The sequence below is a fragment of the Pectobacterium sp. HCp5_1 genome, from assembly GCF_032905925.1.
Taxonomy (GTDB): domain Bacteria; phylum Pseudomonadota; class Gammaproteobacteria; order Enterobacterales; family Enterobacteriaceae; genus Pectobacterium; species Pectobacterium brasiliense_A.
Genome location: NZ_JAUMIO010000005.1, coordinates 115,344 through 173,014, shown reverse-complemented (window position 1 = coordinate 173,014; position 57,671 = coordinate 115,344). Strand labels below are relative to the sequence as shown.

Sequence of the window (57,671 nt, the reverse complement as noted above, 5' to 3'; positions counted from 1 at the left end):
AAAATAAAAAGCAGGTGGATTATGTGCCGGGTACGCCTTGTGCTCCCGATCGTCAGAACGGCACCTGGATTGTTCAGGCGCATGAGTGGGGTAAATATGTCGGCCGTGCCGATTTCACATTCCGCAATGGTGAATTGAAACTTGAGCATTACCAGCTGATTCCGATCAACCTGAAGAAAAAGGTAGAGAAAGACGGCAAGACTGAGCGTGTTTTCTATACGCATGAAATCACGCAAGATCCTGACGTCATGAAAATGCTGACGCCGTTCCAGGAAAAAGGGCAGGCACAGTTGGGTATCAAGATCGGTAGCGTGAAAGGCAAGCTGGAAGGCGATCGCAATCAGGTGCGTTTCCGTCAGACCAATCTGGCGCATGTGCTGCTGTCTGCACAGCTTGAGCGTGCAGGGGCTGATTTTGCCATCATGAGCGGCGGCGGTGTACGCGATTCAATTGAATCCGGTGATATCACCTATAAAGATGTGCTGAAGGTTCAACCGTTTGCCAACACGCTGGTTTATGTGGATATGAAAGGCAGCGACGTCGAGAAGTACCTGGCTGTCGCGGCAAATAAAAAGGTGGATTCTGGAGCCTATGCGCAATTCCTTAACGTCAGCCTGACAGCAGACGGGCAGGGCGTGCAGAACGTGAAAATCAAAGGCGAGCCGTTGCAGGCAGATAAAGTTTACCGTATGGCAACGCTGAACTTTAATGCGATGGGTGGCGATGGTTATCCGCGCCTTGATAATCTGCCGAGCTATGTGAACACCGGTTTTGTCGACGCTGAAGTGCTGAAGCAGTACATCGAGAAGCATTCTCCGCTGGATGCGGAAGCCTATGCACCGAAAGGTGAGATCGTTTATAAGTCACAAATTAATTAACAAATAATGATGGCGGTTGTGTCTCTTCACTGATGACATAAACCGCCATTTTTTTCTCTCTGAGACATCGTAGAGATGTTTGACCTATCCGAACAGCTGTTGTGTCCATTTTTATCCGCAAGGTTCTATATAATGGCTACCGCTATTTCACCCTCTGAGTTTTTTTACTCGTTAGATAACTTAAAATAGGTATAAAAATTAGCTATATAAATACTAATTGGTTTTCTTGATGATAATTTTTTATTAATTACTTGTTATTATCCAAGCGTTCGTCTATCAATAATACAATGATTGTAGATAAACTCAGCATGATCTTTTTTATTTCATGTATTAAGTTTATGCGTGGGTTACGCTCGTGGGACTATTTTTTTCTTCTCGTATTCTATGGTGCTAATTTATTCATAATTAATGAATAATATTTTATGTGGGCATTTTTTATAATTAAATTAACATTTTCAATATGTTGATTTTGTGTGTCGTCCTTTGTCGGAGGTGATATGAAAATTTCTTACGGAATTATTATCATGATGAGCATGTTGTTGGTTGGGTGCGGAGTGTCAGAGCCATTAGGTATACATAGACAATTGCCACCTTCTTCAAAGGATGAAATAAATATACCAATGAACAAATCGTATGGTTCAGTTTATGTTGCTATTGAACCTCGATATTCACCGTGGTTTTCCCAAGATACACCTAATGGTGAGGTGAAATATTATTGGAGTCAATTAAATCATGATGAAAAAATAGTCATCTTCCGTTAGAACGATCTTTTGTATCGGTAATAAAAATTGACTCATCAGGGTCTGCTAAATTTTTACCTGCCAGCATTAGTAAAAGCACAGGTAATTATAAAATTACTTTGGATTATGGGAAGTTTCGTGATGATGTAATGGGAGACCCTAAAGTGGGAGTGCCTGTTAGGGTTGGGGTTGGAGTAAGGATTATTGTAGATATAACTACCGCAGAAACTGATTTGGATATTGGAAATCTATTTGCAGTCGCTATTGCAGCCAAGCAAGGTTATCTCAGAGGACAGATAGAAGTATTAAAGATAGGAATAGACTCACCTTCATTAAACTTGGTTTTACCTCCGCCAGCTGTAATCAGCGATACTTCAGTGCAGAATGCTCTTCAAGCTGCCGCATTAATAAGAGCTAAAATTTATGATAAAGATACAATCCTGACACCTCATATATTAGCTGCACAGGTTAATCCCTAATATCTGGTATCCGGTGGGTAATAGTTTTCATTTCACGCTCGCTTCGGTAAGTTTTTTCTTTGGTGCATTGTTTGATCGACGTGTCTCGGATTTAGCTACAGAAGCGGTGTGCGTGCTACAGTTCTACAGAAATTGTTATGTCTCTATACGGGATGATAACTGAGAAGCACTCCCCGCTGGATGCGGAAGCCTACGCGCCGAAAGGTGAGATTGTTTATAAGTAATTAATAATGGCGGTTTTTGTCTCTTCATTGATGACATAAACCGCCATTTTTTTGGGGTTATCCTGAGATAATCATGCCGCAGTTAAACCTTTAATTCCCAAAAGGGATTAAATCTAATTTGCTGATTTAATTGATTAAATAATCTTATGTTTAGTAAAGCGCTTTAAAATAACAGACCCGCCAAATACGCGATACTCCTGATGCACCCTCACTAACGGAGTAGTCGGTACTATGAAAAGCGTAAATATTGAAATCAATGTCTGTGGTCGCGCAGAAAAATCAACGTGTGCTGTTAATCCCCCAATTCAGATCAATCCTCACACCTGTTGCCAGGTGGATACGGATAATCAGTGCGAACTGCAACCTAGTGTTTCCGGTGTTGCCTCCGTATTCGGACGGACTGGCGTTGTCACTGCACAATCAGGCGACTATACGGCCGATCAGGTTACTGAAACTGCCACCAGAAAATTTGCCTCGCCGGATGAAAAAGCGGTCTGGAATGCAAAGCAGGATGAGTTAATTTCCGGTACCACTATCCGCACTGTCTTTGGCCAATCGCTGCTGGGCAGCGGTGATGTTTCACCTACGCCAGCGCAGATGGGTGTCGCGGCGGTTGGGCATACTCACACCACAGCGGAAATTACCGACTATACGCAAAAAACGAAGCAGCTTATCCATTCCTCGCTGGAAGCTGGGGCGGGTGTGACGCTGAGTTATAATCCGGTGAATGAGAAAACCATCATCAGTGCTGCTGGGGGTTCCGGCAGCGGCGGTTCGGGTTATATCGTTGCCGATCGTCAGGGCGCAACGGCAGGGGAAAACCACGCATTCAGCATTAGTCCACAAAATACATTTAATCTCGCAGCGTATGCGCTGAAAGAAGAAGCTGGGGCAGTGAATCAGACTTACGTTGTTGATGATTTCAATGCATCCAGTAAAGATAATTATGATGCAACAGATGATATTATTTTTGATGGGACTGTAAATTTATATCGTGGAGGAATTTATCAGTTAAATAGTGATGGTGAGTTTTATTCATCAGAGGTAATGGCGGACGGAAAGTCGCTGGTGCTACAGAGTTACACGCTGGATGGATCTGTCGTTCCAGCGATGTCGTCAAATATTGCACCGTCTGGTCAGATAATTTCGCAATCAAGCTCTTACAATGCTGCATTTATGGGGTGGAAGGCGTTCGATAATAATTATACTGGGGATATATCTCGGTGGTCTTCATTGAGATCCGCTCCGCAGTGGCTATCTGTTGCGTTTGATGTTGAAAAAACGATTGCTGATTACTCTATAACGCACAGAGATGCGACTAACCTTGGTGGTAATCCGACGGCTTGGATTTTCCAAGGATCAGCTGATGGTGTTACATGGGTTGATATTGACAGTCGAAAGGATGAAACGTTTTCTCCAAACATGGAGAAACGAATCACACTGACAAAACCAGTAACATACCGATATTATAGAGTATATGTAACGGCTGTTAGTAATGGGAATTTTGTTACTATTCAAGCGCTAAAACTATTTGAACCGAAAAGTAATATCTTAATCAGTTCACACGATGACTATTATACCTCTGCAAATGGAATCTTAAGCAGTGTACAAACTCCCATGTCTGCAATTGATATCGAAGATCTTGGTTTTTCTAATTCGGGAGTGATGTCTGAATCAATATTATCGTCGCTGTTGCCGATAAAAGTTGTATCAGGTGCGCAGAGTAATATCCGAACGATTTATACGCCTAAGTCGCAAATCATCATTCCTCATTCATTATTATCTGCTGCTGTCTCATGGTCAAAAATCAATGCCGCAACACTAACCGCAACGCAGACGGGCAACGGCAAGGTGCGTGTCGCTGTGACACGGGATTTAGTGAACTGGTATGTTTTACGGAACGGGGCGTGGGTTGATGTGGGTACGCTTTCAGCCGATACCGCAGGCGCAGAAGCACTGATTGCGGACGGTATGACGCCAGCCGAGCTCAGCGGTATTACGGCAGCACAGTGGGCACAGATGTTTGCATCCAATAATGGCGTGCCGGATTCTCTCGCGTTTGCATTTGCGCTTGATATCACTGATCCAGTCACCGACGTAGCGACCATTGATCAACTGGTGCTGAACGTCAACGACGCCTCAAGCTGGAAAGTGCAGTCGCCTGCGGAAGTGGAAATCCGCTGGCGTACTGACAGCGTGACATTCCGCACCGCGACGGCAGGTAATTACAAACTGGCGTATCAGATTCCGTAATTATCTTTCAGATTATATCGTTTGTATGGCCGTATATTTGCGGCCTTTTTTCATTCTGGATTTTATAGATAAATGAACAGTGAGTTAGTAAATCGCTTTAAAATAATACGCAGGTCAAATAAACGATACTCCTGATGCACCCTCACCAACGGAGTCATCAGCATAATGCAAAGCGTAAATATTGAAATTAATGTCTGTGACAGTACGGGTAAATCAACATGTACTGTTAATCCTCCTATTCAGCTTAATCCTCACTCTTGCTGCCATTCAGATAGTGGTGGCGGTCAGGAACCCGGAGTTTCTGGTGTTACCTCCGTATTCGGACGTACCGGTGTCGTAACCGCACAATCTGGCGACTATACCGCCGATCAGATCACCGAAACCGCCACCAGAAAATTTGCCTCACCGGATGAAAAAGCAATCTGGAATGCAAAGCAGGATGCATTAATTTCTGGCACCACTATCCGTACGCTCTTTGGCCAGTCGCTGCTGAGCAGCGGTGATATCTCACTGACGCCAGCGCAAATGGGCGTTGCGGCCGCAGATCACACGCACACCACAGCGGACATCACCGACTACACGCAAAAAACGAAGCAGCTTATCCATTCCTCGCTGGAAGCGGGGGCTGGCGTCACGCTGAGTTATAATCCGGTGAATGAGAAAACCATCATCAGTGCTGCTGGAGGTTCCGGCAGCGGCGGTTATGGCTATATCGTTGCCGAGCGTCAGGGATCAACGGCAGGGCAAAACCACGCATTTAGCATTAGTCCAAAAAATACATTTAATCTCGCGGCGTATGCGCTGAAAGAAGAAGCGGGGGCAGCAAATCAGACTTACGTTGTTGATGATTTCAATGCATCGAGTGAGCCGAATTACAATGCGACCAATGCGGTTATTTTTGATGGTATAGCCAGCCTTTATTCCGGTTCAATTTATCAATTAACACTGGATGGAAGTTTTTACTCTGCTGAAATAAAAACGGATGGAAAGGATATAAATATATCTCAGATTGCTGATTCTGATACCGTTATCCCGAAAATGACATCAAATATAGCGCCTTTAGGTTATATAGCCAGCGCATCCAATTTTGCTATATCGAATTCAACATATGCACCATGGGTTGCATTTGATGGCTCAAATAATATGGGTAGATTGCCGGATTGTTGGAGTACCGATGAATCATGGCAACCGGTTACCTCTAAACCTCATTGGTTACAAATAGAGTTACCTAATAAAACTGCTATCAGTCGATATCAGATTACAAACCGTTCTCAGAATCAATTAGGAGGGCCCAATTCATGGATATTACAGGGTAGTGATGATGGAACTGTCTGGATTGATTTGCATCAAGTCACAGATGATACGAATAACGAAGCCGGAGCCGTCAGGAATTTTAATATAGATGGTGTTGCCAGTTATTCAAAATATCGACTTCTGATTACGAAAAAAAATGGGGGTAAACCATTTTTAACTATTGCTGAGTTTAAATTGTTCCCACCTGGTAGTAAATTTGTTTTCTATGTGGATGGGAAATACTATGGTGTAACTGAAGGGAACCTTACCGAGATTAGCGGTGAGCTGAGTGCTGAGAAAATTAATCAGTACGGTATATTAAATTCGGGGGAGATTAATACAGGAATCACTCTTTTTTCTAAATCGGTAAAAATTGTTTCAGAACAGCCGATTAAAGTGAAAACTCGTTATACACCTTATACACAAATTGCTATTCAAAAATCACTGACGTCTGCCGTGTGGTCAAAAATCAATGCCGTAACACTAACCGCAACGCAGACGGGCAACGGCAAAGTACGTGTCGCTGTGACGCGGGACTTAGTGAACTGGCATGTCTTGCGGAACGGGGGGTGGGTTGATGTGGGTGCGCTGTCAGCCGATACCACAGGCGCAGAAGCACTGATTGCGGACGGTATGACGCCAGCCGAGCTCGGCGGTATTACGGCGGCACAGTGGGCACAGCTGTTTGCATCCAATAATGGCGTGCCGGACTCACTCGCATTTGCGTTCGCACTCGATATCACCGATCCGGTCACCGATGTGGCGACCATTGACCGACTGGTATTGAACGTCAACGATGCATCCAGTTGGAAGGTGCAATCTCCTGCGGAAGTGGAAATCCGCTGGCGCACGGACAGCGTGACATTCCGTACCGTAACGGCAGGCAATTACAAGCTGGCGTATCAGATTCCGTAATTATTTTTCAGATTATATCGTTTGGATGGCCGCATATTTGCGGCCTTTTTTCATTCTGGATTTTATATAAAAGGAAAAGATGGATTAGTAAAGTGCATTGAAATAATGCACTGTGAAAATAAGAGATACTCCTTATTCGTTTTATTAATGGAGTCATCAATACTATGAAAGATATCAATATTGAAATTAATGTTTGTGACAGTACAGGAAAATCAACCTGTACGGTTCATCCCCATACGTGCTGCCATTCAGACAATGGCGGCGGTCAGGAGCCTGGTGTTTCGGGCGTTGCTTCTGTATTCGGACGGACTGGCGTTGTCACTGCACAAGCGGGTGATTATACCGCCGATCAGATCACTGAAACCGCCACCAGAAAATTTGCTTCGCCGGATGAAAAGGCAGTCTGGAATGCGAAGCAGGATGCATTAATTTCTGGCACCACTATCCGCACGCTCTTCGGTCAGTCGCTGCTGGGCAGCGGTGATATCTCACTGACGCCAGCGCAAATGGGGGTTGCGGCCGCAGATCACACTCACACTACATCGGATATTACCGACTACACGCAAAAAACGAAGCAGCTTATCCATTCCTCGCTGGAAGCTGGGGCGGGTGTGACGCTGAGCTATAATCCGGTGAATGAGAAAACCATCATCAGTGCTGCTGGTGGTTCCGGCAGCGGCGGTTCGGGTTATATCGTTGCCGAGCGTCAGGGCGCAACGGCAGGGCAAAATCACGCGTTCAGCATTAGCCCACAAAGCACGTTTAATCTCGCGGCGTACGCGTTGAAAGAAGAAGCTGGTGCGGCGAATCAAACTTACGTTGTTGATGATTTTAACGCGTCGAGTGAGGCTAATTATGCTGTGACCAGCGAGGTTATTTTTGATGAACAATTAAAATTATATACAGGTGGAATATATTCTGCATCTGTCCAAGGGGATTTTTACTCTCTGTCCATTCCTAGTAAGCCGCGAGCGTTGTCAATTTCTGGCGTGAGTGAATCCATCGTGCCAGCAATGACATCAGATATATTACCCATAGGATATAGAGCTTCTGCATCGTCAATATACAATTCTCAATATAATGCGTATTTAGCGTTTGACCGACGTATAGTGTCTGGAACGGGTTATGATGCGTGGGTTGGGGCGATCGGAGCTATCCCTACTGCGGAAAAGCCGCAGTGGGTGAGAATAGATATGCCAAACGCATTAGCCTTATCGGGGTATTCTCTGACGAATCGTGCGGCTGGCCTCATTAATAGCCCTACAACATGGAAATTACAGGGGAGTCAGGATGACGGGGAAACGTGGGAAACTGTTCACTCTGTTGTTAATGATGTAAATAATTCGGCTGGTGCTGTCAGAAATTTCGTAATCGATGGTATTTCCAATGAATATTCATCGTATAGATTGTTAATTGAGGCATCATTCTCGAGTGCGAGCAATGGATATGTGGCTGTGAGGGAGTTACAATTATTCCCATTTAACAAACTCATGATAAATTCTGGAGCCGATTGGTATTCAGTTTCTAAAGGTGTTCTCTCTTCTGTTGTGGCACCAGGCAGTGTTGAGGATTTTTATAACAATAGTTTTTCACATTCAGGAGAAATATCTGAGTCACAATTGTTGTCGCTGCAGCAGATAAATGTTGTATCTCCAGTAGCAACAAATGTAAAAATTTCATTTACTCCTCATGCACAGATTCTGATTCATAAGTCTCTATTATCTGCCTCTGTAGACTCATGGGCAAAAATCAATGCCGCAACATTAACCGCAACGCAGACGGGCAATGGCAAGGTGCGTGTCGCTGTGACGCGGGATCTGATTAACTGGCATGTCTTGCGGAACGGGGCGTGGGTGGATGTCGGTACGCTGTCAGCCGATACCACAGGTGCAGAAGCACTGATTGCGGACGGCATGACGCCAGCCGAGCTCGGTGGTATTACAGCGGCACAGTGGGCGCAGCTGTTTGCATCCAATAATGGCGTGCCGGACTCACTCGCGTTTGCATTCGCACTTGATATCACCGATCCGGTTACCGATGTGGCGACCATTGATCGACTGGTGCTGAACGTCAACGATGCGTCCAGCTGGAAAGCGCAGTCACCTGCGGAAGTGGAAATCCGCTGGCGTACTGACAGCGTGACATTCCGTACCGCGACGGCAGGTAATTACAAGCTGGCGTATCAGGTTCCGTAATCGTTCACCACATTCAACACTCTACTGGCCGCGAATGTCGCGGCCTTTTCGTTTTATACCGCCCAATTTATCCCCAGCCACTTACTGCGTCATTCTAACCGCTTAGCTCGCTATTCTGCCGCCTACCCAAATACCTACCCCACGCGCGTACGCGATGGCGTAATGTGTCGCCACTATTTTCCTTTATCTGAAATACGCGATAACCCGCGTTATCGCACGACGCATTACCAGGGTTTATTTTTCTAAAGCTAACAAAATCAAACGATTGTGATTTTTAATTGAAGGATGTCTTATGAAGAGCAGTTCCATTCTTAAACACATCCCCTGGATGATTCTTGGAATCATCGGGGCTGCCTGCCTTGGCGTAGTCGCACTACGCCGCGGTGAGCATATCAGTGCATTATGGATTATTGTTGCTTCTGTCGCCGTTTACCTCGTGGCTTATCGATACTACAGCCTGTATATCGCACAAAAAGTCATGCAGTTAGATCCGACCAGAGCAACCCCCGCCGTTGTGAATAACGACGGCCTTAACTATGTGCCGACGAACCGTAACGTCCTGTTCGGGCACCACTTTGCCGCTATCGCAGGGGCGGGTCCGCTGGTTGGGCCGGTGCTGGCCGCGCAGGTCGGCTACTTGCCAGGCACCTTATGGCTGCTGGGCGGCGTGGTGTTGGCGGGGGCCGTGCAGGACTTCATGGTTCTGTTTATTTCGACCCGTCGTAACGGCGCGTCGTTAGGCGAAATCGTTAAGAAGGAATTAGGCCCGGTACCGGGTACGATTGCGCTGTTCGGCTGCTTCCTTATCATGATCATTATTCTTGCCGTGCTGGCGCTGATCGTGGTGAAAGCACTGGCAGAAAGTCCGTGGGGCGTCTTTACTGTGTGTTCTACGGTGCCGATCGCGCTGTTTATGGGCGTTTACATGCGCTTTATCCGTCCGGGTAAAGTCGGTGAAATCTCGGTGATCGGGATCGTGCTGCTGGTGCTGGCAATCTGGTTTGGTGGTGTAGTGGCACATGACCCGTACTGGGGCCCTGCGCTGACTTTCAAAGATACGACCATCACCTACACGCTGATTGGCTATGCCTTCGTGTCCGCACTGCTGCCGGTATGGTTGATTCTGGCACCACGTGACTATCTGGCGACCTTCCTGAAAATTGGTGTCATCGTCGGTCTGGCGATTGGTATCGTCATTCTGAATCCTGACCTGAAAATGCCAGCGGTAACGCAGTTTGTGGATGGTACAGGCCCGGTCTGGAAAGGTACGCTGTTCCCGTTCCTGTTTATTACTATCGCCTGTGGTGCCGTATCTGGTTTCCACGCGCTGATTGCTTCCGGTACTACGCCGAAATTGATGGCGAACGAAAACGATGCGCGTTTCATCGGTTACGGTGCCATGCTGATGGAGTCTTTCGTGGCAGTGATGGCGCTGGTTGCTGCGTCTATCATCGAACCGGGTCTGTACTTCGCAATGAATACCCCGCCGGCGGCGTTGGGTATTACGATGCCGGATCTGCACCGTCTGGGCACAGCAGATGCACCGATGATTCTGGCACAGCTGCAGGACGTATCCGCACACGCGGCGGCGACCGTTAGCTCCTGGGGTTTCGTGATTTCTCCTGAGCAGATTCTGCAAACGGCGAAAGACATCGGTGAACCTTCCGTTCTGAACCGTGCAGGTGGTGCACCTACGCTGGCTGTCGGTATCGCACACGTGTTCCACCAGATCATTCCTGGTGCCAACATGGGCTTCTGGTATCACTTCGGTATTCTGTTTGAAGCGCTGTTCATTCTGACAGCACTGGATGCGGGTACGCGTGCAGGCCGCTTCATGCTGCAAGATCTGTTGGGTAACTTCGTTCCGTTCCTGAAGAAAACCGACTCTCTGATTGCCGGTATGATCGGTACGGCCGGCTGCGTCGGTCTGTGGGGCTACCTGCTGTACCAAGGCGTGGTCGATCCGCTGGGCGGCGTGAAGAGCCTGTGGCCGTTGTTCGGTATCTCTAACCAGATGCTGGCTGCGGTGGCGCTGGTGCTGGGTACGGTTATCCTGATTAAGATGAAACGTACGCAGTACATCTGGGTAACGCTGGTTCCGGCGATTTGGCTGTTGATTTGTACTACCTGGGCGCTGGGTCTGAAACTGTTCAGCGACAATCCTCAGTTGGAAGGCTTCTTCTACATGGCGAACATGTTCAAGGGCAAAATTGCGGAAGGTGGTGCCGATCTGAGCGCGCAGCAGATTTCAAACATGAACCATATCGTGACCAACAACTATACCAACGCTGGTCTGAGCATTCTGTTCCTGATCGTGGTGTACAGCATTATTGCGTACGGTATTAAAGCGGCACTGGCTGCACGTAAAGTGGCTGAGCGTACCGATCAGGAAACCCCGTATGTTCCGGTTCCTGAAGGTGGCGTGAAAGTCTCTTCCGGCCACTAAGTGATTCGCGCCCGTCAGATTTTGCGAGACAGCTAGCAAGGCTGAACGTGAAAGATGACGGGTACAGATACCCTGTATAATGTATAACGTTATACAGGGTATTTTTTATCTAGCCGCTCTTGCAGGCGATGGTCTGGAGGTAATGATGTTTGGCAATCTGGGAAAAGCAGGAAAATATTTGGGCCAGGCGGCGCGTATGCTGGTCGGTATGCCAGATTATGATACCTATGTGCAGCATATGCAGACTAATCACCCCGATAAACCTGCGATGACGTACGAAGAATTCTTCCGCGAACGCCAGCAGGCGCGTTACGGTGGAGACGGCAAAGGCGGGATGCGCTGCTGTTAACGACTTGGGACCTGTTATGACTCAACCTTTATCATCTGATGTGACTAAACCCGTGTATGTCACCATTCTGACCGGGTTTCTCGGTGCAGGAAAAACGACCTTATTACGGCATATTCTGAATGCTGAGCACGGCTACAAGATTGCCGTGATTGAAAACGAATTCGGCGAAGTGCCGATTGATAATACGTTAATCGGCGAACGGGCGAGCCAGATTACGACGCTGAGCAACGGCTGCATCTGTTGCACGCAGTCTAATGAACTGGCCGATGCGCTGCTCGATCTGGTCGATGGCGTGGATAACGGTACGTTGGATTTTGATCACGTCATCATTGAATGCACCGGTATGGCCGATCCAGGGCCGGTGGCGCAGACCTTCTTCTCGCATGACGTTATCTGTGAACGCTTTGTGCTGGACGGGATTATTACGCTGGTGGATGCCGTACATGCGCAGCAACAGCTCGATCAGTTCACTATCGCCCAGTCGCAGATTGGCTATGCCGACCGCATACTGCTAACCAAAACCGACGTGGCAGCCGAAGACGAAACGCTGCTACCGCGTCTTCAGCGCATCAATGCGCGTGCACCGATCTACTCTGTGGTACATGGCGATATCGATCTGAGCGTGCTGTTTAACATCGACGGTTTTGTCCTCAGCGACAAGCTGGACGTGAAAACACCCGTATTTCGCTTTGTTGCTCCCACGCAAAATAACGTGCAATCGATTGTTGTGTATCTCGATAAGGCGGTTGAGCTTCAGTCTGTTTCCGATGTGATGGAAAACCTGCTGCTGCAATTCTCCGATAATCTGCTGCGTTATAAAGGTATTCTGGCCATCAACGGTGATGACCGTCGCCTGCTGTTTCAGGGCGTTCAGCGCTTGTATAGCGCTGACTGGGACAGAGAATGGCAGCCTGATGAAGAAAGAAAGAGCGTGCTGGTGTTTATCGGTGTGGATTTACCTGAACAGGAAATCCGTGACGCTTTCGCTCGCCTGACGGCATAACGCCATTTATCTTCTCTGTGCTGGTCGCTCAGGCCAGCACGATTACTCTCGGTCCTACTTTCTTCTGTCTCCCTTGCATGGTTTATGTGATGCACTGCCTGACAAGGTCGGCTTCTGTCATACGTCAATTCTCTTGGTGCGAATAGGGCAATTGCACCAAAAAACTTCTACCTTATTGTAATTATTACGAATACATCTAAAACGTGATCGCCTCTCGCTTTTTAATGGAATAGGAATGGTATTTTATTAAAACGATATTTCATTTTTTAGTGAGGTTAAGTATGCGTAGTGGTCTTGCCCTGTCATTAATGGCTTCCTGCATCACGTTGGGTATTCAAGCGGGTACCGCACAAGCGGCCAGTTCAGTGAAATTTCCCGATAAAACCTGTGACGTAACGCAATACGGGGCCGAAGGCCACCGCCTACAAATCGCACTGAATACCCTGGCTTTTCAGAAAGCCATTGATGATTGTGCTGCGGCCGGCGGCGGAACGGTACACGTTCCTCGCGGTAACTATCTGGTCGATCCGCTGTTCCTGAAAAGTAACATCAGACTGGATCTGGCAAAAGATGCGACCATCGTGGCGTCGACCGAAGAAGCGGCGTATCGCGCGACGGAAAAAACCAAGTACGCTGAAGCGGAAAATGGCTGGCTCCCCTTTATCAGTATTGCCGATGCACAGAATGTGGCTATCACTGGGCAGGGCACGATTGATGGACAAGGTGCTGTCTGGTGGGAACGCTGGCGCGAGAATATTCGTGCAACCGGTAAGAAAGGCGGTACCGATCGCCCACGTCTGATTTATATCAAAAGCTCTAGTAACGTGCTGGTGGACGGCGTCACGCTCACGCACTCCCCGAGTTTCCACGTTGTGATGCGTTACTCGCATGATGTGGATGTGAACGGTACTCGGATTCTGTCGCCGTGGCATGCGCCAAACACCGATGCTATCGACCCGATCGACAGCCAGAATATCCGTATCACCAACAACTATATCGACTGTAATGACGACCACATCGCGATAAAAGCCGAGAAGCCGGATAGCCGCTTCCCGAATGGCGTCGTGGATAACATCTATATCGCCAACAACATCCTGAAACAGGGGCGCGGCATCTCTATCGGCAGCGAAACCTCCGGTGGTGTGAATAACGTGCTGGTCGAAAATAACCAGTTCGAAGGTTCCATGTACGGTATTCGTATTAAAACCCTGCGCGGTAAAGGCGGTGAAGTGAAAAACATCACTTACCGTAATACCAAAATGGTGGATGTTGAAATCCCGCTGGTCTTTGCCGCTTACTACAAAGCTGCGCCGATTGTGCAGGCGGAAGTAGACAAGATGCTGGCCGAAGGTGGTTTCACAATGGGTGAGCAAATTTACCCGCCGGATACCGATCCAGAGCAGCCGTTTGATCAGTACAAGACGCCGCATTTCAGCAATGTGACGATCGAGAATCTGGAGTCGACCGGTAAGACTAAGGCTGCCGCATACATTATCGGTGTACCAGAAGCGCCGCTCAGTGGTTTCCACTTTGATAACGTGCGTATTGATGCGGATAAAGGGATTCGCGTAAGGAATGCGGAACTGCAAACCAAAGGCCTGACGCTGAATGTGAAAGAAGGCCCGGTGATGCAGTTGGATAAAGGGGCGAAAGTCGATCAGTAATCGATTATGAAGCGGTAGCAGGGGACACACTGGCCGTGGAGTCCTCTGCTATCTGCTTCGCTTTGATGCTACATCGCCTGGCTGGTTATGTTCGTTTAATGGCAGGCATTAATCATGCTTGGCGATATCGGCAAAAGTGGCGCGCAGCAGGCGTGCCAGATCGTCGGCTGACAGCTCAATATCCAATCCACGTTTACCACCGGAAATGAAAATAGTACCGAACTGGCGAGCCGGTTCATCAATCACGGTCGGCAGCAGTTTCTTTTGCCCCAGCGGGCTGATTCCACCCACCAGATAACCTGTTACGCGCTGAGCGATGACTGGATCGGCCATATCCGCTTTTTTGGCCGACAGCGCGCGAGCGACTTTCTTGAGATCCAGCATGCCGGCGACTGGCGTGACGGCCACAGCGAGATTTTTGGCATCACCATTCAGAGAAACGAGCAGCGTTTTATATACCTGTTCTTTATTCAGCCCCAGCTTTCTGGCCGCTTCTTCGCCAAAATTGGTTTCGTCGCTGTCATGGTGGTAGCTGTGTAGCGTAAAGGCGACCTTGTTCTTTTCGAGCAGATTGACTGCGGGTGTCATGATTTCACTATCCTTAACCCTGGAGCGGGCTTTATCTTGCGGACGCGGCTACGCGCCATAACGTGTTTTTTCATGGAATTGCGGTATGACCGTTTTTGAGCAGCGTGGGTAAATTCTCATCGCCATACAGATGCAATGCGCCTACGGCCACAACGTAATTGCCGGGCGGCAACGCCTGAAGCTGCTGTTGCCAGCGGCGGTTACGCTGACCCATCAGCAGGTCGGTCATTTCATTGCTGAACGTCGCGGGGATATCCGGCGTATATTTGCCGGGCCTGCTGTCTAGCCACCAACCGACCATCGTTTGTAGCAAATGCGCGTTGGTGCGCCAGTGTTTAATCGTATCCTCTAGCAACAGCAGGCCGCCCTGCGGCAGTTGTTGTAATAAATCAACCTGCGTCTGCTGACCTTCCAGCTCGATAACCTGAATACCGTGAGATTTCGCGGCGTTAATCAACTGATAATCGATGCCATAGTCGGGACGTAAGCCCAGCAACTGCGCTTGTCTCGCTTGCAGCATCAGTGCGGCCTGCCAGGCCGGCAGCGTACTGATATTGCTCTCATCGAAAGAGAGCGACTCACAAATTTTTTGCAGTTGGTGGTAGTTTTCCGTGCTGAGGCGCTGCATGAGCGGCGGCTCGGCGTCACTGTGTCCGAAGGGGGAATGTGAATCGGATATATCGGCTTCGACGATAAGTGCGGTTGCCTGCCGGAGCTGTTGCAGCAGCGTATCGGGCAGCGGTGCCATATCTTTGCTACCCATATGAATGCTGCCGACCAGATGCAGCTGCCGTTCATTGGCAAGCTGAACGTCTATCGCCGGGTAGGCATAAGCCAGCGGTGAGATAAAGCCAAGAAAAGTCGCGATTCTACGCAGCAGTTGCCCCATTGATTCCGTCTCCTGATGTGGAATAACTATGCTAAACGCTAGACGCGGAACAATACAAGGTATACCAATCCTAAGGGCACGGAAGCCTACGTGTTTGGCTACTCACTTCCTACCGATTCTCCCTATGCGTAAAATATTGATGAGTGTGTATTGGTGTGTATAATAAAATCAGGTTAGGAGGATACATGAAATCAACCGACCTGATAAAGGAGCTGGCAGCGGCGGGTTGTGAGTGCAAACGGCATAACGGCGGGAGTCACCAAATATGGTGGTCACCTATTACTGGAAAAACGTTTCCAGTGCCGCATCCAAAAAAGGATTTACCACTTGGAACTGTCAAATCCATCAAAAAAATGGCGGGGATCTGATCCCCGCCTTTTCGGAGGCAATATGTTTTTTTCAGTCGGTGTAGAAACGCCAAAAGATGATGCTACGGCATATGGGCTGATCGTTCCGGCATTGTGTACTGATGATTACGGCTGCTTCTCTGCGGCGGACAGCCAGCAAGAGATTGCACGCATGGCGCGGGAAGCGATTTTAACCCTTATTGATGAAGCCGTGAGCCGCGGAAATCTGGACATTAGACGACTTAATGACGCTGGACACCTCATCTATGCGGCGATGCCAGATTTTGCAGACTACGATAGTTGGTTCGTGCTGGATGTCGATCTATCAGCTTTTGAGGGAAAACCACAGCGATTGAACATTTCTCTTCCCGATACGTTGGTACAGCGTATTGATAATCGCGTGCGGGAGCAGCCGGGTACTTATCGCGATCGCAGCCATTTTTTGGCAGAAGCTGCACGCCATGAGTTGGAATGAGCGCGGCTGAATTGGTCTGGCTACAGGCGATAAATATCGTGACGGTGTTCGGCAAAGGAAAACGCGGCACGTTGTTGAGACGTGCCGCGTTTGCATTACTGACGTTTAGGTTTAAAACGCAGCAGGCGGTTGGCGTTGCTGACCACCGTGATGGAGGAGAGCGCCATAGCGGCACCGGCTACCACCGGGCTGAGTAGCGTACCAGTCAGCGGGTAGAGTACGCCCGCAGCAATGGGAATCCCCAGCGAGTTATAGATAAACGCGCCCAGCAGGTTTTGCTTCATATTGCGTAGCGTGGCATTGGAGAGCGCCAGCGCATCGGCAACACCATGCAGGCTGTGGCGCATCAGCGTGATGGCGGCGGTTTCAATCGCAATATCGCTGCCGCCGCCCATCGCAATACCGACATCGGCCTGCGCCAATGCTGGCGCATCGTTGATGCCGTCGCCAATCATCGCCACGCGTTTGCCTTGAGCCTGTAGTTTTTTGATAGCCTCTGCTTTGCCGTCTGGCAGCACGCCAGCGATCACCTGATCGATACCCGCGTCTTTCGCGATGCTCTTCGCCGTGAGCGGGTTGTCCCCCGTTAGCATGACTAACTGATAGCCCTGCTGGTGGAGACGCTGCAAGGCGCTGACGCTATCCGTTCGCAGCGGATCGTGGATAGAAAACACCGCAATGATGTGACCATCCGCTGCAAGCAACACGGGCGTGATGCCACGCTGAGCCTGTTCATTGATCAGCGCTTCACCTTCGGTGATATCGACCTGATGCTGTTTGAGCAGCGCCGGATTCCCCAGCAGCAGGTCGGCGTCGCCAATCTTGCCGCTGATGCCGAGGCCGCGCAGCGTACGGAACTGCTCGGCTTGCGTGAGCGTCAAATTATCTGCTCGTTCCAGAATCGCTTTTGCCAGTGGGTGATTTGAGCCTTGCTCCAGCGAAGCCGCCCAGGCCAGCGCCTGTGCTTCTGTCACGTCACCGAAGGTATGAACCTCTACAACGCGCGGCTGCCCTTCGGTTAGCGTGCCTGTTTTGTCAAACACCAGCACATCCAGCTTGCTGGCCTGCTGCAAGGCATCGGCATCACGCACCAGCACGCCAAACTCTGCTGCCCGCCCGACGCCGGAAATAATCGACATCGGCGTTGCCAGCCCTAGCGCACAGGGGCAGGCAATAATCAGGACGGTCGTGACGATAATGAGCGTGTAGACCATCTGCGGCTGTGGCCCCACGAAGAACCAGATCGCGCCGCTGAGAAGCGCGATGGCCACAACGACGGGAACAAACACGGCAGAAATACGATCCGCTAGCTGGCCGATAGCGGGTTTGCTGCTTTGCGCCTGCCTGACCAGTCGGATGATTCGCGATAGGGTAGTTTGGTTGCCGATCGCGTCTGCCCGGAAGAGCACGCTGCCGTCGGAAACCAGCGTGCCGGCGTGAACCGTATCACCGGACGTTTTGGATTGCGGGATCGGTTCCCCGGTCAGCATGGCTTCATCTACCCACACTTCACCTTGCAAAATCTCACCGTCGACAGGAATACGATCGCCGGTTGTCAGGCGCAGCGTCATGCCGGACTGCACGTCGGACAGCGGAATGGATTTCTCACCTTCCGGCGTCACGACGCGGGCAGTGGGCGGCGTCAAATCCAGCAGTCGTTCCAGCGCACGAGAAGATCGCTGACGAGCGCGTTGTTCCAGCGCATGACCGAGGTTGATTAAACCGATGATCATGGCGCTGGCTTCATAGTAAAGGTGACGCGCTGCTATCGGGAAAAGATCCGGCCACAGGTTAACGGTAATAGAGTAAAGCCAGGCGGCACCCGTTCCCAGCGCGACCAGCGTATCCATGGTTGCCGTGCCATTTTTCAGGCTGCGCCAGGCGTTACGGTAAAAATGGCTTCCAGCGAACACCATCACCGCCAGCGTCAAAATACCAATGACCAGCCACGGCGTTTGGCTTTCTGGCGTCAGACTCATGCTGCCGCCCAGCACGCCCCACAGCATCAGCGGTACACCGAGCAGTAATCCCAGTGCGGCCTGCCATTGGAAACGGCGAATAGCCTGCTGAGCCGTTTGCTGCTGGCGCACGCGGCGTTCTTCTTCGTCCTGAATAATTTCCGCGCCATAGCCTGCTTGCTCAACGGCAGCAATCAGCGCTTCCGGCTCGGCATGACCGCTGACCAGCGCGCTGCGTTCGGCCAGATTGACGCGCGCCTGCGTGACGCCACTGACGTTTTGCAGCGCTGTCTGTACACGGTTTACGCAGCTGGCGCAGCTCATGCCCTGAAGCAGGAGCTGCACGCTGTCGTCATCGCGGGTGGCGTGTATTGTCGTTGCCGGAAGAGTACTCTCGGCCGCTGGCAGCGCTTCCGGCGTCGTCGCTACCTGTGCCAGCGGCTCAGTTTTTGGGTGAACGTTCTCCTGCACGCTGGCGTGATAGCCGGCTTCTTCAATGGCACTAATTAGTGTCGAGGCCTCAACGTTGCCATACACGGTTGCTTGCTCTGTGGTGACATCCGTCGCCACAACGCCGGGAAGGGCTTCCAGCACTTTACGTGTCGCGGCGACACAGTGGTTGCAACTCAGGCCGGAAAGCTGGAGAGACACATCTGGTGTAGTAGCAAGCTGTGCTTCGTAGCCAGCCTGCTCAATGATGTCGATCAACGTCTGCGAATCAATGTCGCCGCTGACGCTGGCGTACTGTTGGGTGACGTCGGTTTGTTCGACTGCAGGCAGCGCATCCAATGCTTTTTTAACGCGTTGGACACAGTGTCCGCAGGTCAGTCCCTGCAATGACAACAAGACAGTTTGTGACATAGTAATTTTTCTCCCGTGATCACAGCCGGTGGCGAAAGACATTGACCGGCCATCTGATTTCTACTAGTTATTGGGTAAGGTAAACCTTCTAGCAAGGGGAGGGTCAAGGGGGAAATCATGAATATCAGTGATGTTGCGAAAAAAACCGGTCTTAGCAGTAAAACCATTCGCTTCTATGAAGAGAAAGAACTTCTGACTACGCCGCTGCGTTCTGAAAATGGTTACCGCAGCTACGATGATCATCACGTCGAAGAGCTGACGCTGCTGCGTCAGGCGCGTCAGGTCGGTTTTAATCTGGATGAATGCCGAGAGCTGGTGACGTTATTTAACGATCCGCTACGGCGAAGTGCGGATGTCAAAGCGCGAACCTTGCAGAAAGTGCAGGAAATCGAGATGCATATCGAAGAGCTGAAAACGATGCGTGAACATTTGCTGGCGCTGGCAGAACAGTGTCCGGGAGATGGGGGAGCAGACTGTCCGATAATCAATAATCTGGCGGGCTGTTGTCAAAAGAGAAAAGAGTGATAAAGGGGAGACAGGCTCCCCCAATAATGCGTTATGTTAGCGCTCAACCGGTCGCACATGCAGCGTGATACCATCAATGGCAATCACTTCAACATGCGTACCGACGGGCAGATCCTGTTCTGATTTCACGCGCCAACTGCTGTCACCGATGTTTACCCGGCCGAAACCGTTGATAACTGGATCGGTCAGCGTAGCGCGCAGGCCAATCAACTGCTGCCCGCGCTGGTTGAGTGTCGATTGCGGGCGTGACAGCGTTCGTTTGCGCAGCCAATACCACCAGAGCAGTGCCGTGACGATCGTCAGGATGGCGAAAATTGTGCCTTGTAATGGCCAACCCATCGGCATGACCCACGTTAGTAGCCCAACCAATACCGCCGATAAGCCGCTCCACAGTAAATAGCCACTGGCGCCCAGCATTTCGGCGGCTAACAGCAGACCGCCGAGCGACAGCCAGAACCAGTGCGCATTTTCCATCACCAGTTCAATGCCCATTATTGACCTCGGCTATCTTTGCTGTCTTTAATCAGCTCCGTAATCCCACCGATGGCCCCCATCAGGTTGCTGGCTTCCAGCGGCATCATGATCACTTTGCTGTTATTAGAAGAACCAATCTGCTGCAACGCATCAGTATATTTCTGTGCAACAAAGTAGTTAATTGCCTGAATGTTACCTGCTGCGATGGCCTCGGACACCATTTTGGTCGCCTGTGCTTCCGCTTCTGCCGCACGTTCACGCGCTTCTGCTTCCAGGAACGCGGACTGACGCAAGCCTTCTGCTTTCAGGATCTGTGACTGCTTTTCCCCTTCGGCTTTTAAGATAGCGGCCTGACGTACCCCTTCGGCTTCCAGAATATCGGCGCGTTTGTTACGTTCCGCTTTCATCTGCGCGTTCATCGCAGCAATCAGTTCTGCTGGCGGGCGTACGTCACGGATCTCAATACGCGTGATTTTAATGCCCCACGGGTTAGTGGCTTCATCAACAATGTGCAGCAGGCGGGTGTTAATGCTATCGCGCTGAGACAGCATTTCATCCAGTTCCATGGAACCCAGCACCGTACGGAAGTTGGTCATGGTGAGGTTTACGATAGCCTGTTCCAGATTGCTAACTTCATAGGCGGCCCGTGCCGGATCAATTACCTGAATAAAGCAGACGGCATCAATGGCTACATTGGCATTATCGCGAGAGATAATTTCCTGAGAGGGAATATCCAGCACCTGTTCCATCATATTAATTTTGCGGCCGATGCGATCCATAAATGGCACGACCAGATTCAGCCCCGGCATCAGCGTTTTGGTATAGCGACCAAACCGTTCCACAGTCCATTGATATCCCTGAGGTACGACTTTGATGCCTGACCAGACGATGATGAGCGCAACAAAAATCAAAATAGGAATGACGGTGAGCATGTTTTAAAACCTCCAGGTTGTTTTATTTCAGTCAAAAGACGATGTCAGCGGATAGTGTAACTCACTTGAGTATGAAAGCGGGCAGGAAATACGCCCGCCAGCGGGAGCGATAGGGAGATTAGCCTATGGGGAAGAACGGGGCTAAATATCGAGTTCGATGTCGCCCTGCGGCATACAGCAGCAGGGGAGGATTTCATCCTGTTGGATGCAGGCCAGCGGGGTTTGGCGATACGCGACTCTGCCTTTTACCAGACGCAGTCGACAGGAACCGCAATAGCCGGAGCGGCACTGATACTCAATGCTGACGCGGTTAGATTCCAGCACATCCAACAGGGAAGGGCCGTCGTCTGAACAGGAAAACTGCGCACCGGATGTGCGCAGCGTGATCGTTGGATTGCTCATCGATTACAGTTGGAAATCGCTCAGATCGTCGTCGCTGATTTCTGAATCGATCTGACCGACCAGATAGGAACTGACTTCAACTTCCTGTGGCGCGACCTGTACGTTATCTGACACCAGCCAGGCGTTGATCCACGGGATGGGGTTGGTGCGCGTCTGGAACGGCAGCGGTAGCCCAACCGCCTGCATGCGGATATTGGTGATGTATTCCACGTACTGGCACAGAATATCCTTGTTCAGACCAATCATTGAGCCATCGCGGAACAGGTATTCAGCCCACTCTTTTTCTTGCTGAGCAGCAAGCACAAACAGGTCATAACACTCCTGCTGACACTCTTCGGCAATTTGCGCCATTTCTGGGTCGTCATGGCCGGAACGCATCAGGTTCAGCATGTGCTGCGTGCCGGTCAGGTGCAGCGCTTCATCACGGGCAATCAGCTTGATGATTTTGGCGTTGCCTTCCATCAGTTCGCGTTCTGCAAAAGCGAAGGAACAGGCGAAGCTGACGTAGAAGCGAATCGCTTCCAGCGCGTTCACGCTCATCAGACAGATATACAGCTGCTTTTTCAGCGTATGTAGATTCACGGTCACGGTCTTGCCATTAACCTGATGTGTCCCTTCACCCAGCAGATGATAGTAGCTGGTCATCTCAATCAGCGAGTCGTAGTAACCGGAGATATCCTTGGCACGTTTCAGAATCTCTTCGTTCGTTACGATATCGTCAAACACCAGCGACGGATCGTTCACGATATTACGAATGATGTGCGTGTAGGAACGTGAGTGAATGGTTTCCGAGAACGCCCAGGTTTCCACCCAGGTTTCCAGCTCAGGAATAGAGATCAGCGGCAGCAGTGCCACGTTTGGGCTACGACCCTGAATGGAATCCAGCAGCGTTTGGTATTTCAGGTTGCTGATGAAGATATGCTTTTCATGATCGGGCAGCGCCTGATAGTCGATGCGATCGCGGGACACGTCGACTTCTTCTGGACGCCAGAAGAAGGACAGCTGCTTTTCGATCAGCTTTTCGAAAATTTCATACTTTTGCTGATCGAAACGCGCGACGTTAACTGACTGACCGAAGAACATCGGTTCGAGCAACTGGTCATTCTTGTTCTGTGAAAAAGTGCTATAGGCCATGAGTCTCTCCAAAAAAAATGCCGTGAGCATTTTTTAACGCCGCTTGTGAAGGCCCATAAGGGGGCGGGCAGCGACGCCTGCTATAAAAGATGAAAGGCTGCATCGGCAGCCTTTCATTATTGGCTTAAATCTTACACGCGCCGCCTTCGCAGCCGTCGTCCTGTGGTTCTGCTAACAGGTCGTCTTGTACGTCTTCAGCGCCGTCACGGGTGTTTTGGTAATACAGCGTTTTAACACCGAATTTGTAGGCCGTGACCAGATCTTTCAGCAGTTGTTTCATCGGTACTCGACCTGATGGGAAACGTGACGGATCGTAATTGGTGTTGGAGGAGATCGCCTGATCGACAAACTTCTGCATCAGACCCACCAGTTGCAGATAGCCGTCGTTATTTGGCATATCCCACAGCAGTTCGTAAGCATCTTTCAGCGTTTCGTACTCTGGCACAACCTGGCGCAGAATGCCGTCTTTGGACGCTTTGACGCTGATATGGCCGCGCGGTGGTTCAATACCGTTGGTGGCGTTGGATATCTGAGATGACGTCTCAGACGGCATCAGCGCGGACAGCGTGGAGTTACGCAGACCGTACGCTTTGATGTCGTTACGCAGCGTTTCCCAGTCGAGATGCAGCGGTTCGTTACAGATCGCATCCAGATCGCGCTTATAGGTATCGATAGGCAGAATACCCTGTGAATAGGTGGTTTCATTGAACCACGGGCAAGCACCTTGTTCGCGTGCCAGCACATTCGACGCCTTCAACAGATAGTACTGAATCGCTTCAAACGTTTTGTGTGTCAGGCCGTTGGCGCTGCCGTCGGAGTAACGCACGCCATTTTTCGCCAGATAGTACGCGAAGTTGATCACGCCAATACCCAGCGTGCGGCGACCCATCGCACCACGCTCTGCCGCGGTAATCGGGTAATCCTGATAATCCAGCAGGGCATCCAGTGCGCGCACGGCCAGCGTCGCCAGATCTTCCAGATCGTCTAAGCTGTTGATGGCGCCGAGGTTGAAAGCCGACAGCGTACACAGCGCGATTTCACCGTTTTCATCATTCACGTCGTTTAGCGGCTTGGTCGGCAGTGCGATTTCCAGACACAGGTTGGACTGGCGAACGGGCGCAATTTGCGGATCGAACGGGCTGTGCGTGTTGCAGTGGTCAACGTTCTGAATATAGATACGGCCCGTAGAAGCACGTTCCTGCATCATCAGAGAGAACAGTTCGACCGCTTTGATGCGCTGTTTGCGGATGCTGTCATCCTTCTCATATTGCACATACAGGCGCTCGAATTCATCCTGATCGGCGAAGAAGGCATCGTACAGTCCGGGTACGTCAGACGGGCTGAACAGCGTGATGTCTTCACCTTTTACCAGACGTTGATACATCAGTTTGTTCAACTGCACGCCGTAGTCGAGGTGACGAACGCGGTTGCCTTCTACGCCACGGTTGTTTTTCAGCACCAGCAGACTTTCCACTTCCAGATGCCACAGCGGATAGAACAGCGTGGCAGCCCCGCCGCGTACGCCGCCCTGAGAGCAGGATTTCACCGCCGTCTGGAAGTGTTTATAGAAAGGAATACAGCCGGTGTGGAAGGCTTCACCGCCGCGAATTGGGCTGCCGAGCGCACGGATGCGGCCCGCGTTGATACCGATACCGGCACGCTGGGAAACGTATTTTACGATCGCGCTGGAGGTCGCGTTGATGGAATCCAGACTGTCGCCGCATTCGATCAGCACGCAAGAGCTGAACTGACGCGTTGGCGTACGCACGCCCGCCATGATTGGCGTCGGCAGAGAAATTTTGAACGTAGAGATCGCGTCATAAAAACGTTTAACGTAATCCAGACGCGTCTCACGTGGGTAGCCGGAGAACAGGCAGGCGGCGACCAGAATGTACAGGAACTGGGCGCTTTCGTAGATATCACCGGTGACGCGGTTTTGTACCAGGTATTTCCCTTCCAGCTGTTTTACCGCCGCATAGGAGAAATTCATGTCACGCCAGTGATCGATGAAAGCGTCCATCTGGGCGAATTCTTCCGGGCTGTAGTCTTCCAGCAGGTGTTTGTCGTACTTACCCAGTTCTACCATCTTGGTGACGTGCGTCAGCAGAGCAGGCGGCTCAAACTGGCCGTAGGCTTTCTTACGCAGATGGAAGATAGCCAGACGCGCAGCCAGATATTGATAATCCGGGCTTTCGCGCGAGATCAGATCGGCTGCGGCCTTAATGATGGTTTCATGGATATCAGAGGTTTTGATGCTGTCATAAAACTGAATATGTGAACGCAGTTCGACCTGAGAAACGGAGACATTGTGTAAACCTTCTGCGGCCCAGGTAATGACGCGGTGGATTTTATCCAAATTGATCTTTTCTTTACTGCCATCGCGTTTGGTAACGAGCAAGCTCTGGTTCATGTTGGGATTTACCTGTTGGTGAAAATAAAAAATATCCCCTGTTTATTCACAGAAATGCCTCTGTGACTAACTCTGTGGATAAATACTAGATATAGATATTTTTTAATAAATGGCTACTACATGGTGAGTATTTTAGTCTGGATTCGTTTGAGTACAAGGCTTGATTTTGGTGTTAATTTCAGGTTGCCGAACCGTTGGTTTCTCGAAATCCTGATTTTGTAAGGGCTAAGAGGATGTCAATATTCTGTAAAAAAAATAAGTCGTGGTCATTTTGTTGGTTTTTCAGGTAAAACCTGGAAAATTGCGCGGTGAAAAACCACGCAATTTTTAAGAGTATTCTTAATCGGTTCTATTTATCGTGGCGCGTGTGCAGCATGTAGTTCACGTCCACGTTTGGACCCAATTTAAAATGGTCAGTTAGCGGGTTGTAGTGCAGCCCGGTGATATGCTTTTCACGCAGTGGAGTACTGTCAACCCAGTGCATCAGTTCTGCTGGTCGAATGAACTTCTTAATGTCGTGCGTGCCACGCGGCACCATTTTTAGCACGTACTCGGCACCGATAACGGCCATCATCCACGCTTTTGCATTGCGGTTGATGGTGGAGAAAAAGACGTGCCCGCCGGGTTTGACCAATCTGGCGCAGGCCTGCACCACGGATTGCGGATCGGGAACGTGCTCCAGCATTTCCATACAGGTGACGACATCGTAGAGGCCCGGATGAGCCTGTGCATGCGCTTCTACCGTTTCCTGCACGTAATCGACGGCGACACCGCTTTCCAGGGCATGTAAACGCGCGACCTGCAACGGTTCTGCGCCCATATCGAGCCCGGTGACGTCCGCGCCTTCACGCGCCATGCTTTCGGCCAAAATGCCGCCGCCGCAGCCGACATCCAGCACTTTCTTGCCAAACAGGCCTTCTGCGTGCTGCGAAATGTAGCCTAGACGCAGTGGGTTAATGCGGTGCAAGGGTTTGAATTCACCTTCTAAATCCCACCAGCGTGAAGCGATAGCCTCAAATTTGGCAATCTCCTGATGGTCAACGTTCGGAGTTTGATTTTCTACATTCATGTGTCATCACTGCCTTTCGTCATCTTTATACTGCCGCGAGTATACTCCCTTCGCGCTGCAACGTGCAGCGGTGTCGCTTTTCTCTGTAAGGTACTTTTCTTTACAAGGTGCTTTTCTCTGCAAGGTAACGTTCATTGGGAAAACCGTCTGTTCAGAGCGGAAGGGAGTTTCCCCCGAAACGGCGCTTTGTGATATAATTTTTCACCTTTTGAACAGTTCACCTTATCTGAACGGTTCACTTTTCTGAACACGGGTAGATGCCTAAATAGAGGGATAGCGGCTCCATGAGCGACCTTGCCAGAGAAATCACACCGGTCAACATTGAAGAAGAGCTGAAAAGCTCGTATCTGGATTATGCTATGTCCGTTATTGTCGGGCGTGCATTACCAGATGTTCGTGATGGACTGAAACCGGTACACCGCCGCGTACTGTATGCGATGAGCGTACTGGGTAACGACTGGAACAAACCGTATAAAAAATCCGCCCGTGTCGTCGGGGATGTCATCGGTAAATACCACCCACACGGCGACTCTGCCGTTTACGAAACTATCGTACGTATGGCGCAGCCTTTCTCACTGCGTTACATGCTGGTCGATGGTCAGGGCAACTTCGGTTCGATTGACGGCGACTCCGCGGCGGCAATGCGTTATACCGAAATTCGCATGTCGAAAATTGCTCATGAACTGCTGGCCGATCTCGAAAAAGAGACGGTCGATTTTGTGCCGAACTATGACGGCACCGAGCAGATTCCTGACGTCATGCCAACGCGTATTCCCAACCTGCTGGTTAACGGTTCTTCCGGTATCGCCGTCGGGATGGCAACAAACATTCCACCGCACAACCTGACGGAAGTCGTGAACGGCTGTCTGGCATATATCGACGATGAAAACATCACCCTTGAAGGGTTGATGGAACACATCACAGGCCCCGATTTCCCAACGGCAGCGATCATCAATGGCCGACGCGGCATTGAAGAAGCCTATCGCACCGGGCGCGGCAAAATTTACATCCGTGCGCGTGCTGAAGTGGAAGCGGACGCGAAAACCGGACGTGAAACCATCATCGTGCATGAAATTCCGTATCAGGTGAACAAAGCACGCCTGATCGAGAAAATTGCCGAGCTGGTCAAAGACAAACGTATCGAAGGCATTAGCGCACTGCGTGACGAATCTGATAAAGACGGTATGCGTATCGTCATCGAGATTAAGCGTGACGCCGTGGGCGAAGTGGTACTGAATAATCTGTATTCCCAGACGCAGCTTCAGACGTCATTCGGCATCAACATGGTCGCTCTGCATCAGGGCCAGCCGAAGATCATGCCGCTGAAGGACATTCTGGTTGCGTTTGTGCGCCACCGCCGCGAAGTGGTGACGCGTCGTACCATTTTTGAACTGCGTAAAGCCCGTGACCGTGCCCATATCCTGGAAGGTCTGGCGATTGCGCTGGCGAACATCGATCCTATTATCGAACTAATTCGCCGTGCTCCATCACCTGCTGAAGCGAAAGCCTCGCTGATCGCACAGGCGTGGGAACTGGGCAGCGTGGCTGCGATGCTGGAACGTGCGGGCGATGATGCCGCGCGTCCTGAGTGGCTGGAGCCGGAGTTCGGCATCCGTGACGGTCACTACTACCTGACGGAACAGCAGGCGCAGGCGATTCTGGATCTGCGTTTGCAGAAGCTGACCGGCATGGAGCACGAGAAGCTGCTGGATGAATATAAAGCGCTGCTGGCGGAAATTGCCGAGTTGCTTTATATCCTCAATAGCCCTGAGCGCCTGATGGAAGTCATCCGCGAAGAGCTGGAAGCGATCAAAACGCAATATAGCGACGAACGTCGTACGGAAATCACGGCGAACACCGCTGATATCAACATCGAAGACCTGATCAACCAGGAAGATGTTGTCGTTACGCTGTCTCACCAAGGTTACGTGAAGTATCAGCCGCTGAGCGACTATGAAGCCCAGCGTCGCGGCGGTCGTGGTAAGTCTGCTGCTCGTATTAAAGAAGAAGACTTTATCGATCGTCTGCTGGTGGCTAACACCCATGACACGATTCTGTGCTTCTCCAGCCGTGGTCGCTTGTACTGGATGAAGGTGTACCAACTGCCGGAAGCCAGCCGCGGTGCGCGTGGTCGTCCGATCGTCAACCTGCTGCCGCTTGAGCCGAATGAGCGTATTACCGCGATTCTGCCAGTGCGTGAATACGAAGAAGGCCGCCATATCTTCATGGCAACCGCGAGCGGTACCGTGAAGAAAACGGCGCTGACGGAATTCAGCCGTCCACGTAGTGCGGGGATCATCGCGGTTAACCTGAATGAAGGTGACGAGCTAATTGGTGTTGACCTGACCGACGGTAGCGATGAAGCGATGCTGTTCTCTGCGGAAGGCAAAGTGGTTCGCTTCTCCGAGCAGGCGGTTCGTTCCATGGGGCGTACGGCAACGGGCGTCCGTGGTATCAATCTGCAAGGCGAAGATCGCGTCGTTTCTCTGATTATTCCTCGCGGCGAAGGCGATATCCTGACCGTCACGCAAAATGGCTTTGGTAAGCGTACTGCCGCGAGCGAGTACCCGACCAAGTCGCGTGCGACGAAAGGGGTTATCTCTATCAAGGTCAGCGAACGTAACGGTAAAGTGGTTGGCGCGGTTCAGGTTGATGCCGCAGACCAGATCATGATGATCACCGATGCGGGAACGCTGGTGCGGACGCGCGTGTCTGAAGTCAGTATTGTTGGACGTAACACGCAAGGGGTTACGCTGATTCGTACGGCGGAAGACGAACATGTTGTCGGCCTGCAGCGCGTTGCCGAGCCGGTAGAAGATGAAGAGCTGGATGGCGTGGTAAAAGTTGAAGGCGAAGTTGCCGAAGACGATGATGCTATCGACGACATTGATGGCGATGATGATATCGCTGAAGATGACGAATAAGCCTTTTCATTAAACCGGAATGAGTAGAGTAAGCCAGCGCGATGCGCTGGCTTTTTTTATCGACTCTCGGTAGTGTATCAGCCAACTAGTTCTTCCATTATTCAACGGTATCCATTTGAAATATCTCGCCTCATTCCAGACCACATTAAAGGTGTCCCGCTATTTGTTTCGGGTTCTGGCGGTCATGCTGTGGGTATTGGGTGCGCTGATATCTGTTTTTTATGTCACTAAAGTATTGAATGAAAAAGAATCAGAGCTGCGGCAGGAGTATAACCTCAGCTTTGATCAGTCGCAGGGTTACATCCGACATGCGTCGGATATTGTGCGTGAACTCCAGTATCTGGCGGCAAATCGCTTGATGCTGGCAAGAGAAAAGGCAGAGCCGCCAGCGGAAGGGGGCCCCGGTGTCTCCGTTTATGCGCTGGCTCCCGGCGCAACCTGTTCCACACAATATGGTGGGAATGCGGCGCTGCTCTCATTGAGCCATTTTTTCAACGGCTGGCAGGATAATTTCTCTGCCGTCTACGATCTTAATCGAGTCTTTTTTGTCGGTGGCGATCGGCGCTGTATGGTTGATTTTGGCATCCGTAACCAGTCACTCGACCGTGATAACTTGCTTAAAAATGTGCAGGATCGGTTTCAGGATCAGAAGAAGAGTCGCACCCAAAGCGGACGCGATGAAACGATCTATTGGATTACCCCCGCGTCGATCCCCGATGTCGGCTATTTATATGCGCTGACGCCGATTTATGTGGATAACAAGCTGGAAGTCATCATGGGGATTGAACAGACGATTCGTCTGGATGACTTCGTCACCATGGGTAAATTTCCGATCAGTGCCCGGCTGCTGGATCAATATAATCAGGTTGTTTTGCAGTTTTCCGATGATAAAGAGCGTTACGCTTCGTCGGTAGACGGCTATCCCTCCGATCATAACTATTTTGGCTATGTGAATGGGTATGATGAACTCATTCTGAAGAAGTCGCTGCCGCCGACGTCATTCAGCATCGTGTATTCGCTGCCGTTGAAAGTGCTGCTCTCCCATATCAGCGCCTTGATGATCAATATGCTGGTGCTGAATATGCTATCGGCTATCTTGCTGTTTGTACTGGCGCTGGTGTTTGAGCGGAAAATGCTGTTGCCAGCGGAAGTGAATGCGTTCCAGTTGGAAGAAAACGAGCAGTTTAACCGCAAGATTGTCGCATCGGCACCGGTAGGCATTTGTATCCTGCGTATTAATGACGGCACGAACATCCTCAGTAATGAACTGGCGCACAACTATCTCAACCTGCTTACCCACGAGGATAGGCTGCGCATTACCCGCATCATTTGCGAGCAGCAGTCCAAGTTTGTGGATGTCATGACCAGCCGCAATCATCACCTGCAAATCAGCTTTGTCCATTCGCGCTATCGTAATGAAAACGTGGCGATTTGTGTGCTGCTGGACGTCAGCGCGCGCGTCAAAATGGAAGAATCGCTACAGGAAATGGCGAATGCCGCCGAGCAGGCAAGCCAGTCTAAATCGATGTTCCTTGCCACCGTCAGCCATGAATTGCGTACGCCGCTGTACGGGATTATCGGTAACCTCGATTTACTGCAAACCAAATCGCTGCCGCAGGATGCCAATCGTCTGGTTGCCGCGATGAACAACTCTTCCTCACTGCTGCTGAAAATCATCAGCGATATCCTCGATTTTTCCAAGATTGAATCGGAGCAGTTGAAGATTGAAGCGTGTGAGTTTGCGCCGCATGAAGTCATCAGCCACATCACCAGCAACTATCTCCCGCTGGTGGTCAAGAAACGCCTGACGCTGTACTGCTTTATCGATCCGAATGTGCCGGTCAGCCTGTTCGGCGATCCCGTACGTTTGCAGCAGGTGTTATCTAACCTGCTGAGTAACGCCATCAAATTTACGGACACGGGCTGCATCATTTTCGAAGTCGGCTGTCGCGATGGTTATCTGGAATTTGTGGTGCGTGATACCGGCGTGGGGATTCAACCTCGCGAGGCGGTGAAGCTGTTTGACCCGTTCTTCCAGGCAGGGAGCGGTGTTCAGCGGCATTTTCAGGGCACGGGCTTAGGGCTGGCGATTTGTGAAAAGCTGGTCAATCTGATGGATGGAGACATTACCATCGAATCGGAACCGGGGCTCGGTAGCCTGTTTGGCGTCAGAATTCCGCTGTACAAAGCGCGCTATGCCCCAGCGGCGATCAATGCCAGTCTGCAAGGGAAAACGTGCTGGTTGAGAATACGCAATGCCCGGCTGGAGGCTTATCTGCTGACGCTGTTGCAGGATCAGGGGTTGCAGGTGGCGCGTTATCAGAATCAAACCGTGTCGCCTGATGATGTGATGATTAGCGATTATGCGTCAGAAGAGGACGTTAACGTTCGGGCGCATATCGTGATGAGTGGCTCGCATACCGGGTTAGCGCAGGAAGTGAGTGATGGGCACTGGGTACAAGGGACGTCCACGCCTCAACATCTGCCGGATTTGCTGGAGAAAATCTATCGCTCAGAAAGCGAGGACAGACATCGCATCGAAATTTCACCACCGCTGACCAGCTACGTACGGGCTGAGAATGGCGACATTATGATTCTGGTGGTTGACGATCACCCCATCAACCGTCGACTGCTGGCGGATCAGCTCAGTTCTCTGGGCTATCAGGCGATGACGGCGAATGATGGCGTAGACGCACTGGGCGTATTGAGTAAAAACCACATCGATATCGTGCTGACGGATGTCAACATGCCGAATATGGATGGTTATTTGTTCACTCGACGTATGCGCGAGCAGGGGTTACGTTTCCCGGTTATCGGCGTAACGGCAAATGCGTTGGCGGAAGAAAGAGAACGTTGCCTCGGGGCTGGGATGGACCATTGTTTGTCAAAACCGGTTACGCTGGATACGTTGCAGCAGGCGTTGGTGCATTACAGTAACGTGGTGCGTCAGGCGAGAACCTCTGTGGAATAACCTGCACCAGCGGCTGCCGGTGCAGGAGAGGAAATCCTTAGTCTACCTGCGTCGCGCCGCCGTTAACGGAGGACAGGTAATTCAGCAGGGCGATATCGTTCTCGACGCCCAGCTTGGTCATGGCTGACTTCTTCTGGCTACTGATCGTTTTGATACTGCGATTCAGTTTTTTGGCGATTTCGGTAACCAAAAAGCCTTCTGCAAACAAGCGCAGCACTTCACTTTCTTTCGGGGACAGGCGTTTGTCGCCGTAGCCGCTGGCGCTGATTTTCTCTAGTACTTTGGATACGCTGTCCGGCGTGAATTTCTTCCCTTTTTGCAGGGCAGCCAGCGCTTTGGGTAAATCGGTCGGCGCACCCTGTTTCAGTACGATGCCTTCGATATCCAAATCCAGCACCGCGCTCAGAATTGCCGGATTATTGTTCATGGTAAGAACAATAATAGAAAGGTGAGGAAAATGGCGCTTAATGTATTTAATGAGGGTAATACCATCGCCGTATTTATCGCCTGGCATGGATAAATCGGTGATTAAAACATTAGCGTCCAGCTTAGGTAGGTTATTGATCAGCGCTGTTGAGTCTTCAAATTCGCCAACCACATTGACCCATTCAATCTGCTCAAGCGATTTTTTGATGCCAAAAAGAACAATAGGATGGTCGTCGGCAATAATTACGTTTAAGTTACTCATCGTTTTGGTTACTCATCTTGTTGGCTACCTTGCTGCCCTTTAGGTTCTGCTGGGGATAGTAATGCACTGACAAACCTCTCAATTTCATGAAGGTTAGCCTCGATCTGTTCACTATCATGCGCGGTAATATGCTGTTCAAGCTGTTCACACAACTGCTTGCCAGGATGCAGATTAAGCATGGCAAACACGCCTTTCAGCCGGTGTGCCGTCTGCGAAAGCGACGGAAAATCGCCTGCTTCCACTTCAGTATACAGCCTCTTTAAATCATCCGGTACTGTCTCCACGAACAGCGAATAATAGTCGCTTGCTGCTAATTGTGCGGCGTAAAATTCGACATTATCCGGTTCCCCTTCCTGTAGCGCATCGGGTGATGTTTCCAGTTGTAGCTCAATCAGCTTAAGTAATGCCTCCAGCAGGAGGTGGCTGATATTATAATTCACCCGCAAACGGCGCGGGCCCAAAGGCGTTACTGTGTCATCGTCATGACTCAACAGCAGCGTATAATCTGCTTTTTTCTCCGGGTCGTCAGTCATGCAGATATCTGCTTCCTGATTAATCTGGCGTTCATCGCTAACCAGATAATTCGCACCCCAGCCCGTCAGCATATTGCCGACAATATGCTGTACTTCATCAGACGTCACATCCAGCAGAACGGTAATACCATCCAGCAGTTTTTCTTCCTCAACGGGAAGCGCTTCCGGCTCCAGTTTTAGCGTCAGAATATAGTGTGTGCCTAATCCGGCCTTACTGTTGATAGCTAACGCGCCGCCCAGTTTATTACAGAGTTGATTGCACAAAAATAAGGTCAATCCTGAATTTTGTCCGAAACGATCGGACGTCGCAGGATGCAGGAAAGGGTGTCGAATATTTTCCTGTTCTTTGCCTGAAACATTCGTTCCCGTATCGCTAATCTGAATAATCAGCGTATCCGACTCATTATTTTTTCTATCAATCGATACCGTAATCTTGCCGTAATCCGTATTGGTCACCGAATAATTCAGCAACAGCGCCAGCGTCTTTTTCAACAGCTCGGCATCACCCACGTAGGTTTGATTCATATCCAGATTGTAATGATGGAATAGGGTCAGACCTTTTTGATTCAATCGTGGCAGTAGCTCAAGGAGAACATGGTCGATAGCCGTCAGCAGTGAAAAACTCTCGTTGATCACATTCCATTCCTGCGCTTCCAGTTTCTCGTGCAAGGCGATATTTTCCAGCAGCTCGATAGCGCAGCGGGTATCCGCCGTTAGCTGATCCAGCGTGGGTGTCGGTACGTTTGCTGTCTCGCTGTGGCGTAGTGCATGAATATGCTGCCGTAGTGAAATCAGCGGCTGTTTGAATTCGCTGAGCAGATTTTGGAATAACCGTTTTCTGGCATGAATATTCTTTTCGTATTCACGCTGGGCGAGCAGTAGTTTGCGCTGTACCAGAATCTCTTTATCCTGTTCACGCAGCAGGAAGAGGCAATAGTCAGGCGAATATCGGCTACGGATTTGGCGGATTTCATACATCTCATTATTAATCGTGACCTGAATGACGCCCTGATGCTCGTCCGCCATATTGGTGATTTTTTGCAGGCTCAGGTGCGGAAGTAACTGCTCTGCGCGCTCATTCTGTATGACGACTTTATTGTTGCTGAAATCATAAACCAGCACGCCCATTGGGATTCTGCCCGTGGTTTCGCGGTAAATATTCAGCGTCTTTTCCAACTGGCGAGAGACATCCTCGCCAGGATGCGCATACTGCCGACGGAAAAGATAAAAGCCGACGATGGACAAACTCAGCAGAACCAGATTCAGTAGCAGAAGCCAGACGTTATTACGTAATGAATCAATAATCAGGGCTTTTACTGGCATCTGAAAAACGATTTTTATCGGTGCATTCACGAGTGTGGCGGAGATTTCAAGATTCGAGCCATGAAGCTGAACGTCAGCCGTGCCCTCGCCATTATTGTTGTCCATATTGCTGGCCGCCGGCGTATCCGGCTTCAGCATAAGATGCTCACGCGGGATGGTGTCTGGGATTAAATCGTTAATCGGTAAATCGAACGCCAGAATTGTCGCCAGATGGCCCGGCTGATTGAATGTGGTGCGCAGTGTAAAATAGTAGTCGTTATAGAAGCGTAATTTACGCAGCGGGGAAAAACTTTCGCGTTCGTCTAATACATTCGCCTGTTGCAGCATTTCCGTCCGGCGGGCTTCGGCGATGACCGTAATGTAATTGCCACGGAACTGTGAGGAGATATCTTTCAGCGTCTGCGTGGAAATCATCGTCAGGCTGTTGTCGATACCATTCAGGTAATACATGGAATAGACGCTATTCTCCGCTCCCCAGAGAATATCAAGATAACGTGATATCCGGCGAACCGAGGTGAGCGTCCCTTTATCGTGTTGCCCAAAAATCAGCGCGTCTGTTTTCTGACCGTTTTTTTCTACGTAGAAAACATTCGGCATTAAATTAATGGCGGTAATGTTGGTGTCGCTAGCGGCGGGTTCGCTGTTCAGGCTGCCGTATATTTGATAGGTGAAAAAACGATAGGTATCGACGCGTTTTTGTATGCCCTGAGCGATGGTCGTCAGCGAGTGTTTTTTGTCCGCCAGCAAATCGTTGATGTAGTTATAGCCAAACGTTCCGGTAATCAGGAGCGAGAGCACGGTAAGGAGTGAAAAATAACGCAGGATCATGGCTGGCATCAATTAACGCTCCTGATTAGCGGATAACGGCACGTGCGCTGGCGCTAACGCCCAGCAATAAAAGTGCGACAAACCCGAATGCGGTAGCCAAATTGCTGAACTGTGCAATAAAGCCAAGAATGGTCGGGCCGATCAGAATACCTGCATAGCCTACGGTAGTAATGGAGGCGATGGCCAGATTCGGCGGCATGATCTTTTGATTCCCTGCTGCGCTGAACAGGATCGGCACCACATTCGATGCGCCGATGCCCACCATCACAAAGCCCAGAATGGCGGTGATCGCATTATCAATGCTGATCGTTAACACCAGACCGAGTGCGGCGCAGAGGCTGCCACCGGTCAGAATCGCGTAGCGGCCGAGCGCATTAACGATGCGATCGCCGTTCAGCCTGCCCAGTGTCATCGCGACGGAAAACGCTGCATAGCCCATGCCCGCCTGCGCGCCGCTCAGGTTGCGTTCAACCGTTAAAAAGAGGGCGCTCCAGTCCAGTATGGACCCTTCGGCTAAAAACATGATGAAGCACAGTGAGCCAATGAACATCACCCAGCCGCGCGGGATGACAAACAGCGGGCCGCCCTCATCTTGATTTGTGGTGCGCAGCAGGTGTTGATGCGCCGTTGCCATCGCTATCAGCATAAGTGCGACAATCGCCAGAATTGCCATCAGCGGAGACAGGCCAAGCCACAGCAGGGCGCTGACGCCGCCTGCGCCGACAATCCCTCCGATGCTAAAGAAACCATGAAAACCGGACATCATCGCCCGGCCGCTCGCCCGTTCGACGATGACAGCCTGAATATTCATCGCGACATCGATCATCCCCATGGACGCGCCGAAAAAGAGCAGCGTTATCGCCATCAGAGGCAGCGTTTCTGCCTGCGTCAGTGCGGGTAATACCAGGCAAAGCAGCGCGCTTGCCAGCAAAATAACGCTGCGGCACCCCAGTTTACTGGTGAGAAAACCGGTCAGCGGCATGGCTAAGAGTGAGCCAATACCGAGAGAAAGCAGCAACATCCCCAAAGAGGCATCACTGATAGCCAGCCGCGTTTTGACAAAGGGCACCAGCGGCGCCCAAGACGCCATAGCAAAGCCCGCAACAAAGAAAACGATGCGCGTGGCTGCCTGTGCTTTCTTGCCTGGCAGATTCTGATTAATGCATAACGGGTTGGAATTCAGCGTTGTACTCATCCTGATGAAGCTATCCGGTCGACGTAACAAAAGCCTATTTTTACCATAGTTAGCGGTCTGAATGGAAAGAATCCTGGTGTTCGGTTTTGGTGTGAGGGAAGAAGGAAGAGGTGGGGCAGTGGAGCGGGCAAAAAAATGCCGATTAGATAATCGGCAAAAGAATCGGTCAATTGAAGCAATAATGATGATGGAAGAGGATTTTAGAGCGATGCGCGCGACCCGTTTTGCCGTTTGGTGCGATTTTAGCCCGTGTTCACCGTTATGGTCATGAAGATAACCCTAAAAAGTGCGGTGGGACGTACCCTGCTGAGGGTAGCCTGTTGGTCTTGCGTAACCTCTCACCCACGACGTGTTTTTTTCCCGTATAATCCCCTACTTTGTGTTAGGTCTCCGGGGTAACGGTGAAACAACTTTCCGACTTGCTGCAGCATCTGCAGCAGGATTTGCGCGAGCCACAGCCTGAACGCGCAGGTTTCAGACAAATAACGCGTTCGTTGACCCTCAGCGACGCGTCTGAGCTATTGCCGTGGCTGGCGACTCAGCCAGTGTACCCCCAGTTCTATTGGCAACACCGTCAGGATCGTGAAGAAGCCGCCGTGTGCGGCAACGTGTGCGGGTTTCACCACATTCAGGATGCTGAGGCATTCCTTGTTCAGCAGCAATGCGATCCCGATGTGCGCATCTGGGGGCTGAACGCGTTTAATCAAACGAAAGAGGGGGGGGCTTCTTCACCCGGCTACCTGTTTTTGCCCCGGGCGGAACTGCGGCGTCAGGATGATACACTTAGCCTGACTATTAACCTGTTCAGTGACACGTCATTGCAGCAGGATGCCATTGAAGCCTCGGCGTTTATTAACCTGCTTCTGCCACCCGCTCCGCAGCCTCTTTTGCATGCGGAAGTGCAGTCCGTCGGGCATCAGCCGGAGCGTCAGGGATGGATCGATTTGCTCCAGCGAGCGCTGCATGACATCAATGCCGGGCTAATGGAAAAGGTGGTTCTGGCGCGGGCAACCACACTCACGTTGACGCAGCCGTTACAGGCCACCACCTTTATGGCCGCCAGCCGAGCGGCAAATCACCACTGTTTCCATTTCATGCTGGCGCACGATGCGCGTCATGCGTTTCTCGGTTCCAGCCCGGAGCGGCTTTATCGCCGTCGAGGTAGCGAACTGGAAACAGAAGCGCTGGCGGGGACGGTGGCAAGCGATCGCGATGCACGCAAAGCCACGGAACTGGCCGATTGGCTGATGAATGACACCAAAAATCAGTGCGAGAACATGCTGGTGGTGGATGATATTTGTCAGCGATTACAGCAGTCCGCGCTGTCGTTGGATGTGATGCCGCCGGAAATTGTGCGCCTGCGTAAAGTACAGCATCTGCGCCGAACCATTCACGCCACGCTGCGCACCGCATCCGATAGCGCGTGCCTGAATGCGTTACAGCCCACGGCCGCCGTCGCGGGTCTGCCGAGACAAGAGGCTCGCCGTTTTATTGCTGAACATGAACCGTTTGAACGCGGCTGGTATGCGGGTTCCGCAGGTTACCTTTCGCGGCAGCAGTCTGAATTCAGCGTGGCGCTACGTTCGGCAGAAGTGCGGGATCATGTTTTAACGCTTTATGCCGGAGCCGGAATTGTGGCGGGTTCTGATCCAGAACAAGAATGGCAGGAGTTAGAAAACAAAGCAGCAGGGCTAAGATCCCTGTTAGACGGTGATATGTCATAGTTTTGTTTTATGGTTGTTGTGCGAGGTACTGGTTTATATCAAAGTCAGCGCGATAAAAAAAAATATAATAAGGCTGATCTCGATGTTTGCTGAAGGTCAACCAGGCCGACAACAGCTCGATCATTCGTATTTTGCCTATATCCATCATTTTCTGTGAGCATACAGCCAGTACACAGGAAGATGGCGGGAATAACCTGCAACCTGAGTTGTTGAGTACAACATGTCAACAAGTGTATTTAATCGCCGCTGGGCTACATTACTGCTGGAATCGCTGACCCGCCACGGTGTCCGGCATGTCTGCATCGCGCCTGGTTCTCGTTCCACCCCGCTGACGCTGTCTGCGGCGGACAATCACGCACTGATTTGCCACACGCATTTCGATGAGCGGGGGCTTGGGCATCTGGCGCTGGGGCTGGCAAAAGCCTCACGCGAGCCGGTTGCGATTATCGTGACGTCAGGCACCGCCGCGGCGAACCTTTATCCTGCCATCATCGAAGCTGGGCTGACCGGCGAACGTCTGGTGGTGCTGACAGCCGACCGCCCGCCGGAACTGATTGATTGCGGTGCGAATCAGGCGATTCGCCAACATGCACTGTATGCTTCACACCCCACGCTGGCGCTGGATTTACCGCGCCCCACGCCCGACATCCCGGCTAGCTGGCTGGTTTCCTCTGTGGATAGCGCAATGGCGCGACTGACGCACGGCGCGTTGCACATTAACTGCCCCTTTGCTGAACCGTTGTACGGTGCCGATGACGGCACGGCGTATCAGGACTGGTTAATGACGCTGGGCGACTGGTGGAACAGCCGTGAACCCTGGCTGCGTGAAATGCGCCAGAGTACGCTGGCGGTGCAGCCGGACTGGCCGCAGTGGCGACAGAAGCGGGGCGTTGTCCTCGCCGGTCGCGTGACGCCAGAACAAGGTGCGCGACTCGCGGCGTGGGCGAACGAACTGGGCTGGCCGCTGATTGGTGACGTCCTGTCTCAAAGCGGGCAGCCGTTACCCTGTGCGGATATTTGGCTGGCGCATCCTGATGCGGCGGCTCGTCTGCGGCAGGCGGAAATTGTCTTGCAGTTCGGCGGCAGCCTGACCGGTAAGCGCCTGCTGCAATGGCAGGAACAGTGCCAGCCGCAAGAATTCTGGTTAATTGACGATTTGCCGGGACGGTTGGATCCGGCTCACCATCGCGGGCGCCGTCTGGTGGCAGACGTGGGCGAATGGCTGTCTGCGCATCCGGCACATAAACAAGCGCCGTGGGCGGATTTGTTGACGGATATTGCCGACAAAACGCAGCGGCAGATCGACGCGCATCTGGCTTCCCGTTTTGGTGAAGCGCAGCTGGCGCAGCGGATACCGGCACTGTTGCCGCCGGATGGACAGCTGTTTGTCGGCAACAGCCTTGTGGTACGCCTGATCGACGCGCTGGCGCAACTCCCGCAGGGATATCCGGTGTACGGTAACCGCGGAGCCAGCGGCATCGATGGCCTGATCTCCACGCTGGCCGGTGTACAGCGTGCCACGTCAAAAGCCACGCTGGGCATCGTCGGCGATCTTTCTGCGTTATACGATTTGAATGCGCTGGCGCTGCTGCGTCAGGCTCCCGCACCGCTGGTGCTGATTGTGGTGAACAATAACGGCGGCCAGATATTTTCCCTGCTGCCGACGCCGGTTGCACAGCGTGAAGCGTTTTACTGTATGCCACAAGATGTGGAATTCGGCCACGCGGCCGCGATGTTTGGCCTGAATTACGTGCGCGCCGAGAGCTGGGAACAGCTGGCGAATACGGTGGCGAATTGCTGGACTCAAGGCGGCGTCACGCTGCTGGAAGTGGTGGTTGAACCGAAGGACGGCGCAGCAACGCTTAATGAACTGGTCGCGCAGGTGGCGACGTGGTCGCACTAGAGCTTCAAGAGCTAAGCTGCCGGAAGGTGATGCAGGGCGCGGTGGCTTCTGGGCAGCCGTGGTTGGTGTGCCTGCATGGTTTATTAGGCAGTGGCGAAGACTGGCTGCCCGTTCTGCCGTTTTGTCGCGACTGGCCGGTGTTGCTGGTGGATTTACCCGGACACGGTGCGTCGCGAACGATTTCCACAACAGATTTTGCCGATGTTAGCCGCCAGTTAAGCAAGATGCTGTTGGATCAAGGCATTGAGAATTACTGGCTGCTAGGCTATTCGCTCGGCGGGCGTATTGCGATGTATCACGCCTGCAACGGACAGCATGACGGCATGCTGGGGCTGCTGGTCGAAGGCGGTCATCCCGGACTGGCAACGCCGGAATTGCGTACGGAGCGTATCCAGCATGATGCACGCTGGGCGCAACGCTTTCGTCAGGAGCCGCTGCCCACGGTCTTGCAGGACTGGTATCAGCAGGCGGTGTTTGCCGATCTGGATTCAGCGCAGCGTGAACAGCTGATCGCGCGCCGCAGCACGAATCACGGTGCGTCCGTTGCGGCAATGCTGGAAGCGACCTCGCTGGGGCGACAGCCCTTTTTAGCGGAACGCCTCCAGCACCTGTCGATACCTTTTGTTTACTTATGCGGTGCCAGCGACGTGAAGTTTCAAACGCTGGCGGCGCAATACGGCCTGCCGTTACTGAGCGTGGCTCAGGCGGGTCATAATGCTCATCAGGCGAATCCAATGGCCTATGCCGAGCGGGTTCGCTCTTTTCTTTTGCATCACGTTAAGGATTGATAACTATGCTTTATCCGAGTGAAGATCTGCTTTACGCACCGATTGAATGGCACGATTGCAGCGGCGACTTCGCCGATATTCTCTACCATAAATCCATCGATGGCATTGCCAAAATCACGATTAACCGTCCTCAGGTTCGCAATGCGTTCCGTCCGCAAACGGTAAAAGAGATGATTCAGGCGCTCGATAATGCCCGTCACGACGACGGCATCGGGACGATCATTCTGACCGGCGCTGGCGATAAGGCATTCTGCTCCGGCGGCGATCAGAAAGTACGCGGTGACTACGGCGGTTATCAGGATGACAGCGGAGTGCATCACCTGAACGTGCTGGATTTCCAGCGTCAGATCCGTACCTGTCCGAAGCCGGTTGTCGCGATGGTCGCAGGATATTCCATCGGTGGCGGACACGTTCTTCACATGATGTGTGACCTGACGATTGCGGCAGAGAACGCCATCTTCGGTCAAACGGGTCCACGCGTTGGTTCTTTCGACGGCGGCTGGGGCGCGTCTTACATGGCGCGCATCGTCGGTCAGAAGAAAGCGCGTGAAATCTGGTTCCTCTGCCGACAGTACGATGCGGCGCAAGCGCTGGATATGGGGCTGGTTAACACCGTGGTTCCGTTGGCAGATCTGGAAAAAGAGACGGTACGCTGGTGCCGTGAAATGCTGCAAAACAGCCCGATGGCGCTGCGTTGCCTGAAAGCGGCGCTGAACGCAGACTGCGACGGTCAGGCTGGCTTGCAGGAGCTGGCGGGCAACGCCACCATGCTGTTCTACATGACGGACGAAGGGCAGGAAGGCCGTAACGCGTTCAACGAAAAACGTCAGCCTGACTTCAGCAAATTTAAACGGAATCCGTAATGCGTCAGGTCACACTCTATCGTTACAGCGTGCCGATGGAAGCCGGAGTGGTGCTGCGCAATCAGCGTCTGAAAACCCGCGATGGGCTTATCGTTCGCTTGCAAGACGGCGAGCGATTGGGATGGGGCGAGATTGCGCCGTTGCCGGAATTCAGCGTGGAAACGCTGGCAGAGGCGGAATCAGCTGCGCTTGAACAGCTAAAATCGTGGGCGGCAGGGGCGGCATTTTCTGACGATCTTCCGCCTTCTGTTGCCTTTGGCTTGAGCTGTGCGCAGGCCGAGCTGGATCAGCGTCTGCCGCAGGCGGCGGACTATCGCAAAGCGCCATTGTGCAGCGGCGATCCTGACGAGCTGTTTGACATGCTACAGGCGATGCCGGGCGAGAAAGTGGCAAAGATCAAAGTCGGCCTGTACGAAGCGGTGCGTGACGGCATGATCGTTAACGTGCTGCTGGAAGCCTTGCCGGATCTGAAACTCCGTCTGGATGCCAACCGCAGTTGGACGCGTGCCAAAGCGGACGGCTTTGCCCGCTACGTTGCGCCGTCATTACGTTCGCGCATTGCCTTTCTCGAAGAGCCTTGCAAAACCCGTGAGGAATCTCGCGAGTTTGCGCGGGAAACGGGTATCAGCATTGCCTGGGACGAAAGCGTGCGCGATGCGGATTTTCGGGTGGAAGCCGAGCCGGGTGTGAGCGCGATTGTGATCAAGCCTACGCTGGTCGGCAGCCTCGCTCGCTGCCAGCAGCTGGTGCAGGAAACGCATCAGGCTGGATTAACGGCGGTGATAAGCTCCAGCATCGAATCCAGTCTGGGCTTAACGCAGCTGGCGCGTTTGGCGCACTGGCTGACGCCGGACACGATCCCTGGGCTGGACACGTTGGATCTGATGCAGGCGCAGGTGATTCAATGCTGGCCGGAGAGTGCGCTACCGCTGCTGGCTGCTGAGCAACTGGACGTGGTATGGCAATCCTGACTGACTGGCCGTGGCGACACTGGGCTGACCAGACGCCCCAGCCTGTTTCGTTGAATGAGTCTGTCGCCTTGATTGACGACGAAACCCGCTGGAGCTGGCAGTCGCTTGCCCAGCGGGTGGATCATCTGGCAGCGCATTTCACACAGCAGGGCGTGACGGCCGAGAGTACGGTCGCGCTACGCGGGAAAAATAGCGTCCATATGCTGTTCAGCTATTTGGCGCTGTTACAGTGCGGCGTGCGCGTGCTGCCGCTGAATCCACAGTTACCTGATGCATTAACCGAGGCGCTGCTGCCCACGCTGAATGTGGCGTATGGTCTGTGCCTGAATGATAAACCGTGGCCGAATGCGATACGCACGCTTTCTTTGCCGCCAATTTCTTTGTCATCAGACTCTGCGCCATCAGGCGATACCGAAGAAAGTCGCTGCATCGATCGATTACGCTGGCAGGCCGATCTGCTGGCGACGCTGACGCTGACATCCGGCTCCAGCGGGATGCCAAAAGCAGCGGTGCATTCATTTGCTGCCCATCTCTCCAGCGCGGAAGGTGTGGTGCAGATGATGGCATTTTCCTCCAGCGACAGCTGGCTGTTGTCACTTCCGCTCTTTCACGTTTCCGGGCAGGGCATCGTCTGGCGCTGGCTTGCGACTGGGGCAACGCTCGTTGTCCGCGCACATCAGCCTCTGGATAGGGCATTGCGCGACTGCACCCATGCTTCTCTGGTGCCAACGCAACTGTGGCGACTGCTGTCAGAGGGGACATTCCCTTCGGCACTGAAAGCCGTATTGCTTGGTGGCGCGATGATTCCGCAGGCGCTGACACAACAGGCGGAAGCGCGAGGCGTCAGCTGCTGGTGTGGCTATGGTCTGACGGAACTGGCGTCCACGGTCTGCGCGAAACGTGCTGACGGGCGTTCGGGCGTCGGCATGCCGCTGCACGGGCGAGAGATTCGGCTGGCGGAGGATGAAATTCTGCTGCGTGGCAGCACGCTGGCCGCGGGCTATTGGCGTGACGGAAAACTGATTCCATTAGTCGATGATGACGGTTGGTTCCACACGCGGGATCGCGGGCGATTTGCCGAGGATGAATGGCACATTCTGGGGCGTCTGGATAACCAATTCTTCAGCGGTGGAGAAGGGATTCAGCCCGAGAATATCGAAGCCGTACTGTTGACACATCCTGATGTTCAGCAGGCCTGCATTGTGCCTGTTGACGATGCGGAGTTCGGCCATCGTCCTGTTGCGGTATTGGAGGTGGCACAAGCCACGACGCTTGATGCAATACGCGATTGGCTACAGCCACAGCTTGCTGGATTTCAGCGCCCGGTTGCGTATTATGCGCTGCCTGCTGAACTGAAAAATGGTGGGATTAAGCTTTCTCGCCAGCAGGTGAAAAGCTGGGTCAATGCCATGCATCATTCGCCCAACACAACAGGCCGCGCAGCGCGGTCGTAGGTTAGTTGTCCGGTGCGCTGGTGCCGGATTTCGCCACTTTTCGCGGATGATTGGTCTGATTATTGGCGCTGGTTTCACGATCAAATAGCGCCAGCTTCTCCAGAAACCACATGTCCTGAAACCGCATTGGGCTGTGCCTGTCGGAACTCACCGCGCGAGGGGCATCCATCGTTGTAGCGCGCTTTTCTGTGGCTAATTTTCCTTCTCTCATCATCGTTTCCTTCTGCCTGTTTTATCGTCATCCATGGTGATTACTATTATTCACTTTGTCTTTTTGGCGCAAATAGGCGGCGCTTATTGCTGTTATTGTCAGCAGCGCAGAAGGCAAACTTTCATGATTATTAAAAGAATAAATCGCTGCTCAGGGCAATTTCATGCTGGAGTGAGGGGGCGTTTCGGGTAGAATCGGCAACGATAACACCTTTACACGCGCGTTTAACGACGGTTTTTAAGGATATTGAAAATGAAAAAGTTTGTGATTGCCTGTGTGGGAAGCTTGTTACTTGCAAGTGCTTCTGTACATGCCATTAGCCTTTCCGGGGAAGCAGGCCGCGATTACGCAGGTGCCAGTGCGGGCTTCGGTCTGGGCATTCCAGGGCTTGCGGGCAATGTGAGCTATGCCCACGGCGACAACAACAATGATGTATACGGCTTCGGTCTGGGATACACCATTCCTGTTGGCCCACTCAAACTGACGCTGGGTGGTAAAGCACTGTACCTGAATCAGGAGCATGGTAATGATGGCTATGGTGTCGCACTGGGCGGTGGTGTGCAGTGGCCGCTGAGCCGTCAGTTCTCGCTGTATGGTGAAGGTTACTATTCACCGGATTCCTTCTCCAGCCATGTCGACCACTATGTTGAAGGGAAAGCAGGCGTACGCTGGCAGGTGTTTGCACCGCTGAGCGTTGATGTCGGTTACCGCTACATCAACATGGCGCGTGAGAACGGCCCGGATAACAGACTGGCGGATTCTGCCTATATTGGCGTTGGTCTGAGCTTCTAATAGTTCTCTGAAGTTCGAAAGAAAAAGAGCGTGAATGTTGAGTTCACGCTCTTTTTTTATGTCTTGGATTAACCGATGAGAAGGTTAACTAATCGACGGTAGCCAGCCTGCCACCATCGCCAGTTGGATCAGGATAATCGCTACGCCGCTGGCGAAGACCAGTGCCAGAACCGGGGCGCCACCGCGCGTTGCGCGTATTTCAGGGCGCTGTTTGCGTACCTGCCAGCTCAGCAGAACGGGAATAAGCAGTGCCAGCACGGCCAGCGCAATTGCCGCATAGCCTAGCGCCATCACAAAACCTTGCGGATAAAAGAGAGCAAACACCAGCGGGGGAATGAAGGTCAGCAAGCCCGTTTGCGCACGCCCGATGATGCTATTTTTACGTTTAAACAGATCGGCTAAATAATCGAACAATCCAAGCGCCACGCCGAGGAAAGAGGTTGCCAGTGCCAGATCGGCAAACAGGTGGACGGCCAGTTCAACGTGCGGAGAGGCAACCAGCGTACGAATAGCCTGCATCAACCCATTCAATCCCGCCTGATCGGCCAAAATAGCATTGAATGTTGAAGAGCTGAGGCTGCCCAGCATCACGAGCTGCCAGAAAATATAGGCAATCAGCGGTATTACGCTACCGATAAGGAATATTCGGCGCAGCTTACGGCTGTCGCCACCCATGTAGTGCACGATACTGGGGATACTGCCGTGAAAGCCGAACGACGTCAGAATGACGGGTAATGCCGAGAGCGTCAGGCCCTGTTGCAGTGGTAGCGTTAAGAGGTTGACGCGCTGAATATGCGGCACCATGACGGCCAGCATGATGACAAGCATCAGTACTTTGCCGCTAAACAGGATACGGTTAAACAAATCGACGGAGGAGGTGCCGATACAGACGACGCCGCCGGCAACCAGCGTGAAGAGCAGAATGCCTGCGGACAATGGAAGTGAGTAGCCACTCCACTGGCTAATACTGCTGGCGAGCAGCTCGCCTGCGCCGCTGATATACGCTGCCGTTAGCGCATACATCAGAAATAGCATACTGAAACCGGTGATCCACTGTCCCCAGCGGCCGAGGTAGATTTTTGCCAACGTGCCTAGCCCGGTGTGCGAAGGCTGATGCTGATACACTTCAACCAGCAATAAGGCGCTGTAACACATCAGTGCCCACAAACCGATTAATATCATCAATGTAGTACCAAACCCGACGCCGGCGGTTGCTAGCGGCATCGCCAACATTCCAGCTCCGATAGTGGTGCCTGCAACGATAAAAATGCTGCCAAGAGTACGATTTTTCACCTATTCCTCTATAAATAGCGTGGCTATCCAGATATTTTTGGCAGCAGGGTAGAGTATTCAGTGATTTCTGTCAAAACGCCGTTACGAGGGGTGTAATTTTATATTTACACTGGAGTGAGGTTCGTCGGCGGTGGCGTATTTTGGGGCGGGCTGAAAGAAATATTGTGTTTGTTCATCCGACTTTTTAAAGTGGTTTCAGGATCGTCACGAGGAATAAAAAAATGCTTAGGGTCGAGATGTTATGTACCGGCGATGAAGTGCTGCATGGTCAGATTATTGATACCAATGCGGCCTGGCTGGCGGATTATCTGTTTCAGCAGGGATTACCGATGACCAGCCGGATGACGGTGGGGGACGATCTCGATGCGCTGGTGACGGCGATAACGCAGCGTAGCCAGATAGCCGATATTCTGATTGTGAACGGCGGCTTAGGGCCGACCAGCGACGATCTCAGCGCGTTGGCAGCGGCCACCGCAGCAGGAGAAGGGCTGGTTGAGCACGCGGAATGGCTGGCGCGTATGGAGGCGTTCTTTGCCGAGCGTGGCAGAGTGATGGCACCGAGCAACCGCAAACAGGCACAAATCCCCGCCAGTGCGGAAATGGTGGATAACCCGGTGGGCACCGCCTGTGGCTTTGCACTGCAACTGAACAAATGCCTGATGTTTTTTACGCCGGGCGTGCCGTCTGAGTTTAAGGTCATGGTCGATCAGCAAATTATGCCGCGCCTGCGTGAGCGTTTTGCTGTTGCTGATGCCCCGCTGTGCCTACGCCTGACCACCTTTGGCCGATCCGAGAGCGATCTGGCAAGCCAGTTGGACGGCATGGCGTTACCGCCGGGCGTGGTGTTGGGCTACCGCTCTTCTATGCCGATTATCGAGCTCAAGCTAACCGGCCCTGCTGCACAGCAGGAAAACATGGAGCAACTGTGGGAAACGGTGCGCACCGTGGCAGGGGAAAATACCATCTTCGAAGGAACCGAAGGGTTACCGGCACAGCTGGCACGGCGTCTGGCTGAGCGTGATATGACGCTGGCAGTGAGTGAAGATTTCACGGCAGGATTGCTCAACTGGCAGCTCCAGTCGGCAAATACGCCGCTGGCGGGCGGAGAACTGCTGGCAAAGGTTGAGGATACTAACCTGTCTGGGCTAGCGGACTATGCTCGCCATCTGGCGGAGCGTCAGGGGGCGTCGTTAGCGCTGGTTGTGGGTAACCGGAATGATGCGGAGCTGTCATTAGCGCTGCATACGCCGGAAGGATCTTTCGCCCAAACGATACAGTTCAACGTACAGCGCTACAGCCTGAAAACGCATCAGGAAGTTGTTGCGATGCTGGCGATGAACATGCTGCGCCGCTGGCTAAACGGCTGGTCAGTGTACGGCGGACACGGTTGGATCACGGTGTTGAAGACGCTGTAGTCAGCGGGGAATTACCGAGGATCTTATCCTTAACCTGCCTTAGCCACACTTCTATTCGGCTTTCGGGGTTAGTTTCGTGCGCGATAATACCGTCATTTTCATGCTACCTCGTAGCACGCGCCCGACACGGGACGGCTCAATCGCCGCTCGCCCCGTGCCCCCAGGCTTTTTGGCGTGAATTGCGCCGCTGTGCGGTGCCTTCGGCGCTCGTTTCCGCTTGTCGAGCCGCTGGTGACGCGTTCCCTACGCGGCACCAGCTTGCGCGGCATCCATGCCGCTCACTCGGCGGTAACGATCACCTCAGCGCAATTTTTACGCCGGGTTAGCACGCCCGAAACTATCGCATCAATCTAGCATAAGCCGATAAGCCGCTAATACTCGCCTGCAAATAAAAAGGCCAGAATCAACATTCTGGCCTTTTCCACAAGAGAATCAATACAGCAACGAGTAGAGCTGTCGACGGTAGCGGGCGGCGAGGGCGTCGCTGGTGCCGAGGGCGGCCATGATGTCCATTAGCGTTTTACGTGCGCTGCCGTTAGCGGCGGCCAGATCTTTCTTCAGGAAGCCCATCAGCAGTTCGAGCGCTTCTTCGTTACGCCCAACCTGATGCAGTTGCAGCGCAAGCTGTACCGCCAGCTCCGCATTTTGCGGGTCGGCGTCCAACTGCTGTTGTAGATGCTGAATTTCTGGCGTATCTGCTGCCTGTTTCAGCAACTCAATCTGGGCAACAAGGCTGTGATAGCGGGTATCCCTGTCTTGCAAAGGAATGGTGGCCAACACGGCTTCCGCATCTTCACTGCGGTTGATCTGAATCTGCACTTCTGCCAGCATCAGACCGATGTCGCTGCGCTGTTGGCTGAGTTGCCAGGCGTCTTTCAGCAGTTGCATCGCTTCCGGCAGTTTGTCTTCCTGAATCAGCTGCTGCGCCTGTGCGACTTTCAGCTCTTCTTCTTTCGGCAGTGCGCGTTTCAGCAACTCACGGATGGCCTCTTCCGGCTGTGGCCCCTGAAAACCGTCCAGCGGTTGCCCGTCTTTAAACAGATACACGGTTGGGATTGAGCGCAGGCCAAACTGGGCGGCTACGCGCTGTTCGGCATCACAGTCAACCTTCGCCAGAACAAACTGTCCGGCGTACTCCTGCGCCAGCTTGTCCAGTACCGGTTCCAGCTCCAGGCAGTGCTGGCTACGCCCCGACCAGAAGTAAAACAGGACTGGCAGTGTCGTGGAGTGTTCCAACACCTGATGCAGGTTGGATTCATTGACGTCAACGATAGTCGCTTGTTGTTCTAACATGAGTAGTCTCTCTTACTTCTTGAATTCATTTGACTCTTAGATGGGGCCTGTCGGTGTCACTTACAAGCCTTGTGCAGAGGTGAGTGCGCAATACATCGCCCTCTGCGACCTTATCCTCGTAATACCTTATCCAGAAGACACCCCGGTAGCAAACGACGCAGCCAGGTTAAGGCGTGAGCCACCAGCGTCACGGGATAGCGTAATTTAGGCCGTGAGCTTTCCAGCGCATGATGGAGCTTCGGTAATATCGCTTCCGGCGGCAGCGTGAAGCGCTTGGCGATGCTGGGGTTGGTCACCGGTTTGTCCGTCTGCGTCTGTGCGACATTGCTGGTAAAGCGCGTACTGATCGGGCCGGGCTCGATCAGGCTGACGTGCAGGCCGCTGCCGTGGAGTTCCATACGCAACGCATCTGACCAGGCTTCCAGCGCATATTTGCTGGCGGCATACGCACCGCGACCTGGCGTTGACACCAGTCCCAGTACGGAACTGGTCTGGATGATGCGGCCTTCACCATGAGGCAGCATCGCAGGTAATAACAGCTGCGTGAGCTGATGCGTGCCGAACAGGTTGCTGGAAAACTGCCGTTCAAGCTGCTGGCGCGAAATGGTATTTAACGGACCATACAGGCCGTATCCGGCGTTATTAAACAAACCGTACAGGCGGTTATTGGTCAGCCTGATCACCTCCGCAGCGGCTTGCTCCACGCTGGCGCTGTCATCCAGATCGAGCGTAATCGCTTCCAGGCCTAGCGCAGTCAGACGAGCAACATCCTCTGTACGGCGGCAGGCTGCAATCACGCGATAGCCACGTTTTTGCAGATCCTGAGCGGCAATCAGGCCAATGCCGCTGGAGCAACCGGTAATGAAGACCGTTTTTTGCATAACTTTACCTAATTCAAAAGCCTATTTATTAAGACTCATGGTTAACTAAGGGTTCCAGCTGCTTCGCCATCCATTCTGCGATAAACGGTTGGGCATCCCGGGTTGGATGGATGCCATCTTCCATCATCCACTCCGGTTTAAGATACACCTGCTCCATAAAGAAAGGCAGCAGCGGAAGTGCAAACTGCTCCGCCAATTTGGGGTAGATATTGCTGAATGACTCGGTGTAGCGACGGCCATAGTTGGTCGGCAAACGGATCTGCATGAGCAGTGGCTGGGCGTCAGCTTGTTTGACCAGCGTGATGATTTTCGTCAGATCCTGCTCGATATTGGCTGCCGGAAATCCCCGGAGCCCATCATTGCCGCCCAGTTCAATCAACACCCAACGCGGCTGATGCTGTTTCAGCAGGGCAGGAAGTCGCGCCAGCCCTTGTGCTGTGGTGTCACCGCTAATACTGGCGTTAACCACCGCGATGCCTTTTTTCTGCGTCTGCCACTGTGTGTTCAGCTGCGTTGGCCACGCGTTAGCGGCCGGCATCTGATAGCCCGCACTGAGGCTATCGCCCAGAATTAATAATGTGTCAGCGGCGAAAGCGCGTACGCTGCATAATCCCAGAAGCAAAAGGACGAAAACATGTTTGCGAAGACCAGCCCAGCGAGTGCTACGCCAAGCGAAACTGCGCACGTAGAAAACATTCTTGAAGTTCATCATCTTAGTAAGCACGTTGGTCAGGGAGAAAATCGGCTTTCCATCCTTACCGGAGTTGAGCTTATTGTCAAACCTGCGCAGACAATTGCCCTGATTGGGGAATCTGGTTCGGGGAAATCGACCTTACTGGGGATTTTGGCCGGGCTGGATGATGGCACGGAAGGCGACGTGAGCCTGATGGGCAAGTCACTCAACGCATTGGATGAAGAAGGTCGTGCGGTGCTGCGCGCTCAGCACGTTGGTTTTGTCTTTCAGTCTTTCATGCTGGTGCCGACGCTGAATGCGTTGGAGAACGTACAGTTACCCGCGTTGCTGCGCGGTGAAAGCGACAGCCACAGCCGTGGTCAGGCCGAGCAGCTGTTACAGCAGCTCGGGCTAGGTGAGCGCTTACATCATCTTCCCGCTCAGCTTTCCGGCGGTGAGCAGCAGCGTGTGGCGCTGGCACGCGCGTTCAGCGGTCGTCCTAACGTCTTGTTTGCCGATGAACCTACCGGAAATCTGGATCGTAAAACCGGTGAACGCATCGTTGATTTGCTGTTTTCCCTCAATCGCGATTATGCCACGACGCTGATTCTGGTGACGCACGATGAACAGCTGGCGGCGCGCTGCGAGCGACGTCTGCGGTTAGTCGACGGCAAGCTGCGGGAGGACGCATGATCTGGCGGTGGTTCTGGCGCGAATGGCGCTCTCCTTCCTTATTGATTGTCTGGCTGGCGCTAACGCTGGCGGTGGCTTGCGTGCTGGCGTTGGGCACCATCAGCGACCGCATGGAAAAAGGGCTCAGCCAGCAGAGTAGAGATTTTCTGGCAGGTGACCGCGTGCTGCGTGCGTCGCGGCCTGTCGCGGACACCTGGCTTCAGGAAGCGGAGCAGCGCGGGCTGACGCTTAGCCGCCAGATTTCTTTCATGACCATGACATTTGCGGGCGATACGCCGCAGCTGGCGCAGGTTAAAGCGACGGACCAACGCTATCCGCTGTACGGTAATTTGCAGACGCGCCCTGAAGGGCTGCATGCGGAAGCGGGAACGGTGCTGGTGGCTCCACGACTGTTGGCCTTACTTGATCTGAAAGTCGGTGACATGCTGGACGTCGGCGATACCTCGCTGCGCATCAGCGGTGAACTGATTCAGGAACCGGATGCCGGCTTTAATCCGTTTGAGACCGCGCCGCGTATTCTGATGAATCTGGATGATGTCGAGAAAACGGGGGCGATTCAGCCGGGGGGCCGCATTACCTGGCGCTATATGTTTTCTGGCAATGAGAAGCAAATTAGTGAATTCAGCAATTTCATCAAGCCACAGCTTAAGCCCGATCAGCGCTGGTATGGCATGGAAGACTCCGAAGGCGCGCTGAGCCAGTCGTTAAAAAGGTCGCAGCAGTTCCTGTTGCTGTCGGCGTTGCTGACGCTGCTGTTGTCTATTGCCGCGGTCGCAGTGGCGATGGGGCACTACTGCCGCAGCCGCTATGATTTGGTCGCTATTCTAAAAACGCTGGGGGCAGGCAAACAGGCGCTGAGGCGATTAATCATCGGGCAGTGGCTTTCCGTACTTGGTCTGGCAGCGGTTTGCGGTAGCGTGCTCGGCCTTGGGTTTGAGGCGCTGCTGATGAAAATGCTGGCGCCGGTGCTGCCTGCAACACTGCCAGCCTCCGGGCTGTGGCCGTGGGTATGGGCGCTGGGATCGCTGGTGCTGATCTCACTGCTGGTTGGGCTGCGTCCTTATCGACTGCTGCTGGCGACACAGCCGCTGCGCGTGTTGCGTCAGGATGTGGTGGCGAACGTGTGGCCGCTGCGCTATTACCTGCCGATCGTCCTGATTATTGTCGTCGGGCTGCTAGCCGTGTTGTCCGGTGGCGGCGTGTTGCTGTGGTCGCTGCTTGGCGGTGTGGCGGTGCTGTCGCTACTTTTGGGTGTCATTGGCTGGGGTGGTCTGCTGCTGCTACGGCGTTTGACGGTTAAACGACTGGCGTTGCGTCTGGCGATTAATCGCCTGCTGCGCCAGCCGTGGTCGACGCTTAGTCAACTGGCTGCGTTTTCGCTGTCCTTCATGCTATTGGCGCTGCTGCTGGTGATGCGCGGTGATTTGCTTGAACGCTGGCAGCAGCAGTTACCGCCGGGTAGCCCGAACTATTTCCTGCTGAATATCACGGCAGATCAGGTGCCACAGATAAGGGATTTCCTTTCTCAGCATGAGGTGATGCCGGAGCAGTTCTTCCCCATTATTCGTGCGCGCCTGACGGAGATTAATCAGCAGGTTGCGACGGAAGTGATCCACGAGGACGATCCGGGGGGGAACACGGTGAACCGTGAGCTGAACCTGACCTGGATGAACGGGATCCCGCAACACAATGTGTTGGTAGAGGGCGAAGCGCCGAAGACGGGCGAAGTCTCGATGGAAGCGAAAGAAGCCAAAGAGATGGGGATCAAGATTGGCGATACGCTGACCTTTACCGGCGACACGCAGCCGTTTAGCGCCACGGTGACCAGTTTCCGTCAGGTGGATTGGGAAAGCTTGCGTCCGAATTTCTTCTTTATTTTCCCTGTGGGGGCGTTGGATAACCAGCCGCAGTCCTGGCTGACCAGCTTCCGCTACGATGGCGACGAGAAGATGATTACGCAACTGAATCGCCAGTTCCCGACGGTGAGCGTGCTGGATATCGGCAGTATTCTGCGTCAGGTTGGGCAGGTCTTGCAGCAGGTGAGTCGCGCGCTGGAGATTATGGTCATCCTGGTGCTGTTCTGTGGCGTGCTGCTGTTGCTGGCTCAGATTCAGGTTGGGATGCGTCAGCGACGTCAGGAACTGATGGTGTATCGAACGCTGGGGGCTGGGCTGCGTCTGCTGCGTACCACGCTGTGGTGTGAATTCGCGGTGCTGGGCCTGGTTGCGGGAACTGCGGCGGCGATTGGCGCAGAGTCGGCCCTGTGGTTGTTGCAGCGTAAGGTCTTTAACTTTGCCTGGGAACCGAATATCGGGATGTGGATAGCACTGCCGTTAATCGCGGCGTTCCTTCTGTCGCTCTGCGGCGGCTGGCTGGGGCTGCGTCTGTTACGCGGTAAAGCACTGTTCCGGCAGTTTTCGGGGTAATGCACTAACAGAAGGCTGGCGCATTGCTGGCCTAAGATTGCTGATAAAGTCCGTAGAGCGGGCGCAACGGATAGATCGTAAAGACGCTGCAAGTACGTCCATGTAAGCTCGGATTGCGCCATCCCTGGCGCAAACGCTTTACTCTTCTATTCCGTTACGCCCGTTTTCATTCGGTAAATAGGCTTGTCAACGACCTGAGGCTGGCACATTGCCAGCCAGAATTTACTGACTTATAGAACTTCCTGGTGCTTCGCCGCCGGTTCCCGTCACGGTTTTGTGCTTCGCCAGATATTGATGTTGGAAAATGCACATGCGGATCGTGTTGCGATATTCACCGTTGATGAAAAACTCGTGGATCAGTTCGCCTTCGACCTCAAACCCCAGTTTGCTGTAGATGTGGATCGCCTTCTGGTTTTCCTTATCCACAATCAAATACAGCTTATAGAGGTTCAACACCGAGAAGCCGTAATCCATCGCCAGCTTGGCTGCCGCGCTGGCGTAACCTTTGCCTTGATACGCGGGATCGATAATGATCTGAAATTCCGCGCGGCGGTGGATGTGGTTAATCTCCACCAGCTCAACCAGACCGACTTTGGTCTGCTCGTGTTCAATAATGAAGCGCCGCTCGCTTTGGTCATGAATATGTTTGTCGTACAGATCGCTGAGTTCGACAAAGGCCTCGTAAGGCTCTTCAAACCAATAACGCATCACACTGGCATTGTTATCCAACTGATGAACAAAAGTGAGATCGTCCCGCTCCAGCGGTCGTAGCCGAACGGAATTGCTCGTACCGGACATAGTGAATCCTTAATTGATAAAAGGGACGTGAACCGCTGTTACTGAGGTCACGTTGGCATAAGTATGCCAACGCTAGTATAGCGGCGGGGAAGCTGGTGCTGAACGCTGAATGTGGAATGAAACACAACAAGGTGCCCCGCATCGGTGAGACGCGGAGCGAAAGTGCATCAGAAATCGACGCTGGCGCGCAGTACCACCTGACGCGGTTCACCGATGGCGACGCGCAGATTGTTACCGCTGGAGGGATAATAGGTCTGGTCGAACAGGTTCTTCACGTTGAGCTGCCATTTCACCTTGTAACCGTTGAGCGGCAGACTATAGGCAACAAAGGCATCGGCGACGGTGTAATCATCCAGATAGAAGGTATTTGCTGCATCACCCGCGCGACGGCTGACGTAGCGCGCGCCTGCGCCAGCACGAAGATCGTCACCAGCCGCCAAACCAATGTTGCCGAAGTCCTGCGTCAGGAACAGCGAGGCGGTATGGCGCGCAGCGTTAGGCATGCGTTTGCCGTTATTTTTTGGATCGGCAGTGACGCGAGCGTCGGTATAGGCATAGGAACCGATCAGGCTTAAGGAATCGGTGATATTGCCCGCCAGATCCAGTTCGACACCTTGCGAACGTACCGTGCCTGCAGTGCGTGTTACCGTTTGACCATTTATCAGCTCGTCCACCATTACGTTTTGTTTTTCAATATCGAACAACGCCACGTTACCAGTAATGCGGTTGGGCAGGTCCCATTTGGTTCCTATTTCGTAAGATCGTCCTAACTCTGGTGGCAGTGAATCGATTTGTGTAGCGATAGAGGTGTTCGGTTTGAATGATTCACTATAGCTGGCATAAAGCGAAGAATAGGATGTCAGGCTATAAACCACACCCGCACGTGGGACAACGCGACTGTAGGTGCTGTCAGTACGCGTGACGAACGGACGCCCTTTGCCAGACATCGTATCGAACGTGTCATAACGCAGGCCACCCAGCAACTGCCAGCGATCGTTAAGACGAATAGCATCTTGCATAAAGAAGGCTTTGCTATCGATATTTTCACGCTGATCGCTTTCGGCGGCGAGAACGTTAGTTGACGCAGGGAGCTGCCCATAGACCGGATTATAAATATCAAATCCAGATGTGCTCTTTGTTGCGCGGATCATATCACCGCGGAAGGTTCGGTCTGCTTCGTAATCAAATCCAAGCAGCAATTGGTGATTGATGCGTCCCCAGTCCACATCGCCATTCAGCGTGAGTTGGACGATTTGAGCCTGAGAATGTGCATCGGCGGTTGCATCTGCACGGCGAGTCAGTATTCCTGTGTTAGCGTTATAACTCATCGCCCGCGCCTGATTGTCGCTGTAGCGGTTGCGGTTATACGAATAGGTGAGGCTGCTTTTCCAGCGGTCATTGAGGTTACGGTCAACCTGCATGGTGACGCTGTCCTGATCGCCGCGTGTTGCATTGTAGCTTTCATCAAAGCGGCGATCGCGTGGCGTATTAACCGGCTTGCCCGTCCTCGGATCGATAAGAGTGCCGCGATCGAAAGGTGTCAGGTATTCCATATGTTCGTAGGCTACGCGCACGGTGGTGTCTTCGCCGTACCACATGAGGGATGGCGCAACCGTCGTTTGGCGGTTACGCCCGAAGTTGCGCCAGTAATCAGTTTCATCGTGATCGACCACCATACGGTAAGCCAGACCGGACGTACCTAACGGGCCAGTGACATCCAACTGCCCGCCGCCGCCTTTGAAGCTGCTTCCCCAGCCTTCAATGTGCGTTTTCTGTACCAACTCAGGCTTTTTACTGATGACATTGATGACGCCGCCGGGTTCGCCCATGCCGTAGAGCATGGAGGCCGGGCCTTTCAGCACTTCGACGCGTTCGCTGCTGGGCGTAAAGTTACGTGCTTGAATGGAACGCACGCCATCACGAAAGATTGAACCGTCGCGGTTATCGCCGAAGCCACGTTTGATGATGGCATCCTGTGTGCCGCCCAGCGTATTGGACTGGGTGATGCCGCTGACGCTATACAGTGCTTCATCAATGTTGCGTACCGCACGATCGTCGAGTACCTGAGTCGGGACGACGTTGACGGCCTGCGGGACATCCAGCAGGCGGCTTTCGGTACGGGTGCCGGTCACGGTTTTATGCGGCTGATAGCCGACTTCTTTTCCTACCTGATCGCCAGTGGTGGCGTTTACCACCATGGTGTCTTCTTTGCCATCAACGATGGCTGCCTGAATGCTAAACGGCAACAGTGCCAGCAGCGGCCAGCCGTGACGTAACGTGGTCTTTTTATTCATGTGAAATCTGACTCCAATAAATCCCTGAAAATTCAATAGGTAAAAACTGCTGATAAAGTTGTTGTAGTGTTTGTTGCGGATCGATATCGGCAAACCGATCCGGGTAGAGTGCCTTGGCAAACATTTCGACCATGACGACGTGGTACGGGCTGAGATAGAAGTTGTGCCACATACTCCAGGCATGGCCCGTTTGCACGGCGCGCAGGTGAGACAAAATAGGTTCCTGACGGATAA

45 protein-coding genes (2 of these 45 cut by a window edge) are annotated in these 57,671 nt (G+C 52.5%); 25 read left to right on the top strand and 20 right to left on the bottom strand.

All coding sequences use genetic code 11. The features are described 5' to 3' along the window. The 10 genes from ushA to Q3A88_RS06105 all read left to right on the top strand — a co-directional run. Nucleotides 1-878 carry the 3' portion of a bifunctional UDP-sugar hydrolase/5'-nucleotidase UshA gene (ushA, locus tag Q3A88_RS06150; RefSeq protein ID WP_317177594.1) on the top strand. It extends 784 nt beyond the left edge of the window, so only the last 878 of its 1,662 coding nucleotides appear in the window; its start codon lies beyond the left edge, outside the window; the stop codon is at nt 876-878. 497 nt (nt 879-1,375) lie between these two features. Then, nucleotides 1,376-1,639: a hypothetical protein gene (locus Q3A88_RS06145; protein WP_317177593.1), complete on the top strand. Its 264-nt coding sequence runs from the start codon at nt 1,376-1,378 to the stop codon at nt 1,637-1,639. Between the two features lie 128 nt (nt 1,640-1,767). Further along, on the top strand, nt 1,768-2,097 hold the full coding sequence (locus tag Q3A88_RS06140; protein ID WP_039557166.1) for a hypothetical protein: 330 nt from the start codon (nt 1,768-1,770) through the stop codon (nt 2,095-2,097). 455 nt (nt 2,098-2,552) lie between these two features. After that, nucleotides 2,553-4,574 carry a discoidin domain-containing protein gene (locus Q3A88_RS06135; RefSeq protein WP_317177592.1) on the top strand — a complete coding sequence of 674 codons (2,022 nt, stop codon included), beginning with the start codon at nt 2,553-2,555 and terminating at the stop codon, nt 4,572-4,574. Between the two features lie 165 nt (nt 4,575-4,739). Beyond that, a complete protein-coding gene (locus Q3A88_RS06130) occupies nt 4,740-6,782 on the top strand; it encodes a discoidin domain-containing protein (protein WP_317177591.1) in 2,043 nt (680 codons plus the stop codon). Nucleotides 6,783-6,946: 164 nt separating this feature from the next. After that, on the top strand, nt 6,947-8,977 hold the full coding sequence (locus tag Q3A88_RS06125; RefSeq protein WP_317177590.1) for a discoidin domain-containing protein: 2,031 nt from the start codon (nt 6,947-6,949) through the stop codon (nt 8,975-8,977). Between the two features lie 292 nt (nt 8,978-9,269). Then, a complete protein-coding gene (locus Q3A88_RS06120; protein WP_039274650.1) occupies nt 9,270-11,423 on the top strand; it encodes a carbon starvation CstA family protein in 2,154 nt (717 codons plus the stop codon). A 145-nt stretch (nt 11,424-11,568) separates the two neighbouring features. Next, a complete protein-coding gene (locus tag Q3A88_RS06115; protein WP_005976130.1) occupies nt 11,569-11,772 on the top strand; it encodes a YbdD/YjiX family protein in 204 nt (67 codons plus the stop codon). A 16-nt stretch (nt 11,773-11,788) separates the two neighbouring features. Continuing rightward, nucleotides 11,789-12,775 carry a GTPase gene (yjiA, locus tag Q3A88_RS06110; RefSeq protein WP_039511049.1) on the top strand — a complete coding sequence of 329 codons (987 nt, stop codon included), beginning with the start codon at nt 11,789-11,791 and terminating at the stop codon, nt 12,773-12,775. A 281-nt stretch (nt 12,776-13,056) separates the two neighbouring features. After that, the gene (locus tag Q3A88_RS06105; protein ID WP_317177589.1) at nt 13,057-14,439 is read left to right on the top strand and encodes a glycoside hydrolase family 28 protein; all 1,383 of its coding nucleotides are present in this window, start codon (nt 13,057-13,059) and stop codon (nt 14,437-14,439) included. A gap of 108 nt (nt 14,440-14,547) precedes the next feature. Here Q3A88_RS06105 and ybaK read toward each other — a convergent pair whose 3' ends face one another. After that, the gene (gene ybaK, locus Q3A88_RS06100; RefSeq protein ID WP_005976136.1) at nt 14,548-15,027 is read right to left on the bottom strand and encodes a Cys-tRNA(Pro)/Cys-tRNA(Cys) deacylase YbaK; all 480 of its coding nucleotides are present in this window, start codon (nt 15,025-15,027) and stop codon (nt 14,548-14,550) included. A gap of 70 nt (nt 15,028-15,097) precedes the next feature. Beyond that, nucleotides 15,098-15,916 carry a TraB/GumN family protein gene (locus Q3A88_RS06095; protein WP_110163681.1) on the bottom strand — a complete coding sequence of 273 codons (819 nt, stop codon included), beginning with the start codon at nt 15,914-15,916 and terminating at the stop codon, nt 15,098-15,100. 185 nt (nt 15,917-16,101) lie between these two features. On the opposite strand from Q3A88_RS06095, the gene Q3A88_RS06090 reads away from it, so the two are divergent. Both Q3A88_RS06090 and Q3A88_RS06085 read left to right on the top strand, forming a co-directional pair. Then, on the top strand, nt 16,102-16,284 hold the full coding sequence (locus Q3A88_RS06090; RefSeq protein WP_039485998.1) for a type II toxin-antitoxin system HicA family toxin: 183 nt from the start codon (nt 16,102-16,104) through the stop codon (nt 16,282-16,284). 22 nt (nt 16,285-16,306) lie between these two features. Next, nucleotides 16,307-16,738, top strand: a complete 432-nt coding sequence (locus Q3A88_RS06085; RefSeq protein WP_110163680.1) for a type II toxin-antitoxin system HicB family antitoxin — start codon at nt 16,307-16,309, stop codon at nt 16,736-16,738. 95 nt (nt 16,739-16,833) lie between these two features. On the opposite strand, the gene copA is transcribed toward Q3A88_RS06085, so the two are convergent. Beyond that, on the bottom strand, nt 16,834-19,557 hold the full coding sequence (copA, locus tag Q3A88_RS06080) for a copper-exporting P-type ATPase CopA (RefSeq protein WP_317177588.1): 2,724 nt from the start codon (nt 19,555-19,557) through the stop codon (nt 16,834-16,836). A gap of 117 nt (nt 19,558-19,674) precedes the next feature. On the opposite strand from copA, the gene cueR reads away from it, so the two are divergent. Next, nucleotides 19,675-20,082: a Cu(I)-responsive transcriptional regulator gene (gene cueR, locus Q3A88_RS06075; RefSeq protein ID WP_010284076.1), complete on the top strand. Its 408-nt coding sequence runs from the start codon at nt 19,675-19,677 to the stop codon at nt 20,080-20,082. 36 nt (nt 20,083-20,118) lie between these two features. Here the strand turns inward: cueR and Q3A88_RS06070 are convergent, their stop codons facing one another. The 6 genes from Q3A88_RS06070 to ubiG form a co-directional block, all read right to left on the bottom strand. Further along, entirely contained in the window at nt 20,119-20,574 is a 456-nt protein-coding gene (locus Q3A88_RS06070) for an NfeD family protein (protein ID WP_104213330.1), read from the bottom strand. Beyond that, a complete protein-coding gene (locus tag Q3A88_RS06065; RefSeq protein ID WP_010284078.1) occupies nt 20,574-21,488 on the bottom strand; it encodes an SPFH domain-containing protein in 915 nt (304 codons plus the stop codon). The genes Q3A88_RS06070 and Q3A88_RS06065 overlap by 1 nt, the downstream gene beginning before the upstream one ends. Before the next feature lie 141 nt (nt 21,489-21,629). Beyond that, on the bottom strand, nt 21,630-21,890 hold the full coding sequence (gene yfaE, locus Q3A88_RS06060) for a class I ribonucleotide reductase maintenance protein YfaE (protein WP_010284079.1): 261 nt from the start codon (nt 21,888-21,890) through the stop codon (nt 21,630-21,632). 3 nt (nt 21,891-21,893) lie between these two features. Beyond that, nucleotides 21,894-23,024: a class Ia ribonucleoside-diphosphate reductase subunit beta gene (gene nrdB, locus Q3A88_RS06055; RefSeq protein WP_010284080.1), complete on the bottom strand. Its 1,131-nt coding sequence runs from the start codon at nt 23,022-23,024 to the stop codon at nt 21,894-21,896. Nucleotides 23,025-23,148: 124 nt separating this feature from the next. Continuing rightward, nucleotides 23,149-25,434 (bottom strand): class 1a ribonucleoside-diphosphate reductase subunit alpha, encoded by a 2,286-nt coding sequence (gene nrdA, locus Q3A88_RS06050; RefSeq protein ID WP_317177587.1) that lies wholly within the window; start codon nt 25,432-25,434, stop codon nt 23,149-23,151. Between the two features lie 349 nt (nt 25,435-25,783). Beyond that, on the bottom strand, nt 25,784-26,503 hold the full coding sequence (gene ubiG, locus Q3A88_RS06045; protein WP_039506507.1) for a bifunctional 2-polyprenyl-6-hydroxyphenol methylase/3-demethylubiquinol 3-O-methyltransferase UbiG: 720 nt from the start codon (nt 26,501-26,503) through the stop codon (nt 25,784-25,786). A gap of 284 nt (nt 26,504-26,787) precedes the next feature. Between ubiG and gyrA the strand changes: the two genes are divergently transcribed. Both gyrA and rcsC read left to right on the top strand, forming a co-directional pair. Continuing rightward, nucleotides 26,788-29,427, top strand: a complete 2,640-nt coding sequence (gyrA, locus tag Q3A88_RS06040; RefSeq protein ID WP_110163677.1) for a DNA topoisomerase (ATP-hydrolyzing) subunit A — start codon at nt 26,788-26,790, stop codon at nt 29,425-29,427. Between the two features lie 115 nt (nt 29,428-29,542). Continuing rightward, nucleotides 29,543-32,398: a two-component system sensor histidine kinase RcsC gene (gene rcsC, locus Q3A88_RS06035; protein WP_317177586.1), complete on the top strand. Its 2,856-nt coding sequence runs from the start codon at nt 29,543-29,545 to the stop codon at nt 32,396-32,398. Between the two features lie 37 nt (nt 32,399-32,435). Here rcsC and rcsB read toward each other — a convergent pair whose 3' ends face one another. Genes rcsB through Q3A88_RS06020 form a run of 3 tightly spaced genes read right to left on the bottom strand, consistent with a single transcriptional unit; the run spans nt 32,436 to nt 36,965 of the window. Continuing rightward, nucleotides 32,436-33,086: a response regulator transcription factor RcsB gene (gene rcsB / locus Q3A88_RS06030; protein ID WP_005976164.1), complete on the bottom strand. Its 651-nt coding sequence runs from the start codon at nt 33,084-33,086 to the stop codon at nt 32,436-32,438. Between the two features lie 8 nt (nt 33,087-33,094). Next, entirely contained in the window at nt 33,095-35,779 is a 2,685-nt protein-coding gene (rcsD, locus tag Q3A88_RS06025) for a phosphotransferase RcsD (RefSeq protein WP_317177585.1), read from the bottom strand. 16 nt (nt 35,780-35,795) lie between these two features. Continuing rightward, complete coding sequence (locus Q3A88_RS06020) at nt 35,796-36,965, bottom strand: MFS transporter (RefSeq protein WP_014914574.1); 1,170 nt, start codon at nt 36,963-36,965, stop codon at nt 35,796-35,798. A 401-nt stretch (nt 36,966-37,366) separates the two neighbouring features. On the opposite strand from Q3A88_RS06020, the gene menF reads away from it, so the two are divergent. The 6 genes from menF (at nt 37,367) to menE (ending at nt 44,668) form a co-directional block, all read left to right on the top strand. Beyond that, nucleotides 37,367-38,689: an isochorismate synthase MenF gene (gene menF, locus Q3A88_RS06015; RefSeq protein ID WP_205543855.1), complete on the top strand. Its 1,323-nt coding sequence runs from the start codon at nt 37,367-37,369 to the stop codon at nt 38,687-38,689. Nucleotides 38,690-38,909: 220 nt separating this feature from the next. Continuing rightward, nucleotides 38,910-40,592 (top strand): 2-succinyl-5-enolpyruvyl-6-hydroxy-3-cyclohexene-1-carboxylic-acid synthase, encoded by a 1,683-nt coding sequence (gene menD / locus Q3A88_RS06010; protein ID WP_110163672.1) that lies wholly within the window; start codon nt 38,910-38,912, stop codon nt 40,590-40,592. Between the two features lie 29 nt (nt 40,593-40,621). Next, nucleotides 40,622-41,380, top strand: coding sequence for a 2-succinyl-6-hydroxy-2,4-cyclohexadiene-1-carboxylate synthase (menH, locus tag Q3A88_RS06005; RefSeq protein WP_110163671.1), 759 nt, complete (start codon nt 40,622-40,624; stop codon nt 41,378-41,380). Nucleotides 41,381-41,385: 5 nt separating this feature from the next. Next, a complete protein-coding gene (gene menB, locus Q3A88_RS06000) occupies nt 41,386-42,243 on the top strand; it encodes a 1,4-dihydroxy-2-naphthoyl-CoA synthase (protein ID WP_010301311.1) in 858 nt (285 codons plus the stop codon). Continuing rightward, complete coding sequence (gene menC / locus Q3A88_RS05995) at nt 42,243-43,214, top strand: o-succinylbenzoate synthase (RefSeq protein WP_040034534.1); 972 nt, start codon at nt 42,243-42,245, stop codon at nt 43,212-43,214. Before menB ends, menC begins: the two co-directional genes overlap by 1 nt. Next, nucleotides 43,202-44,668 carry an o-succinylbenzoate--CoA ligase gene (gene menE, locus Q3A88_RS05990; protein WP_110163670.1) on the top strand — a complete coding sequence of 489 codons (1,467 nt, stop codon included), beginning with the start codon at nt 43,202-43,204 and terminating at the stop codon, nt 44,666-44,668. Before menC ends, menE begins: the two co-directional genes overlap by 13 nt. 1 nt (nt 44,669) lies before the next feature. On the opposite strand, the gene Q3A88_RS05985 is transcribed toward menE, so the two are convergent. Beyond that, entirely contained in the window at nt 44,670-44,882 is a 213-nt protein-coding gene (locus Q3A88_RS05985) for a catalase (RefSeq protein WP_233990023.1), read from the bottom strand. Between the two features lie 249 nt (nt 44,883-45,131). On the opposite strand from Q3A88_RS05985, the gene Q3A88_RS05980 reads away from it, so the two are divergent. Further along, entirely contained in the window at nt 45,132-45,671 is a 540-nt protein-coding gene (locus Q3A88_RS05980; protein WP_110163668.1) for a YfaZ family outer membrane protein, read from the top strand. An 84-nt stretch (nt 45,672-45,755) separates the two neighbouring features. On the opposite strand, the gene tyrP is transcribed toward Q3A88_RS05980, so the two are convergent. Beyond that, nucleotides 45,756-46,964 (bottom strand): tyrosine transporter TyrP, encoded by a 1,209-nt coding sequence (gene tyrP, locus Q3A88_RS05975; RefSeq protein ID WP_039312270.1) that lies wholly within the window; start codon nt 46,962-46,964, stop codon nt 45,756-45,758. Between the two features lie 221 nt (nt 46,965-47,185). Here tyrP and Q3A88_RS05970 point away from each other — a divergent pair, with 221 nt between their 5' ends. After that, nucleotides 47,186-48,379, top strand: a complete 1,194-nt coding sequence (locus Q3A88_RS05970) for a nicotinamide mononucleotide deamidase-related protein YfaY (protein ID WP_317177584.1) — start codon at nt 47,186-47,188, stop codon at nt 48,377-48,379. Between the two features lie 432 nt (nt 48,380-48,811). On the opposite strand, the gene Q3A88_RS05965 is transcribed toward Q3A88_RS05970, so the two are convergent. The 3 genes from Q3A88_RS05965 to tesA all read right to left on the bottom strand — a co-directional run bounded on the left by Q3A88_RS05965 (nt 48,812) and on the right by tesA (nt 51,262). After that, on the bottom strand, nt 48,812-49,672 hold the full coding sequence (locus tag Q3A88_RS05965; protein ID WP_039466751.1) for a co-chaperone YbbN: 861 nt from the start codon (nt 49,670-49,672) through the stop codon (nt 48,812-48,814). Nucleotides 49,673-49,782: 110 nt separating this feature from the next. After that, a complete protein-coding gene (locus Q3A88_RS05960) occupies nt 49,783-50,553 on the bottom strand; it encodes an SDR family oxidoreductase (RefSeq protein WP_317177583.1) in 771 nt (256 codons plus the stop codon). Nucleotides 50,554-50,581: 28 nt separating this feature from the next. Then, on the bottom strand, nt 50,582-51,262 hold the full coding sequence (gene tesA / locus Q3A88_RS05955) for a multifunctional acyl-CoA thioesterase I/protease I/lysophospholipase L1 (protein WP_317177604.1): 681 nt from the start codon (nt 51,260-51,262) through the stop codon (nt 50,582-50,584). On the opposite strand from tesA, the gene ybbA reads away from it, so the two are divergent. Both ybbA and ybbP read left to right on the top strand, forming a co-directional pair. After that, entirely contained in the window at nt 51,188-51,919 is a 732-nt protein-coding gene (gene ybbA, locus Q3A88_RS05950; protein WP_317177582.1) for a putative ABC transporter ATP-binding protein YbbA, read from the top strand. The two genes, tesA and ybbA, sit on opposite strands and share 75 nt — an antisense overlap. Next, nucleotides 51,916-54,345 carry a putative ABC transporter permease subunit YbbP gene (gene ybbP, locus Q3A88_RS05945; RefSeq protein ID WP_317177581.1) on the top strand — a complete coding sequence of 810 codons (2,430 nt, stop codon included), beginning with the start codon at nt 51,916-51,918 and terminating at the stop codon, nt 54,343-54,345. The genes ybbA and ybbP overlap by 4 nt, the downstream gene beginning before the upstream one ends. A gap of 222 nt (nt 54,346-54,567) precedes the next feature. Here the strand turns inward: ybbP and speG are convergent, their stop codons facing one another. From speG to Q3A88_RS05930, 3 genes are all read right to left on the bottom strand, one after another. Then, nucleotides 54,568-55,143: a spermidine N1-acetyltransferase gene (speG, locus tag Q3A88_RS05940; RefSeq protein WP_039288008.1), complete on the bottom strand. Its 576-nt coding sequence runs from the start codon at nt 55,141-55,143 to the stop codon at nt 54,568-54,570. Between the two features lie 167 nt (nt 55,144-55,310). Next, complete coding sequence (locus Q3A88_RS05935) at nt 55,311-57,437, bottom strand: TonB-dependent siderophore receptor (RefSeq protein WP_233990031.1); 2,127 nt, start codon at nt 57,435-57,437, stop codon at nt 55,311-55,313. Next, on the bottom strand, nt 57,430-57,671 hold the 3' end of the coding sequence (locus Q3A88_RS05930; protein WP_317177580.1) for an ABC transporter substrate-binding protein. Its footprint extends 865 nt past the window's final position; 242 of the gene's 1,107 nt are visible here — the last part of the coding sequence; the start codon falls outside the window, past its right edge — the gene reads right to left on this strand; the stop codon is at nt 57,430-57,432. The genes Q3A88_RS05935 and Q3A88_RS05930 overlap by 8 nt, the downstream gene beginning before the upstream one ends.

Bases quoted from the DNA above. Each gene is read 5' to 3' on its own strand.
- Q3A88_RS06145 (WP_317177593.1), top strand. From the start codon at position 1,376: ATGAAAATTTCTTACGGAATTATTATCATGATGAGCATGTTGTTGGTT.
- Q3A88_RS06140 (WP_039557166.1), top strand. From the start codon at position 1,768: ATGGGAGACCCTAAAGTGGGAGTGCCTGTTAGGGTTGGGGTTGGAGTA.
- Q3A88_RS06135 (WP_317177592.1), top strand. From the start codon at position 2,553: ATGAAAAGCGTAAATATTGAAATCAATGTCTGTGGTCGCGCAGAAAAA.
- Q3A88_RS06130 (WP_317177591.1), top strand. From the start codon at position 4,740: ATGCAAAGCGTAAATATTGAAATTAATGTCTGTGACAGTACGGGTAAA.
- Q3A88_RS06125 (WP_317177590.1), top strand. From the start codon at position 6,947: ATGAAAGATATCAATATTGAAATTAATGTTTGTGACAGTACAGGAAAA.
- Q3A88_RS06120 (WP_039274650.1), top strand. From the start codon at position 9,270: ATGAAGAGCAGTTCCATTCTTAAACACATCCCCTGGATGATTCTTGGA.
- Q3A88_RS06115 (WP_005976130.1), top strand. From the start codon at position 11,569: ATGTTTGGCAATCTGGGAAAAGCAGGAAAATATTTGGGCCAGGCGGCG.
- yjiA (WP_039511049.1), top strand. From the start codon at position 11,789: ATGACTCAACCTTTATCATCTGATGTGACTAAACCCGTGTATGTCACC.
- Q3A88_RS06105 (WP_317177589.1), top strand. From the start codon at position 13,057: ATGCGTAGTGGTCTTGCCCTGTCATTAATGGCTTCCTGCATCACGTTG.
- ybaK (WP_005976136.1), bottom strand. From the start codon at position 15,027: ATGACACCCGCAGTCAATCTGCTCGAAAAGAACAAGGTCGCCTTTACG.
- Q3A88_RS06095 (WP_110163681.1), bottom strand. From the start codon at position 15,916: ATGGGGCAACTGCTGCGTAGAATCGCGACTTTTCTTGGCTTTATCTCA.
- Q3A88_RS06090 (WP_039485998.1), top strand. From the start codon at position 16,102: ATGAAATCAACCGACCTGATAAAGGAGCTGGCAGCGGCGGGTTGTGAG.
- Q3A88_RS06085 (WP_110163680.1), top strand. From the start codon at position 16,307: ATGTTTTTTTCAGTCGGTGTAGAAACGCCAAAAGATGATGCTACGGCA.
- copA (WP_317177588.1), bottom strand. From the start codon at position 19,557: ATGTCACAAACTGTCTTGTTGTCATTGCAGGGACTGACCTGCGGACAC.
- cueR (WP_010284076.1), top strand. From the start codon at position 19,675: ATGAATATCAGTGATGTTGCGAAAAAAACCGGTCTTAGCAGTAAAACC.
- Q3A88_RS06070 (WP_104213330.1), bottom strand. From the start codon at position 20,574: ATGGGCATTGAACTGGTGATGGAAAATGCGCACTGGTTCTGGCTGTCG.
- Q3A88_RS06065 (WP_010284078.1), bottom strand. From the start codon at position 21,488: ATGCTCACCGTCATTCCTATTTTGATTTTTGTTGCGCTCATCATCGTC.
- yfaE (WP_010284079.1), bottom strand. From the start codon at position 21,890: ATGAGCAATCCAACGATCACGCTGCGCACATCCGGTGCGCAGTTTTCC.
- nrdB (WP_010284080.1), bottom strand. From the start codon at position 23,024: ATGGCCTATAGCACTTTTTCACAGAACAAGAATGACCAGTTGCTCGAA.
- nrdA (WP_317177587.1), bottom strand. From the start codon at position 25,434: ATGAACCAGAGCTTGCTCGTTACCAAACGCGATGGCAGTAAAGAAAAG.
- ubiG (WP_039506507.1), bottom strand. From the start codon at position 26,503: ATGAATGTAGAAAATCAAACTCCGAACGTTGACCATCAGGAGATTGCC.
- gyrA (WP_110163677.1), top strand. From the start codon at position 26,788: ATGAGCGACCTTGCCAGAGAAATCACACCGGTCAACATTGAAGAAGAG.
- rcsB (WP_005976164.1), bottom strand. From the start codon at position 33,086: ATGAGTAACTTAAACGTAATTATTGCCGACGACCATCCTATTGTTCTT.
- rcsD (WP_317177585.1), bottom strand. From the start codon at position 35,779: ATGCCAGCCATGATCCTGCGTTATTTTTCACTCCTTACCGTGCTCTCG.
- Q3A88_RS06020 (WP_014914574.1), bottom strand. From the start codon at position 36,965: ATGAGTACAACGCTGAATTCCAACCCGTTATGCATTAATCAGAATCTG.
- menD (WP_110163672.1), top strand. From the start codon at position 38,910: ATGTCAACAAGTGTATTTAATCGCCGCTGGGCTACATTACTGCTGGAA.
- menH (WP_110163671.1), top strand. From the start codon at position 40,622: ATGCAGGGCGCGGTGGCTTCTGGGCAGCCGTGGTTGGTGTGCCTGCAT.
- menB (WP_010301311.1), top strand. From the start codon at position 41,386: ATGCTTTATCCGAGTGAAGATCTGCTTTACGCACCGATTGAATGGCAC.
- menC (WP_040034534.1), top strand. From the start codon at position 42,243: ATGCGTCAGGTCACACTCTATCGTTACAGCGTGCCGATGGAAGCCGGA.
- menE (WP_110163670.1), top strand. From the start codon at position 43,202: ATGGCAATCCTGACTGACTGGCCGTGGCGACACTGGGCTGACCAGACG.
- Q3A88_RS05985 (WP_233990023.1), bottom strand. From the start codon at position 44,882: ATGATGAGAGAAGGAAAATTAGCCACAGAAAAGCGCGCTACAACGATG.
- Q3A88_RS05980 (WP_110163668.1), top strand. From the start codon at position 45,132: ATGAAAAAGTTTGTGATTGCCTGTGTGGGAAGCTTGTTACTTGCAAGT.
- Q3A88_RS05970 (WP_317177584.1), top strand. From the start codon at position 47,186: ATGCTTAGGGTCGAGATGTTATGTACCGGCGATGAAGTGCTGCATGGT.
- Q3A88_RS05965 (WP_039466751.1), bottom strand. From the start codon at position 49,672: ATGTTAGAACAACAAGCGACTATCGTTGACGTCAATGAATCCAACCTG.
- Q3A88_RS05960 (WP_317177583.1), bottom strand. From the start codon at position 50,553: ATGCAAAAAACGGTCTTCATTACCGGTTGCTCCAGCGGCATTGGCCTG.
- ybbA (WP_317177582.1), top strand. From the start codon at position 51,188: ATGTTTGCGAAGACCAGCCCAGCGAGTGCTACGCCAAGCGAAACTGCG.
- tesA (WP_317177604.1), bottom strand. From the start codon at position 51,262: ATGAACTTCAAGAATGTTTTCTACGTGCGCAGTTTCGCTTGGCGTAGC.
- ybbP (WP_317177581.1), top strand. From the start codon at position 51,916: ATGATCTGGCGGTGGTTCTGGCGCGAATGGCGCTCTCCTTCCTTATTG.
- speG (WP_039288008.1), bottom strand. From the start codon at position 55,143: ATGTCCGGTACGAGCAATTCCGTTCGGCTACGACCGCTGGAGCGGGAC.
- Q3A88_RS05935 (WP_233990031.1), bottom strand. From the start codon at position 57,437: ATGAATAAAAAGACCACGTTACGTCACGGCTGGCCGCTGCTGGCACTG.